This window comes from Okeania sp. SIO3I5 (assembly GCF_010672085.1).
In the GTDB taxonomy this organism is placed as follows: Bacteria; Cyanobacteriota; Cyanobacteriia; order Cyanobacteriales; family Microcoleaceae; genus Trichodesmium.
On sequence record NZ_JAAHHT010000055.1, the window covers coordinates 1 to 45,588 of the forward strand.

28 protein-coding genes, 2 pseudogenes and 1 CRISPR repeat array are annotated in these 45,588 nt (G+C 36.5%); of the genes and pseudogenes, 13 read left to right on the plus strand and 17 right to left on the minus strand.

The window, feature by feature from the left end:
- Window positions 1–618: 618 nt before the first annotated feature.
- Window positions 619–768, plus strand: coding sequence for a hypothetical protein (locus tag F6K40_RS14900; protein WP_293137114.1), 150 nt, complete (start codon window positions 619–621; stop codon window positions 766–768).
- A 58-nt stretch (window positions 769–826) separates the two neighbouring features.
- Here the strand turns inward: F6K40_RS14900 and F6K40_RS14905 are convergent, their stop codons facing one another.
- Window positions 827–1,750, minus strand: a complete 924-nt coding sequence (locus F6K40_RS14905; protein ID WP_293137116.1) for a LysR family transcriptional regulator — start codon at window positions 1,748–1,750, stop codon at window positions 827–829.
- A 553-nt stretch (window positions 1,751–2,303) separates the two neighbouring features.
- Between F6K40_RS14905 and bicA the strand changes: the two genes are divergently transcribed.
- Together bicA and F6K40_RS14915 are read left to right on the plus strand one after the other, a co-directional pair.
- Complete coding sequence (bicA, locus tag F6K40_RS14910) at window positions 2,304–4,025, plus strand: bicarbonate transporter BicA (protein ID WP_293137118.1); 1,722 nt, start codon at window positions 2,304–2,306, stop codon at window positions 4,023–4,025.
- Window positions 4,026–4,449: 424 nt separating this feature from the next.
- On the plus strand, window positions 4,450–4,566 hold the full coding sequence (locus F6K40_RS14915; protein WP_375340571.1) for a zinc ribbon domain-containing protein: 117 nt from the start codon (window positions 4,450–4,452) through the stop codon (window positions 4,564–4,566).
- A gap of 142 nt (window positions 4,567–4,708) precedes the next feature.
- Here F6K40_RS14915 and F6K40_RS14920 read toward each other — a convergent pair whose 3' ends face one another.
- The 4 genes from F6K40_RS14920 to F6K40_RS14935 all read right to left on the minus strand — a co-directional run bounded on the left by F6K40_RS14920 (window position 4,709) and on the right by F6K40_RS14935 (window position 13,880).
- Window positions 4,709–8,737, minus strand: coding sequence for a DUF4347 domain-containing protein (locus tag F6K40_RS14920; RefSeq protein ID WP_293137120.1), 4,029 nt, complete (start codon window positions 8,735–8,737; stop codon window positions 4,709–4,711).
- A gap of 444 nt (window positions 8,738–9,181) precedes the next feature.
- Window positions 9,182–9,325 (minus strand): hypothetical protein, encoded by a 144-nt coding sequence (locus F6K40_RS14925; RefSeq protein WP_293137122.1) that lies wholly within the window; start codon window positions 9,323–9,325, stop codon window positions 9,182–9,184.
- Window positions 9,326–9,741: 416 nt separating this feature from the next.
- The gene (locus F6K40_RS14930; RefSeq protein ID WP_293137124.1) at window positions 9,742–11,397 is read right to left on the minus strand and encodes a SulP family inorganic anion transporter; all 1,656 of its coding nucleotides are present in this window, start codon (window positions 11,395–11,397) and stop codon (window positions 9,742–9,744) included.
- 1,232 nt (window positions 11,398–12,629) lie between these two features.
- Window positions 12,630–13,880, minus strand: coding sequence for a hypothetical protein (locus F6K40_RS14935; RefSeq protein WP_293137126.1), 1,251 nt, complete (start codon window positions 13,878–13,880; stop codon window positions 12,630–12,632).
- A gap of 2,055 nt (window positions 13,881–15,935) precedes the next feature.
- On the opposite strand from F6K40_RS14935, the gene F6K40_RS14940 reads away from it, so the two are divergent.
- On the plus strand, window positions 15,936–16,334 hold the full coding sequence (locus tag F6K40_RS14940; RefSeq protein ID WP_293137128.1) for a response regulator: 399 nt from the start codon (window positions 15,936–15,938) through the stop codon (window positions 16,332–16,334).
- A 280-nt stretch (window positions 16,335–16,614) separates the two neighbouring features.
- Window positions 16,615–16,806, plus strand: a pseudogene (locus F6K40_RS14945) (MAPEG family protein); the annotation flags it as partial.
- A gap of 69 nt (window positions 16,807–16,875) precedes the next feature.
- On the opposite strand, the gene F6K40_RS14950 reads toward F6K40_RS14945, so the two are convergent.
- The 3 genes and pseudogenes from F6K40_RS14950 to tmk all read right to left on the minus strand — a co-directional run bounded on the left by F6K40_RS14950 (window position 16,876) and on the right by tmk (window position 18,178).
- Window positions 16,876–17,028, minus strand: coding sequence for a hypothetical protein (locus F6K40_RS14950; protein ID WP_293137130.1), 153 nt, complete (start codon window positions 17,026–17,028; stop codon window positions 16,876–16,878).
- 283 nt (window positions 17,029–17,311) lie between these two features.
- Window positions 17,312–17,414: pseudogene (locus F6K40_RS14955) on the minus strand (IS1/IS1595 family N-terminal zinc-binding domain-containing protein); the annotation flags it as partial.
- A 92-nt stretch (window positions 17,415–17,506) separates the two neighbouring features.
- Window positions 17,507–18,178: a dTMP kinase gene (gene tmk, locus F6K40_RS14960; RefSeq protein ID WP_293137131.1), complete on the minus strand. Its 672-nt coding sequence runs from the start codon at window positions 18,176–18,178 to the stop codon at window positions 17,507–17,509.
- Between the two features lie 714 nt (window positions 18,179–18,892).
- On the opposite strand from tmk, the gene F6K40_RS14965 reads away from it, so the two are divergent.
- Window positions 18,893–19,132, plus strand: coding sequence for a hypothetical protein (locus tag F6K40_RS14965; protein ID WP_293137132.1), 240 nt, complete (start codon window positions 18,893–18,895; stop codon window positions 19,130–19,132).
- 388 nt (window positions 19,133–19,520) lie between these two features.
- On the opposite strand, the gene F6K40_RS14970 is transcribed toward F6K40_RS14965, so the two are convergent.
- The 3 genes from F6K40_RS14970 to F6K40_RS14980 form a co-directional block, all read right to left on the minus strand.
- Entirely contained in the window at window positions 19,521–21,845 is a 2,325-nt protein-coding gene (locus tag F6K40_RS14970) for a heavy metal translocating P-type ATPase (protein ID WP_293137134.1), read from the minus strand.
- 1,146 nt (window positions 21,846–22,991) lie between these two features.
- Window positions 22,992–24,332, minus strand: a complete 1,341-nt coding sequence (locus F6K40_RS14975) for a hybrid sensor histidine kinase/response regulator (protein WP_293137136.1) — start codon at window positions 24,330–24,332, stop codon at window positions 22,992–22,994.
- 687 nt (window positions 24,333–25,019) lie between these two features.
- Window positions 25,020–25,907, minus strand: a complete 888-nt coding sequence (locus tag F6K40_RS14980) for an alpha/beta fold hydrolase (RefSeq protein ID WP_293137138.1) — start codon at window positions 25,905–25,907, stop codon at window positions 25,020–25,022.
- 2,073 nt (window positions 25,908–27,980) lie between these two features.
- On the opposite strand from F6K40_RS14980, the gene F6K40_RS14985 reads away from it, so the two are divergent.
- Window positions 27,981–29,672: a TonB family protein gene (locus F6K40_RS14985; protein ID WP_293137140.1), complete on the plus strand. Its 1,692-nt coding sequence runs from the start codon at window positions 27,981–27,983 to the stop codon at window positions 29,670–29,672.
- Window positions 29,673–30,418: 746 nt separating this feature from the next.
- Here F6K40_RS14985 and F6K40_RS14990 read toward each other — a convergent pair.
- The 5 genes from F6K40_RS14990 to F6K40_RS15010 all read right to left on the minus strand — a co-directional run bounded on the left by F6K40_RS14990 (window position 30,419) and on the right by F6K40_RS15010 (window position 37,006).
- Window positions 30,419–30,742, minus strand: coding sequence for a helix-turn-helix domain-containing protein (locus tag F6K40_RS14990; RefSeq protein WP_293137142.1), 324 nt, complete (start codon window positions 30,740–30,742; stop codon window positions 30,419–30,421).
- 111 nt (window positions 30,743–30,853) lie between these two features.
- Window positions 30,854–31,075 carry a hypothetical protein gene (locus F6K40_RS14995; protein WP_293137144.1) on the minus strand — a complete coding sequence of 74 codons (222 nt, stop codon included), beginning with the start codon at window positions 31,073–31,075 and terminating at the stop codon, window positions 30,854–30,856.
- Between the two features lie 289 nt (window positions 31,076–31,364).
- Window positions 31,365–31,853: direct repeats of the CRISPR family, unit length 36 nt; unit sequence GTTTCAATCCCTAAATAGGGATTAGGGTTTCCAGAG.
- Window positions 31,854–33,222: 1,369 nt separating this feature from the next.
- Window positions 33,223–35,226: an acetate and sugar kinases/Hsc70/actin family protein gene (locus F6K40_RS15000; protein ID WP_293137146.1), complete on the minus strand. Its 2,004-nt coding sequence runs from the start codon at window positions 35,224–35,226 to the stop codon at window positions 33,223–33,225.
- An 11-nt stretch (window positions 35,227–35,237) separates the two neighbouring features.
- Window positions 35,238–36,089 (minus strand): hypothetical protein, encoded by an 852-nt coding sequence (locus F6K40_RS15005; RefSeq protein WP_293137148.1) that lies wholly within the window; start codon window positions 36,087–36,089, stop codon window positions 35,238–35,240.
- 62 nt (window positions 36,090–36,151) lie between these two features.
- Window positions 36,152–37,006 (minus strand): hypothetical protein, encoded by an 855-nt coding sequence (locus tag F6K40_RS15010; protein ID WP_293137150.1) that lies wholly within the window; start codon window positions 37,004–37,006, stop codon window positions 36,152–36,154.
- Between the two features lie 1,186 nt (window positions 37,007–38,192).
- Here F6K40_RS15010 and F6K40_RS15015 point away from each other — a divergent pair.
- The 4 genes from F6K40_RS15015 to cobT all read left to right on the plus strand — a co-directional run bounded on the left by F6K40_RS15015 (window position 38,193) and on the right by cobT (window position 41,979).
- Window positions 38,193–38,897 carry a Crp/Fnr family transcriptional regulator gene (locus F6K40_RS15015; protein WP_293137162.1) on the plus strand — a complete coding sequence of 235 codons (705 nt, stop codon included), beginning with the start codon at window positions 38,193–38,195 and terminating at the stop codon, window positions 38,895–38,897.
- 695 nt (window positions 38,898–39,592) lie between these two features.
- A complete protein-coding gene (locus F6K40_RS15020) occupies window positions 39,593–40,252 on the plus strand; it encodes a DUF2232 domain-containing protein (protein WP_293137152.1) in 660 nt (219 codons plus the stop codon).
- Window positions 40,253–40,266: 14 nt separating this feature from the next.
- Window positions 40,267–40,389 (plus strand): hypothetical protein, encoded by a 123-nt coding sequence (locus F6K40_RS15025; RefSeq protein WP_293137154.1) that lies wholly within the window; start codon window positions 40,267–40,269, stop codon window positions 40,387–40,389.
- Between the two features lie 483 nt (window positions 40,390–40,872).
- Window positions 40,873–41,979, plus strand: a complete 1,107-nt coding sequence (gene cobT / locus F6K40_RS15030; protein ID WP_293137156.1) for a nicotinate mononucleotide-dependent phosphoribosyltransferase CobT — start codon at window positions 40,873–40,875, stop codon at window positions 41,977–41,979.
- 234 nt (window positions 41,980–42,213) lie between these two features.
- On the opposite strand, the gene F6K40_RS15035 is transcribed toward cobT, so the two are convergent.
- Entirely contained in the window at window positions 42,214–42,642 is a 429-nt protein-coding gene (locus F6K40_RS15035; protein ID WP_293137158.1) for a hypothetical protein, read from the minus strand.
- A 1,132-nt stretch (window positions 42,643–43,774) separates the two neighbouring features.
- Here F6K40_RS15035 and lgt point away from each other — a divergent pair.
- Both lgt and F6K40_RS15045 read left to right on the plus strand, forming a co-directional pair.
- Entirely contained in the window at window positions 43,775–44,641 is an 867-nt protein-coding gene (lgt, locus tag F6K40_RS15040) for a prolipoprotein diacylglyceryl transferase (protein ID WP_293137160.1), read from the plus strand.
- Between the two features lie 832 nt (window positions 44,642–45,473).
- Window positions 45,474–45,588: SAM-dependent methyltransferase (locus F6K40_RS15045; protein ID WP_293137164.1), on the plus strand; the 115-nt coding region annotated here is incomplete at its 3' end.

The window sequence follows — 45,588 nt, forward strand, 5'->3', positions numbered from 1 at the left end:
CCTCCCCATCCTCCCCATCCTCCCCACCCTCCCACAAGGGTTTCAAGAGTTCCTTATAAGGGATAGCTTTTTAAGGGGGGCAGGGGGGATCTAAAACTGTATCTCACCAATTTGAGAAACGCTATAATGGATAGTCATAATATTAAGAGGCTGTTTGTAAACTTTTGTAAGGTCAAGTTATCGCCCTTTAAACTGTAACAATTTGGTTATTTATCCGGTGACTTTGCAGTCTGTAATACCCAATTTGCAAGGGATAAAAATATTTCATAATTCTTTACAAATAACCTGTAATTATAGTAAAGGGATTGAAATATAGCGCTACACGCTAGGGAATAGTAAACTGTCATATAGAATTCGGGTAATTAGTTATCGTATTACTGAGGAGTAAGGATTCGTAGGGGCGAACGGCGGTTTGCCCGTACAGGAGTAAGGAGTAAGAAAGAATTTGAATAGCATAAATTTTTAAATTCGTATTCATGCTTAACATATTTTAGTTGAGGAAGTAATGAATGCGATTACTGTATCACCGGATTTTATATCAAAGGGTTTTAGGATTTAGAAATGTCCTAATCTTTGCTTTGACTACTATACTCTAAAAAACGGTGGTGGTGCTGAGGAATGGTAGAGAGAGTGTGGGAGGTGTGGGAGGTGTGGGAGGTGTGGGAGGTGTGGGAAGTTGGTTCGTGTGGGAAGTGTGGGAAGTTGGTTCGTGTGGGAAGAAATTACAAAACTTATGTATCTTCGCCATTACTATGCAGGACTACCTAAAAAACAAGTAATAATACTCATAAAAATTTCCAGATTTAGGTTATTTTGAGCAATGATATTATTGACTCACAAGATGGGAAGCGATATCCATTTTTTGAGTGTATTCTTGAATATATTCCAAGAATGCTTGAGCTATCACTGATAACTGTTTGCCATCCAAATAGCATACATACCACTGTCGCTGAATGGGAAAACCTTGAACATCTAACGTGGTAAGTTCCAATTCAGAACTTTCTCGATATAGGGTATGTTCTGACAACACAGAAATTCCTAAGCTACCAGCGATCGCTTGTTTTATTGCTTCGTTACTGTTAAGTTCTAAGCGCACTTTTACAGAAATTTTGTGTTTAGCAAATAGTTGTTGCACCGCCTGGCGAGTCCCAGAGCCCTGTTCTCGCAGAATAAAAGCTTCATCTGTAAGACGTTTAATTGGTATATTTTTCTTCTGTGCCAAGGGATGATTTTTGTTAGCTACCAAGACCAAGGGATTATTCATTAGAGCTTCACTACATACAGGAATGTCTTCAGGAGGTTGACTCAATATATATAGATCGTCTTGGTTTTCCAGCATTCGTCTGGTGATGTTTTGATGGTTTGTCACCTCTAAGGCAACATCAACTTTGGGATATTTTTGGCAGAAATAACCTAAGATTCTAGGTACAAAATATTTAGCAGTTGTTACCACAGCTAAACGTAACTTTCCTTGTTTTGTACCTTTGATGTCCGCAACTATCATCTCAAAGCGATCGAGCTGTTCAAAGATTTCTTGACAACTGGCTAATAATTCTCTACCAATGTCAGTTAAATAAAGTTGCTTGCCAATTTGCTCAAATAAAGGCATCCCCACTGTCTGGGTGAGTTGCTTCATTTGATTAGAGACAGTGGGCTGAGTAATGAATAACTCTTCAGCTGCCTTAGTAAAGCTACCGTGACTGGCCACTGTCTGAAACACTCTCAATTGGTGTAAGGTTGCCTGAATCAAGGACTTTTCCTCCAAAATATAATAAAAATAAAGAAAAACTTAAGAATGGTATAAGCAATTAAAAACTATCAAGTATTGCATTCCCAATTAATTTTTATAATAATCTTGACATAGAGAATAGTCAATGATTAAATTAACTTACATTGACTTAATTAAATATAACTTACATAAAAATCTAGTTGTAAGTGCGTTATGTGGAGTTCCCACTGACGTCAAACCTGCTCTTGAGAATAAGGCTACAAATTGCGGTTAGTTATTCTCACAGAAGCGTTGCTGAATTAAGGGATGAATATTAAGTAGGACGGGCATCCTGCCTGTCCAAAAATATCAGGAACGGGCAAGATGCCCATTCCACAAAACTATTAAAATCGGGCAAGATGCCCATTCCACAAAACTATTAAAATCATCCCGCATTTATGCAACGCCCTCACAGAAGTAGAAACTGAGCTGACAAAACCCTGTTGGGTAAGTTTGGGTAAGTTTACTAGAACTGTATTACAGATAAATTGATGTAAGTTATTTTCAATAAAAAAAACAACAATAACATAAAACAATGGCTACGCAAGTTTTTAACAAAATACATTTTAGAAACCTTCAAGGCGATATGTTCGGTGGCTTAACCGCTGCTGTCATCGCCCTTCCAATGGCACTCGCCTTTGGTGTTGCTTCCGGTGCAGGCGCTGCTGCTGGTTTATATGGTGCTGTATTAGTGGGTTTGTTTGCAGCACTGTTTGGTGGTACTCCAACTCTAATTTCCGAACCCACTGGACCAATGACTGTGGTAATGACTGCGGTGATTGCTAACTTAACTGCTAGTAACCCAGAAAACGGTATGGCAATGGCTTTCACAGTAGTAATGCTAGCTGGATTATTCCAAATTGGTTTTGGTTTATTAAAGCTGGGTAAATACATTACCATGATGCCTTACAATGTGATTTCTGGTTTCATGTCGGGTATTGGTCTAATCCTAATTATCCTACAAATAGGTCCGTTTCTCGGACAAGCTAGTCCCAAGGGCGGTGTAATTGGAACTATCCAGAATATTCCTGAACTTTTAACTAATATTAATCCTGTTGAGACAGGGTTAGCAGTTCTTACAGTAGCCATCCTCTTCTTAGTGCCATCTAAAATTAAGAAATTCGTCCCACCACCACTGTTAGCATTGGTAGTAGGAACATTAATTTCTGTTTTCTTGTTCTCAGATGTTGATATTCGTCGCATTGGTGAAATTCCTAGTGGTCTTCCTAGCTTACAGTTGCCTTACTTTACTCCCGATCAGTTACGGTTAATGGTAGTTGATGCCATAGTTTTAGCGATGTTGGGTTGTATTGATGCTCTTCTTACTTCTGTGGTAGCTGACAGTTTGACTCGTACTCAACACGACTCTGATAAAGAATTAATTGGTCAAGGTTTAGGTAACTTAGCTTCTGGTTTGTTTGGTGGTATTGCTGGTGCTGGTGCAACAATGGGTACTGTAGTCAATATCAATACAGGTGCTCGTAGTGCTTTATCTGGTGTCACTCGTGCTGTAATTTTGATGATTGTGGTTTTGGGAGCTGGTAGTTTAACAGCACAAATTCCTATGGCGGTTTTGGCAGGTATTGCTCTCCAAGTTGGGATTAAAATTATTGACTGGGGATTTCTCAAGCGTGCCCATAATATTTCCTGGAAGTCTGCAATCATTATGTATACTGTGATTGGTCTAACTGTATTTGTTGACTTGATTGCTGCTGTAGGTATTGGGGTATTTATTGCTAATGTTATGACTATCGATCGCCTGACTCAGCTAAAATCTGACGATGTTAAAGCTATCACTGATGCTGATGATGCAATTATCCTAGACAATGATGAGAAAGAATTACTGGATCGTGCTGAAGGTCGGATTTTATTGTTCCACTTAAGTGGTCCGATGATATTTGGTGTTTCTAAAGCTATCTCTCGCCAACACACACTTTTGAATAACTATGAAGTTTTGATTGTAGATTTGAGCGAAGTACCTCACATGGGTGTAACTTCTGCTCTAGCAATAGAAAATGCGATTCAGGAAACTGTTGATACAGGTCGTGCAGTATTCCTAGTTGGTGCTTCGGGTAGTGTGAAGCGACGGTTAGAAAAACTGGGAGTTTTAAATATTGTACCTGCGGAAAATCTGTTGATGGATCGCAAGCAAGCATTGGTGAAAGCTGTTGGATTAGTTACTGCTGATGTCAATATTAATGGTGCAAGTCAGAACGGAGCTAATAGTCAACCTCGCATTGATACTCTGATCAAATAAGTAATCGAAAAACTGGCATTGCTAAATGAGTGTAAGATTTTGCTAGATTATAAATAGACTTTTATACAGGACTTACGCAAAATACCGAATTATACACCATTTGTAGGGGCGAATGGCATTCGCCCTCTACTAGATATGGTGGTTCTGCGTAAGTCTTTTATACAGGACTTACGCAAAATACCGAATTATACACCATTTGTAGGGGTTGATGGTCATTAACCCTCTACTAGATATGGTGGTTCTGCGTAGGGGCGAATGGCATTCGCCCTCTACTCTGTTATCAATACAGCAGTTTAAAAGTCTTAGGGGGAAAAAGTTTTCAGCGCTTTTCAGATTGATGACCTAACGTCACAACCAAAACCCAGTAGGGATGTTCCATGGAACGTCCCTACTCTGGTCTACCGAACTGAGTTAATGATCCCTGATAGATTTTCCAAGTTCTCAATTATGTTCTCAGTGTGGGCATCAACAGAAAATCCTATTGAGTGCAAGACGATACGAATGCAGCAACTGTGGTTTTAATGCGGCGTTGCTGAATTAAGGGATGAATACAAGTAGGATGGGCATCTTGCCCGTCCGCAAATCTCAGGAACGGGCAGGATGCCCATTCCACAAAACTATTAAAATCATCCCCCATTTATGCAAGGCCTAATGCTGCTTCATAACATAAATTGTTAACTAGGTCAAATAATGTCTATATTAAACTCTTGTTCCCAGGGCAACAGAGCATCCCCTGATTTCCAACCGGAACCGTCAATAATTACACCATCAGCATCTGTACTCCAGACATAAGCTTGACCACTCCGGCGATTCTGACCTTGGAGTAGGAAGCGATAACCGCCTGAATCATCAGTTTCAACAGCAGCGCCATCCCAGTTACGGTTGGTAATATCGCTATAGGTTTTGCCTTTACTGTTTTGCAGTTGAATTTCCTGGTCTCCATTGATTATCCAATAGCTGTCGTCTACATTTTTGGCAAAGGTTGCTGTACCAAAAGATTCAATAGTGGTGAAAGAGTTACCAATAATTTCATCTCCATTGATGTCTATATTAAACTCCTCTTCCCAGGGCAACAGAGCATCCCCTGATTTCCAACCGGAACCGTCAATAATTACACCATCAGCATCTGTAGTCCAGACATAAGCTTGACCACTCCGGCGATTCTGACCTTGGAGTAGGAAGCGATAACCGCCTGAATCATCAGTTTCAACGGCAGCACCATCCCAGTGACGGTTGGTAATATCGCTATAGGTTTTGCCTTTATTGTTTTGCAGTTGAATTTCCTGGTCTCCATTGATTATCCAATAGCTGCCGTCTGCATTTTTGGCAAAGGTGACTATCCCTTCTGATTCAATAGTGGTGAAAGAGTTACCAATAATTTCATCTCCATTGATGTCTATGTTAAACTCCTCTTCCCAGGGCAACAGAGCGGCTCCAGATTTCCAACCGGAACCGTCAATAATTACACCATCAGCATCTGTACTCCAGACATAAGCTTGACCACTCCGGCGATTCTGACCTTGGAGTAGGAAGCGATAACCGCCTGAATCATCAGTTTCAACGGCAGCACCATCCCAGTGACGGTTGGTAATATCGCTATAGGTTTTGCCTTTACTGTTTTGCAGTTGAATTTCCTCGTCTCCATTGATTATCCAATACCTGCCGTCTGCATTTTTGGCAAAGGTTGCTGTACCAAAAGATTCAATAGTGGTGAAAGAGTTACCAATAATTTCATCTCCATTCAGGTCTATGTTAAATTCCTCTTCCCAGGGCAAGACAGGGGCTCCAGATTTCCAACCGGAACCGCCAATAATTACACCATCAGCATCTGTAGTCCAGACATAAGCTTGACCACTCCTGTTATTCTGACCTTGGAGTAGGACGCGATAACCGCCTGAATCATTAGCTTCAACGGCAACGCCATCCCAGTTACGGTTGGTCCGATCGCTATAGGTTTTGCCTTTACTGTTTTGCAGTTGAATTTCCTGGTCTCCATCAATTATCCAGTAGGTGTCATCTGAATCTTTGGCAAAAGTTGCTGTTCCAAAAGATTCAATGATGGTTAATTCTCCTACATCAGAAAGATTTACTGTAACTGTTGCTTCGTCTGTCAGTTCCCCATCACTGACTTCTATAGTAATGTTGAGAATGGAGTTGGTTTCACGATCTAGGTCGTCGCTGTCGTTAACTAGGAGGCGATCGCCATCTACTACAAAAGCAAAGTTACCATCTGCGTCTGGATCGACATTGTTGGTGATGCTGAATGTCAGTTCGTCATCCTCGGGGTCAGTTGCATTTAGAGTGCCGATGATGGTTTGATTGTCGCTCTTTTCAGCAATGTCAAATGATTGCTCTAGGAATTCTGGAGTTTCGTTGACATCGTTAATATTAATGGTCAACTCTTCTTCAAAAGTCTCTCCTGCTGCATCGGTGGTCTGAACTCGGATATTGTAAGTAGACTGGGTTTCAAAGTCGGGAGAACTATTGATTTTCAGTTGGTCGCCGTCAATGGTGAAAGTTTTGTTATCGGTGTCTCCTTCTCCTGCTACTAATGCGTAAGTAAAGGTATCCCCTGTTTCGGGGTCAACAGTTGACAATGTACCGACTGCTGTGTTAGCTGCTACGTTTTCGTCGATGGTTATCGGATCGAGGGAGATATCTGTGGGAGGTTGATTGACTTGTTCAACTTCAATATCAAAGGTATCTTCTGCTTGTGCTGGAGTTAATTGACTATCTGAGACTGTCACCGTAATAGTATAATTGCCTCCTGCTGTAGGAGTACCACTAATAACGCCAGTGGTTTGGTTGATACTTAAGCCATCAGGCAAACCTTCAGCGCTGTAAGTGCTAATGTCTTGATTGATGTCACTGAAGTTATTGCTAATATCCAGGTTAAAATCTGCATCGGTAGTAGTAGTCTGGTCAGGAATCTCGGTTTCTACATAAGGGGGGTTATCTAAACGTTTGTTTGCATCCAAATCATTTACACTCTGAGGAATCTCACCTGTGAGTTGGTTATTTTGTAGCCAGAGACTCCTTAAATTAGAGAAATTGCCTAATTCTGCTGGAATCTCACCTGTGAGTTGGTTATTTTGTAGCCAGAGACTCCTTAAATTAGAGAGATTGCCTAATTCTGCTGGAATCTCACCTGTGAGTTCGTTATTATTTAGGTAGAGTTGCCGTAAATTAGAGAGGTTGCCTAATTGTTCAGGAATCTCACCTGTGAGTTCGTTATCAAATAGGTAGAGTGTCTGTAAATTAGAGAGATTGCCTAATTCTGCTGGAATCTCACCTGTGAGTTGGTTCTCATATAGGCTCAGAGACTGTAAATTAGAGAGATTGCCTAATTCTGCTGGAATCTCACCTGTGAGTTGGTTCCTATTTAGGGTAAGATACTGTAAATTAGAGAGATTGCCTAATTCTTCAGGAATCTCACCTGTGAGTTGGTTCCTATCTAGGCTGAGAGACCGTAAATTAGAGAGGTTGCCTAATTCTTCAGGAATCTCACCTGTGAGTTGGTTCTCATATAGGCGGAGACCCTGTAAATTAGAGAGGTTGCCTAATTCTTCAGGAATCTCACCTGTGAGTTGGTTCCTATTTAGGCGGAGATTCTGTAAATTAGAGAGGTTGCCTAATTGTTCAGGTATCTCACCTGTGAGTTCGTTAAAACTTAGGAAGAGATTCTGTAAATTAGAGAGGTTGCCTAATTGTTCAGGTATCTCACCTGTGAGTTGGTTATTAAATAGGTCGAGTCTCTGTAAATTAGAGAGATTGCCTAATTGTTCAGGTATCTCACCTGTGAGTTCGTTACTAGATAGGTTGAGATTCTCTAAATTAGAGAGATTGCCTAATTGTTCAGGAATCTCACCTGTGAGTTCGTTATTACGTAGGTTGAGTTGCTCTAAATTAGAGAGATTGCCTAATTGTTCAGGAATCTCGCCTGTGAGTTTGTTACCAGCTAGGCGGAGATCCTGTAAATTAGAGAGATTGCCTAATTGTTCAGGAATCTCACCTGTGAGTCGGTTAACACCTAGCCTGAGTCTCGTTACCCGATCGCCCGATACTGTCACTCCATGCCAATTATTAACAACAGAAGCATCAGGAGGAGTGGAACTACTGAAATCCCATTCACTCCAACCAGTATTATTGATCCAATTGGCCCCATTTGTACCTTCGTAGAGTGCCCTCAAGGCTGCGTAATCATCCGCATTGAGAACTTGCAATACCCCACTATAAGCTACCATCGCTGCTTCTGATAAAGCTAATGAAGTCTCACACTGGGAAGTAGTCAATTCTAACTCCCAGTTACCACCTTTAACCGCCGCCCCTGTCAGAGACTTAGAAGCAGCAATATTAGCTCCTGTCAGACCTTGCAACTTACTCACAAACTCTTCACCCGCATCCCCCGCAGCAACATGACAACCATAAAGCAACAGATTATCAATATCCCACTGTCCGAGTAGAGGAGCGTACTGTTTCAGCGTACCCAAACTCAATTGAGTATTTCCCAGGTACAGACAACCAGGGGCACCGTGGGAGATAATATGAACCGTTTTCTGTCCTGGATATTGTTGTAAAATTTGGTCTATTTGTTGGATACCATCAGTGGTAGTATTGAGAACAAAAGGTTGAGCTTCAGCGACCACACCATCAAACAATTGTTGATAGTTGTCCACTCCGGCATCAATAAAAACTAAAATTGGACTTTTCATATTGGAATTTAAAATTGTTTTAGTCTTCTATAATATAAGGTAATAAAAGTGTTTTAGGTAGGAGATTGTAAATTTTTATTTAATTAGGACTAAAGCCATGCGAACCCAGAAACCCGGTTTCTCGTAGATGTTCATTGTCAAAAACAATGATTTACCGTAGAAACCGGGTTTCTTTGCGTAAGTCCTATTAATATGAAATACAAAAAATTGTGCTACTTATAAATCTCCCAATTTTCCCATTCCATAAGTTTTCCTATCAATCTTTAAGTAGCAAAGATTAAAGTATTTCATATCAGGATGAAGTTCACAAGTCAAAAATAATATGAAATACAAAAAATTGTGCTACTTATGAATCTCCCAATTTTCCCATCCCATAAATTTTCCTATCAATCTTGAGTAGCAAAGATTAAAGTATTTCATATAAGATTTTAGACGTTTCAAACCTTAACCGAGACGTTTCCTACCCCAACCGAGATTTTTCCCAGGCCAAATTAGAGGTTTTCCACCCCAACCGAGATTTTTCCCAGGCCAAATTAGAGGTTTCCAAGGCCAAATGAGATGTTTCCCACCCCAACCGAGAGGTTTCAAAATATAGCGTATTGGTGCGTTACGCTAGCGCTAACACACCCTACTGGACCGTTTCAGCTAAAACTGTGCATTAGATGAAGTTAGGGCAAGACACGGATTTTGCCACGGATACACGGATGGATGGACAGTTTTAGCTGTGCAGAACGCTTTTAACTTGAAAATTCTTACTTTTGAATGCATGACTTTTGAATTCAATCTAATGCACTATTTAAGATGAAACAGTCCAGTAGTGGACTGTTTCATCTTAAATGTTGCAATAGTAGGGACGGGTTCCGCGTTAACTTAACGAGGCTCAAGATGAAATCATCAGGACTAAAGCCATGTGAACCCAGAAACCCGGTTTCTCGTAGACATCTATTGCTCAAAACAAGGATTTATCATAGAAACCGGGTTTCTTTGCGTAAGTCGTATAAGTGTTAAACTTTTTGTCGTTCAGCTAGCAGTATAAGTGCCTGTTGCAGAGCTTCAATGCGTGTTGCTACTTGGTTTTGTCGAGATAATAGCTTCCAAATATTTAATTTTTCTAGTCTAACTTTAACTGCACCCGATGCTCCAACAAAAAAGACTTCACGATGTTTTTGACGTGCTTCTTTAACCATATTTTCAAGAGCTAGAGACATAGTAATCCCAAGATAAGAAACATTGCTGAGATCGAGAATGAGAATATCATACTGTTCTACTATCCCCATCTGTCCAGAAATAGCCTTGGCAGCTCCAAAACTCAAGGGTCCGCCGAGATGTAACAACAGGAGGTGACCTCTAGTTTTCTGAAAGAGTTGTTTTTCTTCATAGCTTAAGGGAGCCTGATCATGGGGTTCAACTATAGCCTTAACTTCTTCAACTTGCAGAGCACTAAGACGTTGGACTGTCAAGAGATTGGCAATGAATACACCAACGGCGACTGCAGTAACTAAATCGACGAAGACAGTCAGCAACAGTACGCTGTACATAATGCCAGCAGCTTTGAGTGATAACTTATGTGCTCGTTTGAGGAATCCCCAGTCAATAATGTCAACTCCGACTTTAAGTAAGATACCTGCGAGGATTGCTTGGGGAATTACTTCGGTCAATTTTCCCGCCCACAAGAGAATAAATAGTAAAATCAAGGAATGGATGATGCCTGATAAGGGTGTTTTTCCACCAGCATGAACGTTAATCACAGTCCGCATGGTTGCTCCCGCTCCTGGTAATCCACCAAATAATCCAGACATGATATTTCCAATCCCCTGACCAATTAATTCGCGATCGGAATTATGATTGGTTCGGGTAATATTGTCAGCAACCAGGGAGGTGAGCAGGGAGTCGATCGATCCTAGAGTTCCGAGTACCACACCATCTACGAGCATATCCTGTAGTTGGTTGAGGGTAAATACTGGCAAGTGTAGTTTTGGCAAACCAGTGGGAATTTCTCCAATCAGTATCAGATTACTGTCTGAGAGGAAGAATACTGAAATTAGAGTTCCAACTAATAATGCTAGCAGTGGAGACGGAATAATCCCAGTTATTTTACGCGGTGTGAATAAAAGAATTACTAATGTGAGGATTCCTAACCCTGTTGCAGCGGGATTAAGATTCATTAAAGATTCTGGGATTTTGTTGACAGATTCAATTACACCAGCAGAAGCAGGATGACCAAGAAACGGACCTATTTCAATAATGATAATGATTACGCCGACTCCAGACATAAATCCTGAGATCACGGCGTAGGGGATCATAACGATATATTTTCCCAGTCGCAGAACCCCAAAAAGTATTTGGAATAGTCCGCCAAGCATGACAACGGTAAATGCCATTTCTAGACCGACATCTGGGTTCTTAGCGATTAAAGTGGTAAAGACGCTTGCCATGATTACAGTCATGGGACCTGTCGGACCAGTAATTTGCGACGGTGTTCCTCCACACAGAGCGGCAAAAAAACCAACGAATATGGCACCGTAAAGACCTGTGATTGCTCCGACACCGGAGGATACCCCGAATGCTAAAGCTAAAGGTAGTGCAACTATTGCAGCAGTCAGACCACCCAATAAATCGCCCCGCAGATTATTGAACTGTAACCTGTTAACAAGTTGCATGAGTATTTTTATCTCTTTTTCTAGTGTCAGGACTTACGCATAACCACCTTATCTAGTAGGGGCGTTTCATGTCGCGCCAGCGTTAACGGAGTTATGCGCAGCTAAACGGCCTTTTGCCCCTACATATAGCGTACAATTTGATATTTTGCGTAAGTCCTGAGTGTCTTAATTTAAATTTTCTCATGGAAGTGACTTATGGAAGTATGGGAGTAGAAGGAAATTTTTTTCCTAATTAACTTTGGCAGCTATAGCATTTCTCATAAAGATGAGGTACAGTTACGATCCCCCTAAATCCCCCTTGAAAAGGGGGACTTTGAAGACTCCCCCCTTTTTAAGGGGGGCAGGGGGGATCTAAAACTGTATCTCACCAATTTGAGAAACGCTATATATTTATTAATTGATAATGGATAATTGATAATTACTTCTCCCTTTTAGGGAAAGGATTGACTAATACAAACTCTATTTTAAGTTTAAATGAATTACAGCGCTTTTCTTTCTTGATGAACCACATCTTCACACATCAAACTTTGTAGGGACGTTCCATGGAACGTCCCTACTGTGGTCTACTAATTATGAAAACCGCTGTAAGTTGACCTATGTTTTGATTTCTTTTAGTCAAAATTATGGTAAAATAATTATGCATTTTTACTTAAAAATTAGTATTAATTTTAGATAGGATTCATAGTATTTCTCAAAAAGAATGCTATATCTGATTGGGTGGTGAAGTGTGGCAGGTGAGGGGAAAGGTTAAAAGTAGGAAAAATCTATACTAACTGAGTAATAATTGTCAAAAACAGACTTTTAATCTTGGTAACTATTCAGGTGTTGAAGTATAGTTTAAATAAGGAGTTTCTTTCCTATCTAATACCAATTCACTTTATACCAATTTGATCTGAGACTGCACAGAATTATGAATTCATTAAATTGCCAGTCTTTATCTACAATCAACTCTGATTAAAATTTTATTCTATGCAACTTCTGATAAATTTGGTATTAAATATTTCACAATATAGTTGGCAACTGATGACATGAAATAATAACCTGAAATTACTGTATAATTAAAGGCTTTAAGTTGAGCAACTCTCACTTCTATTCGTCGCCAATCCGACTGTTTCCCTATCTAACTTTTGACTTCTGAGTGAGGAGTTGAAATCTCTTTTCCTGAGGAAATTATCCGCAAACGAGGGCGTCTCAAAAAAAATTGTGTGCTGAGTGCTGACTGCTTCTTTGTATTAAAAGCAACAACGGTTAATTTCTCCGAAATTAGTGCTGAAAGCAACATTGAGAGTCTCCATCGACTTAACTAACCACCAAACCTGACCAGAGGGTGATCCTTGATAATGGTTAAACAGTATCGAAAATCTTTCTTCTAAATAAGGTTTAGCTTCGCGACAAAAGAGTACAATTTTCAATAAAATACCAATAACTTTTGTTACCCCAAGATTACTAATTAAGTCATAAAAAATAAAATGTTTTGGTTGTTCTAAACTCTCGATAACTAGAAAATTTAATAACTTTTTACAAGTAGTTAAAATTAGAAAATCGTTGGGTTTATTACTATTATTTTGAGAGAAGGTATTTTCCAATTTATGATATAGTCTCTGATTAAATTTACCTTGACTATAAACCTGGTCAATAGAATCGGTTAAATATTCATATAATCTATCTTTAAAACTGCGATATGAATAAGTTAAATTACAATATATACGAAATTTTTCAGCTTCGTCTCGCAATGTTTGATCACCATCAACTTTTTCCGTAAAATACCAGATAACATCGTTTAATTCTTCGTTTTTCATTAGAGTAGGATTTTCGACAGAATTGTTTTTTCTAGACAACCTTTGATAAGTAATATATTTAGATAAATCTATTTCATATTTTTGTTGCTGCTTTTGTCTCATTTTTCTAATTTCTTCCCGCTCTTCATCAGTGCTACCCTCATTAAGAAAACTGTTTTCATATAGATATGGATATCTATTAATTAATTTTCCAAGTGTCTTATCTTCAATTTTTGTATTTTCTTCAACTTCTCTAATAAACATTCTAGCCAAACGTTTTAAGACTAGATATTTTTCAGTTTCAGTAAAACTATTAATGAAAGTGCGTATACGTTTAGAAGTCCAACAAGTAGGTGGGAGATTGGGTTCCACCTCGAAAAGATTTACTAAGTCTGGAATTGATTTTTGCAGTTGTGGATTTTGTAACCAACGATTAATTAATATGTAAGAACTTCTGTTGATAATATTATGAAAATATTCTTCATCAGGATCGGCATCAATAATTGTTTCCATTACCTGCCAAATTTCTGGAATAAAGTATCCAGAAGCATCAATAAATAGAGTCTTAAAATTATCAATTGAAGCTTCAGATTTTTGGTGGCGAGCCAAATATTGTAAATGCTGATAAAGTAGTTGTTCTTCTTTGGTAGATTGCTCTTCTTTGGTAGATTGACGATTATGATTAGTTGATAAATAGTTTGACATCTCTACAATATCCCTTGAAATTAATAGACTTCTTGCAGAAGTCAGGGAATAGGGAATAGGGAATAGGGAATAGGGAATGAAACTGTTGATTTCATATCTTGAATTGATTTCATTTTTTATTTTTGGAGATGTCTAATGACAAAGTAATTTCAAGATCCTTCAATAAACAGAATTTTTGTGAAAATAAATTATTGTGTCTACTGGGATAAATCTGATAATAACTGTAAAGTTATGCTCTGAAAATATTAATAAGAGTAGTTAAATAAAATTTTTGAGATATATCAGTAAATCTAACTACTCTGAAATTTTATTGATATCCGTATTTACAAGCAAATCTCTACTATACATAGATATTTAAGGCAGAATACACGGAAAACTTCGTACAATCTAGATGACACCCTAGCTTTTAAATTCTACTCTGGAATAACTTAATTTTATATGAAGATTTGGTAAAGAACTTGAGAGTTTTGCCAATTTTATTGATTAAAAACATACTGAGATACTCTCAATACAAATGCTTGTAGTTAAGTGTTAATACGGACAATTTGTAATTAAACGATCGCTAATAACCTATGTTTCACTATAAATGGCGGTTCTCATATTAACGAGTACAGTATTTGTGTCTGTTCTCTGTTCCTTAGAATCAAAAACTTCTACACCTGACAAAAGTGAGAAAGGCAATAAGGGATTTGTCGTCAAATTTAGGGAAAATTATAATTTCTGACTAACATTAACTTCAGCAATTAGTTAGTCAAGTAATTTATGGGTATCAATATTAAGGTTTAAAAACTTCATTATTTTTGAGAAAAGTTATTTAGCTTTCCTCTCCTAGTTAATAATTGAAATTAATATCATATATAGTTTTTTTAATAACTTGTAAAAATATAATTCATAAGGAGTCATTTCAGTTATCAGTTATCAGTTATAGCAGTCGAAGCAAAGATTAGGACATAGACTGATGATGAATCTTATACTAGGAAACACTTTTCCAACTGTTCCCTGTTCCCTGTTCCCTGTTCCCTGCTATATCAGTAGAGAGTGAACCTCCGACTGAATTCGGAGACTTGAAATACTGAATTAAATATTCTCTTGGTCGATTGGATATGGCGTTTTGCGCTAGCTAAACGCCATCCCACCCTTCGGGAAACTCCGCTTTTTCCTGACGGAATGCTCCGCAAACATGTCGCGCAGCGTTAACGTAGTTATGCGTAGCAAAACGACCGCTTTTTCATCCCCTATCCAAGGGGAGGCGCATACCCTCATTTTTTGGTAAGGGAGTGAGGGAGTGAGGGAGTGAGGGAGTAGGGAAGTGGGGGAGTGGGGGAGTGGGGGAGTGGGGAAGTGGGGGAGTGAGGGAGTGAGGGAGTGGGGGAGTGGGGGAGAAGTAAAATATTAATAATTAATGCATTTATAGCGTTTCTCAGACTAATGAGGTAGAGTTATATTTATTTATATTTTATTCCCTATTCCTTGTTCCCTGTTCCCAGTTAAGTGTTCCCTAAAACCTAGAATTTTGTACCTCACACTTTTTGGAAATTGCTGTATACTTAATAATTATCAAAAAGGTTCTATGCACCCTTTTTAATTACTTAATATTTGAAGTGGTACCTAAGTTAAGCATTAATGTATGGTAATTGGTATAAGATATCTTCGCTGTTCACAAACGAATCGTTAAAAACATTGCTCTTACTCACTTGTTACTTAATAACTGAAGTCTTGAGGAAAGTCTGGCATTATTTTGGGCAATTGGTATTAGATATTCCCTGTTCCCTACTCCGTCACCCTCTGCAATATTTTATTAAATTAATATTATAGGAGACCTGCACTTTTCTATCTGTTGAAAGATTAACTCAATAGTAGTTTACATTTCATAAAATTATAGGTACTTTCTGATGGGCAAATTCTTGAAATGATACTTTTTGGCTCGATATTTGCTACAAATATCTGATTCAGTATTCCCTACAAACAAAGTTTCGTAACATTATTTAATAAAATTGCTATTATTTTTATTTAGACACTATAATAATTGCAGAAATTAGAACAAGGAAGGATAAGATGACAAATGTTTTGGTAGTTGAAGATAATCCCCTTAATAAGAAATTATTTGAAAGAGTTTTGACAAAACGGGGTGGTTTTGCTGCTCAAGTGACTGAAGATGTAGAAACAATCATAGAAATTGTAAAAGCTAATAAAGCAGACATTATTCTGATGGATATCTGCCTACAAAATAGTTATTATAATGGCAAAAAAATCAATGGAATTGAAATTACTAAATTGCTAAAAGCTAATCCCCATACGGCAAAAGTGCCTATTATGTTAGTTACAGCACTTGGTACTGCAAAGGATAGCGAATATTATATTAAGCTTAGTGGAGCAGATGGTTTTATGGGCAAGCCAATCATAGATCATCAGATGTTTATCTCGCAAATAAAATCACTGATTTTTGCCAACTAATCTAGTAACAACTTTTGTTTGTGACTACTATTAAAATCATAGTTTATAAATACTCAAATATTGAAAAAATATCGACAAAAATATGGTTGCTAAAAGATGAGCAGGGATTCTGATTTTCCCCATCTAGTTTTGAGTATTGACAGCTTGATTTTTATAACAAATAAAAGAAAGTTGCTACTCTAATTTACTTGTCAAAATTAAACATCAGAATTATGATGTCACTAAATTTGCCTAAATAGATTATTTTTTAGAAGCGATCGCTATGATATAAACACCAGAAATTATATGGCCGAGTTTAGTAACAGTTGCAACTTTATTAATGTATTTTGTTGTAACTATTAATGTTGGTAGAGCTAGAGCTAAATACAAAATTATGCCACCTCAAATGACGGGAGACGAAAATTTTGAGCGGGTAGTACGAGTACAACAAAATACTTTGGAACAACTAATTTTATTTTTACCTTCACTCTGGTAGATAAAGGAGATAAAATTCTATTTATCTCCTAATTTTTTTAGGAAAATTGTCGCGATCGCTCTTTAACTACAATTGGCCTTTTTCAAGATAGGCCACAATCTTCATTAAGGCCAAGGAAATAACTTTAAAGGCAATTAAAGTTTTAAATCCTCTGGCCTTTTCAATATTTTCCGTTCCTGGTAAATCTACATTGACTCCAGACTGAGCAGCCAGAATCAAAGCTTCTTTACTTTGAATTGTGGCTAACGTGGGCAGCCTTAATTTGTATGCATTGCTGGACTATTAGGACTTTCAGCCAATGAGTAATGAGTAATGAGTAAGAAGTAATGAGTAAGAAGTAAGGAGTTAGGAGTTAGGAGTTAGGAGTAATGAGTTAGGAGTAAGAAAGGAAATGAAAATGCATAAATTTTTAAATTCGTGCTTCTAGCAAACACATATTTTAGTTGAGGATTTTTGAATGCGATTACTGTATAACCGGATTTTATATAACCTCTATAAGTCAATCAATAAATTGACGACCAGATTCTACACAAATATAGTTTTGCTTTCCTTTCTTTTGGCCATTTTTATTGATGTGAGTTGATTGACCCATTTGGACATTCCATAATTTTTCTGCCTAATTAGCGTTGGCGGAGCCGTCGCTGCAGCTATATCGCTCTTTTCTCAAATCATACCTTAATTCACCAACGCCCCATTTTTAAATATACTTCCATTCTACTAATTTTTCTATGATAATTGCTTGAATTTGTTTTTGTACTTTTTCTTGAGTCAAATTAGCATCTATTCGTACTATTAAAGAATTGTTTTTAGCTAACTCTTGATAACCTTGCTGTACCCGTCGATGAAATTCAATATTTGCTTGTTCCATTCTGTCTATTTTTCCTCGATTTTTAGCTCTAGCTAAACCAATTTCTACATCAATATCTAACCAAAAAGTCAAATCACTTTTTAAACCACCTGTAGCAATATAATTCAGTTGTTGAATTAATTCCAAATCTAAACCACGGCCATATCCTTGATAAGCAATAGTTGAGTCAATAAAGCGATCGCACAAAACTATGGCCTCTTTTTCCAAATAAGGTTTAATTAAAGTTTCTATATGCTGCGCTCTATCTGCTGCATATAATAATAATTCTGCCGTTTCTTGAATTTTTTCTGTCAATACATCTGGATTTAAAAGTAATTCTCGTAAAGCTTTGCCTAGTTTTGTTCCTCCCGGTTCTCGGGTGATAACTACTTCTAAATCTATGGATTTTGACAAAATTTGGCCAGACTGCCCTTTTCCTAATAACCAATCTCGTAACAGTTCAATTTGAGTGGTCTTACCCCCTCCTTCTACACCTTCAAAAACTATGAATTTACCTATCATTATGTAAGTCCTGATTTAAACATTTAGCCGTCAGCTATAAGCTATTAGCTATTATTTTTAATATAGGTTTAAAGCTATAGCAATCCTATTTTATTTATCTATAAAAATCTTACCGCTTTTCGGGAATGGGGAATAGAAAATAGGCAATAGGTAAGAGTTTCAGAATTTATTTCTAGTTTTTAAATTGTTATAACCTATTGAGGATTGCTATATATTAGACCTCTCCAGAAAAGAGGGAACAGCGGATCTGGGAACAGGGAACAGGAAGAGAGAATTGATAATTTATGGACAATAATTGATTTGAATTTTTATTTTTGGAGATGTGTATTAATTAACCTAGAATAAAATTCTAGTACAAAAGTTGTTAAGTAGTCGTGCTTTTAGGAATTTCCTAGTTGAGAGAGAGAAAAGGGAACAAGGAACAGGGAGTCAAGAAAATGTCTAATTAATTTTGCATAGGAACTTAAAATTTATATTAATCTAAAACTACCTGATTCATTAAAAAGCTGAGAGCTGACTGCTAATAGCTGAATGCTTATGTCCTAATTAATTTATATTTAATTTCAGGTGATTTTTTTTTGATTGGAGTTTTTTATGGTTCGCTACATTGCTATATTTATTATTACTGTCAAAATAGAACATTGACAACCAATTTTTACAGAGGTTTTAAGTGATTGTGGTTGTGAAATTCTCTATAATCAAAGAAACTATTTAATGGCTCGTGAATTTCCTGGTAAAGTTTTTTTCTCTCAACTTGTTACTATTGACATAACTTTTGAGAGAGTAACTAATACTTCTGAAAATATCCGACTAAATATAGTTATGAGAAATGAAGAAATTCCTTTAAAATTAGATAATCATTGTAGTCAAATCAAAGATTTGTTAATTCAGTTGATACTAGAAAATTCTCATTGGGAAGTTGTGGAAAGTATTATTTTAAGGAGTAGGGAGTAGGGAGTAGGGATTGGGGAAGTAGGGGAGTAGGGGAGAAATTTAGAGTCATTTATTCTATAAAAAAGCACCCTATGAATGTATATTTTATAGTGAAGAAAAGTGATTACTTGCCTCTTTATTAAAAACATACCCTTGTCAGGAGTAGGGGAGTGGGAGAGGAGTAGAAAGATGAATAATTAACACTCTTCTGTCTAATAATTATCAGAAAGGTTATTTATTAATTATTTACAGCACTTTTTAGGATGGTGAGGTGGGACAGGCAGGATGCCTGTCCGAAAATATCAATAATGGGTATCCTGCCTGTCTGAAAATATCAATAACGGGCAGGATGCCCATTCCACAGTGCATTTTGCAACGCTAAGTTTTGAGTCAAGCTGAATGCTAAATACTATATCCTACTGCGTAATAACAAAGAATTAGTCACAACACTCACAGAACTAAATGCCATCAAAGCACCGGCAACAGAAGGACTAAGAAGAATTCCTAAACTAGGCAACAATACCCCCGCAGCTACAGGAATGCCAAAAATATTATAGGCAAATGCCCAAAATAGATTTTCACGAATTTTGTTGAAAGTAGCGCGACTAAGCTTAATAGACTCCATCACATCCATTAGCTTATCCTGCATCAATACAATATCAGCAGCTTCCACTGCCACATCTGTACCTGCTTGCATTCCAATACCCACATTTGCTTGAGCTAAAGCAGGAGCATCATTAATACCATCTCCTACCATTCCTACTTTCTCACCTTTTGACTGTAAAGCAGCGATCGCTTCTGCTTTTCCCGCAGGTGGTACTTCTGCCAAGATATCATCACCAGTTAAACCTAACTGTTGGCCAATAGTTGCTGCAACAGAAGAGCGATCGCCTGTTAACAACATTACTTTTAAACCCATATTTTGCAAACCTTTGACTGTTGCTAAAGCATCATCCCGCAGCGCATCACTAATTCCTATAATTCCAAGTAACACTCCATCGAAACTAACATAAACTGCTGTTTTGTCTGTGAAAGTGGGAATATTATCTGGCAGGGCAACAACTTCATAGTTTTTCAACCATTCTAAATTTCCTACTAAAGCAAGTTTGCCATCTACAATAGCAGATACTCCTAAACCTGGTTCGGTATAAAAATCTGTTGCCGATAATAACGCTACATTCTCTTGCCGTGCTTTTTGTAAAATTGCCTCTGCTAAAGGATGACTCGCACCACTTTCTACAGTAGCAGCAACCTGTAATAACAATTCTGGGTTATTTCCGAAAATATCTGTGACAGTAGGGTGCCCAGTAGTCAAAGTTCCGGTTTTGTCAAAAACGATAGTATCTAACTCATGCACCTTTTCCAATATATCTCCACCTTTGATCAACAAACCTCTTTGCGCTCCCACACCCGAACCTACTAATATTGCAGTGGGTGTTGCTAGACCTAATGCACAAGGACAAGCAATAACTAAAACAGCGATCGCTAATTTCAAACTCAAAAGTAGGGGGGAAGTAGAATGAGTCATCATCTCCCCGTGACTGGATGTCGTCTGCAAAATGTGAGACCAAATATTAGTGCCGACAAAATACCAAAATATGAATGTTAGGGAAGCAATAGTCATTACGCCATAAGTAAAATATCCTGCCACCGTATCTGCTAAATTTTGAATTGGTGCTTTTCTAGTTTGGGCAGTTTCGACTAATTTGACAATTTGAGCTAGGGTAGTTTCCGAACCCGTGCGAGTTGTCTGCATAACTACAGTGCCAGACTTATTGATAGTTCCCGCTGCCACATTAGCACCAAATTCTTTAACTACAGGTACCGACTCCCCAGTCAACATAGACTCATCCACAGTTGTTTTACCATCACATATTTCCCCATCCACAGGAAATTTTTCCCCAGGCAATACTTGTAAATATTCTCCTACTTTCACTCGTGAGGCAGGAATTTCTACAGACTCAGAAGAATTATTGTTGCCATTGGGTGCGGGAACTAAACGTGCGGTTGCTGGTTGGAGTGCAATTAATGATTGTAGAGTAGATGCTGCTCTATATCTAGCTTTTTGCTCAAGTGTTTTGCCTAAAAGGATGAAACCAAGGATCATTACAGGTTCGTCAAAAAAACATTCCCATCCCAACTGTGGAAATAGCAAGGCAACGATACTTGCAGTATAAGCAGTCACCGCACCTAAACCAACTAAAGTGTTCATGTTGGGCGCGTTGCGTAACAGACTGCGGACACCATCAATAATAATTTCTCGCCCTGGTAGTAATAGAGCTAAAGTAGATAATCCTGCATGAAACCAAATATTTCCTAGGATGGGAATTTCGGTGCCAATGAAGTGCCCTAAATGTCCGATACCTGAGAGAATTAGTAGCAAAGAAGCGATCGCTATGCGCCATATTTGCTGTTGAATTTCTTGGCGATGACGTTCGGTTTGTTTTTTAGCAGCGTCTGTTTCGGAAGTATCGGGACGTGCTTGAGTAGGAAAACCGTTATCTGTGAGTTTTTGAGCAAGAGTGTTTGGATCTATCAGGTTTGTTTCGCATTCAACGGTTGCTACTTCGGTTGCCAGGTTAACCCGAGCAGATATGACACCTGTTTGTTGGGTGAGTTGTCGTTCTACTGCTTTAACACATCCAGCACATTTCATTCCACTAACATCAAGGGTAATGGTTTCTGGTGGTGAATGATTAATTATTGCTGTTTCTGGTTTAGGGGCGACTTGCATCAAATTTTCTCCCAATAATTTATTAAACTTTTTTTATTTTACTAGACAGTGCAAAGTTCCTAGAGTAGCCATTGCTAGCAATGGCTATCAGCGTTCCTAAAGTTAGAAACCTGTATTCACAACTATATATATACTTTTAATTATTCATTGTTGAAAAGAAGAGGATTGACTAATCATGAACATTTTTATTTATTATCCCCTTAAAAGGCGATGCTTTAAACCAAAATTTTTCGGTAAGTATTTACCAGTAATACTCTCAGTTAGACAAGTAAATCGTTTTTTAGAAGAACTTTCTACTCTCCAGTTATTTTAATATAGAAAAAAAATAGCGATCGTTCCACAAGAACAGCTATTTTTTTTAAATTTTGCTTAGTTATCATTTATACTAACTCTCTTTAATTAGACATCTCCACAAAAGAGGGAACAGAGAACAAACTCCTAACCCCTCCTGGGAGGGGATTAATTGATAATTTATGGATAATAATTGATTTTATTTTTAATTTTTGGAAATGCATAAAAGAGGGAACAGGGAATAGGGAACACGGAACAGGGAATTAATAATTTATGGATAAGAATTGATTTTATTTTTAATTTTTGGAGATGTATATTAGCCATAATATGGCAAGGAACAAGGAACACTTAACTGGCAACAATTGGCAAAATATTTCCTAGTCTAATACCAGCTTGATAAATGTATTTGCTACAAATAGCCATTTTTTTTATTAGTCAGGATTCAACACTTAAGAGTCATAATCAATAACTTCGATGTCATTGTTAGTTCATCAATTATCTAATCATTCAAAAAGACGTTTATTGTAAATTATTTTTATTGCCATTCATTATTATTCTTCACAAGTAATAAGTATTAAGTAATAAGTAATACCTCTGCCTGTTTGCTCCACATTCTGTAGGAAAGTCAGAGGATTCAAAAAATGATGAATTTTTTGAATTTTTATTCATTAACGAAGAGGCTTTAAACCAACATCAACGGGCTTGATTTTACTCCTTACTCCTTACTCCTTACTCCTTACTCCTTACTCCTTACTCCTTACTCCTTACTCCTTACTCATTACTCATTACTCATTACTCATTACTCATTACTCCTTACTCCTTACTCATTACTCATTACTCATTACTCATTACTCATTACTCATTACTCCCTACTCCCTCTTCTTTTAAAGGAATTTCAATCATAAATTCAGTATATTCTCCAGATATTGTTTCCATTTGAATAGTGCCATGATGTTGTCCAGCAATAATTTCATAAGCGAGAGATAAACCCAAACCTATTCCTTCTCCTGGTGGTTTAGTAGTTAGAAATGGCTCGAAAATTTTGTCTTTAATTTTTGAGTTTATTCCTGTTCCATTGTCGTGTATCCTAATTTCTACTTTTTCTCCTAAGTTGCAGGTTTTTACAGATAAAGTAGGGATAAAATCTCCATCGCTAGATTCCTGTTGTTCTAACTTAACCTTCAGAGCGTAATAGGAATTATCAAACATATTAATAAAAGCCTGAATTATATCAGAATATGAAACGAAAACTTCACCAACTGACTCATCGTAATTAGTATTAATTTTTATTGGAAAATTCTCTTTTTCCCAGAGACTCTCACCAGCAAATTGCAATGATTCCCTTAAAATCCTATTCAAATTGCTAGATTGTAACTGACTACTATCAAGTCGTGCGTGTTTGACCATAATTTTAATAATCCGTTCAGCTCTTTTACTATGTTGATAAATCCCATCTGCATTATGTTTTAATTCATTGATAATTTCTGTAAAATTTCCAAATTTTTCAGCTTCAATTTTATTTGTTTCTAAAGTTAAATCCTCCATAAATTCATCTAGTAACTCTGAGGAAAGTTGAGCAAAATTTTGAACAAAATTGAGAGGATTACAAAGTTCATGAGCAATACCTGAAGTTAAAGTACCTAAGTAGGCAAGTTTTTCTTTAGCAATAATCTTCTTTTGAGCTACTTTTAACTCTTCTAATGTTTCTTGAAGCTTGGCTTCTGCTGTTATTCTTTGTTTAATTTCTTCTAGGAGTAGTAGATTTTTGTTCTTTAATTTTTTGGTTAATTCTCGGAGTTGTATATGTACTTTTACTCTTGCTAATACCTCATCTATTTTGATTGGTTTAGTAATGTAATCTACTGCTCCCAGTTGAAACCCGGTAACTTTATCCTCTGTACCTGATAAAGCTGTCATAAAAATTACAGGAATATCTCTAGTTTGTGGATTAGCTTTTAAGCGCTTACAGGTTTCAAAACCATCAATTCCAGGCATTAAAATATCGAGCAAAATAATATCAGGATTTTTTTCTATTGCTTGTTTTAAACAACTCTCACCATCAAGAGATACTAAAATATTAAAATTATATTTTTTTAAAACACTAACTGCTAATTGCAGATTAATTTGGTTATCATCCACAATCAAAATAGTGGTGTTTAACTCTTCAGTTTGACTATTATTTTCAACTTGATTCATGTTACTTTATACCTAATTATAATTGTAAGCTTTCAGCTTTCAGCTATTAGCTATAAGATATGATTTATTAAAAAAGCGGTCAGCACTCAGCACTAAGCAAGATTATTTTTATAAAGTGAATTAAGGGGATTTAAACCTCTCCTAAATAATACCATTTCTCATGCCTGAATGCTATATCTGATTGGGTGGTTCAATCATTAATAATGAATAATTCATAATTACCTCTCCTTGAAAAGAAGAGGATTGACTCATGCATAAAATTTTTATTTATTATTCCCTTAAAAGGGGAAGCTTTAAACCAGAATTTTTCGGTAAGTGTGGGGAGAGGTAGGGACGTTGCATAACAAAAATGCGAATGTCCGTACGAAAAATTTATACTAACCGACTAATAATTGTCAAATACAGACTTTTAATCTTAGTAATTATTGACTTTTGAAGTATAGCTGAAGTATAGCATTACTTTTGGTAATTGGTATATTTCTGTGCAATAGTTGTAGAGAATTTTAACAATCCCTCAAAAACCTGTTAACCTAGTTACGATTCAGAAGGTTAGCTGAATGCTAAAAACTGATAGCTAGTTAACTAATAGACATCTCCAAAAATATAAAATAAAATAAATTATTATCCATAAATTATCAATTACTTCTCCCTGTTCCCTGTGCCCTGTTCCCTCTTTTCTGGAGAGGTCTAATTATTCAGTAAAAATTCACTCACAGCTTCAACAAATTCTGCTGTTGATTCATAAGGTAAAACATTCCGTCCTGAAATTTGATTACCTTTTGCTTGAGGCAAATATTTTAAATAGGTGTTAATTCTTTGTTCTGGAGTTTCAATTTTATCTGTTTTACTAATAGTTGATGCTTGACTTCCTAATAATACTAAAATCGGTTGATTAATTTGAGCGATCGCTTGACTAAAATCCTGTCTCCAAAAACCTGCTAAAAAAGAAAAAACGGCATATTGACTTTGCGGATCTTTGGCTCCTTTTTCCAAAGTATCTAACCATTCTTTATCAACTTGATTAGTATTAGCAAATAATTGTTTTTTCGAGAAAGAGTCTAAAAATTTTCTACTACGTGCATAGCGATAAAAAACTTTACCAATTGGTGAATAAAAAAGATTCCATAATAATTTTTGTTGGATAGGGGAAGCAGCTTTTTGTATTAAGTCTAGTTGAGGAGGTGTTGATAAAATTAAACTATGAATTAAATTTGATTTTTGTTGCAGTTTTACTAAAGATATGGCTACAGGAAATAAAGCACCTTGTACAATTAAAACTACTGGTTTTTGTACAATTTTCTCTAAAAAATATTGTAATTGTTCTGCCCAATCTACAGGGTAATATGCCACAGATGGCATATCACTTTCACCACACCCTAATAAATCGGGATTATAAATAGGGTTTGGGAAATTTTTTTCCTGCCATAGAGAACAAAATCTATGCCAGAAAAATTTAGATAAACCAACACCAATTGGATGTATTAGTAATAAAGGTATGTTAGTAGTATCACCCTGTTTTTGCGGATATAATTCATAAGCACAACGATATGCTTTCCAGGTATAAAATTCTGTCATTGGTTCAATATGAAAGATATTTATTATATATAGCAATCCTGTTTCATTTGTAAGATTTTGCTGGTAGGGGCGATTCGCGAATCGCCCGTACAGGAGTCAGGATTCAGGAGTCATAATTTTCAAGGTTTTTAGCTCAAATTAACTATCATAAAAATTCTCACAAATCATTCCTGATTGCTATATATTCATCTCTAAATATATCATATTTTCTCAAAATCATCTATTACTTATTCATACCCTAATAGCTTGACTAATAAACTAGGTCTCAAGCTTCTCCTTTGAAGGGGGATAAAAAAGGAAATTTCAGATTTAAACTTAAAGGTAGTAATAATTGATAACCGAAAATATCTGATTGGAATTGCCAAAATTACTTTTACTAAAAATCTGTAATATCTGGTAAAAAAAAGGTATAAGGCGTTGCTAAATAAAAGTATAATTTTACAGAATTGAGAAGTCAGGAGTTAAGAGTCAGGAGCTATAAAGGAACTTTTTCCGCAACAGGAACTAGGTTCAATAATTAATAATTAATAATTATTAATTAATAATTATTAATTACCTCTTCTGTAATAGAAGGATTGGTTAAAAGGAATTTTTTTCTTTTCTCCTTGAAAGGAGAGGCTCTCAACCTTTATTTTTCGGTAAATAGATCTGAAAATCACATTATAAATTTGGGAATTTCATACCTAAAATCAGCAACGCCAAAAAAAGGTACAACTAACAACCTAAATAATTCATTGATGGAGACTTTATTGTCTCTGCCTCAAATTACACTAATTTTATTGATAATTGAAAGTTCAAAAAATGGTACTAGGAATTGGATATTCTCAATTATTTTTTGCACTATTTGAGAAAGATGGTACTACTCTATTTTTTGTGAAATGTTTGACAAAAAATCCTGAATTTGACTAAATCTCTTTGTTGTTAAATTATCAACTAAAATTTCGTATTGCTAAATCATGAGAGTAGGGGAGTAGGGGAGTAGGGGAGCGGGGGAGTAGGGGAGTAGGGGAGTAGGGGGGTAGGGGAGCGGGGGAGCAGAGGAGTAATTTTTTTGCCCAACAATGCGCCAAAAATGCTAATTTTTTGAGCATCAAGAGCTAAAAACTAGGTACTCTTTAAAATACCTAAAAAGGCTAAAACCTTTATCAATAAATGCTTTGAGATTTAATCAGCAAGCTCTAAATAGAAATAAATAGGGTTTGCTGAAGGGGAGCGGGGGAGCGGGGGAGTAGGGAAGTAGGGGAGCAGGTAGGGACGTTGCATAACAAAAATGCGTTTTCCGTTCCGGAATGCTCCGCAAACATGTCGCGCAGCGTTAACGTTTGCGGAGCATGACCTTAGGAAAGTTGTGCTTTAGCTAAACGTCCGTACGGGATTAGAGGAGCAGAGGAGTAATTTTTTTGCCCAACAATGCGCCAAAAATGCTAATTTTTTGAGCATCAAGAGCTAAAAACTAGGTACTCTTTAAAATACCTAAAAAGGCTAAAACCTTTATCTGTAAATGCTTTGAGATTTAACCAGCAAGCCCTAAATAGAAATAAATAGGGTTTGCTGAAAAAGTCTTTTTTAAGCAGGACTTACGCATAACCACCGTATCTAGTAGGGGCGAACGGCCGTTCGCCCCTACATATAGCGTACAATTTGATATTTTGCGTAAGTCCTGTTAAGGATTAGGGGAGCGGGGGAGTAGGGGAGTAGGGGAGTAGGGGAGTAGGGAAGCACAGGAGTAATTTTTTTGCCCAACAATATTTCAATCCCAATACTTTCCTAGGTCATGCGGAGCAAACAGGTAGAGAGAGGTACTGATAACTGATAACTAATAACTGATAACTGATAACTGATAACTGATAACTGAAATGACTGGGGCAGACATTCTCGCTCTTCTCAATATATAATCAGAGCAAGAATGTAATTTCTGCCTTCTGCCTTATGACTTCTGCCTCCGGATTTCCGCCTTCTGACTTATAATCAAATTATCCCGTATTTGTCCAACCCTAAAATTTTACCGAATAATTATTAATTACTAATTATTAATTGCTGAACTTTATATTTTATATATAGGAATTTCCCAATATGTCTGATTTTTCCTCCCTAGACTTAGATCAATCTTTTGAAAAATCTTCTTTCACAGATTCCATCCGTCAACCAATATGGATAGCACTTTTTAGTTCTGTGATTATTCATGCTATTTTAGGAATTAATTTACCAAAACTTTCTCTTTTTTCTGAGAAAGCTAAATTACCACCAACAGTAGGATTAATAGAATTAACGCCAGAACAACTGGAACTTCTCCCCCAACCAGAAGAACCAGAAATTACTTTCTCTACAGTACCAATACCAGGAAACTTTTCTCCTATTGCACCGCCAACTTCAGCTCAAGTACCGACTTTTTCTCAATCTCCTGCTTCGGAATTGCCCAGCATACCAGTAGATCCTTCAGACTACAATTTACCAAAATTACCACCCCAAGACTCTAACACTTCATCCTCTTTTTCCACTCCTTCCGTTTCCAGGTTGCCTAGAAATTCTGCTCCGACAGAATTTTCCTACAATTATCCATCTATACCAGGGCGATCGCTATTACCAGTGACACCAGTATCTCCAGTTCCATTACCTAGTAGAAACCGTCAACCTATAGATATATTTCAGGTTGAACCACCACCAGATCCAAACCAAAGTCAAATAGATGAATATCAAATTAGGAAAAGTTTGAATTTGACAGATGAAGTCTATGACTCAGGTTTATCTCGTCGTCCTACTCTGGAGATAGATCCTAATGATCAAACTTCTGTCGCTGAAAATTCCAGAAAATCATACACAGCAAATTTAACGTTGCCTCCACAACGTTACCAAGATAAAGTTAATAATCAAAATGCTGTTGCTGTCAAAGAAAATAATACTGGTACTCAACCACAAAAGACTCCCTTACCTCCAGATCCGACGAAAAAAAATCGGTTGTCAGAAGCACCCATAGTCAGACAACTACGGGAAGGAAAGACTATTCAAGATCTAGCGGAGGAAGCAAAACAACAACAAAAGACAGTTTTCACCGCTCCCTCACCAACTCCAACTCAAAAATCTCAACCCGAAACACCTCCTGTTGTTGCTGATCCTAAACCTTCTCCAACTCCTGAAAAACCCAAAGAGTTTAAAGGTTCATTGTTGGCAAAATTGGAGCGATCGCCACAACAAAAGGTTACGGAAGTTGCACCAGTTCCTAAACCATCTCCTAAAACTGAAGAAAAATTAGCTGCTGCTACTTTAGAAGAAACAAAAGCACCTGCACCGGAGGTAAAAGTAACGCCTGCTGTTGCTCCTACTCCTAAACCTTCCCCTTCACTACAACCGCTTAGAGAATTTAAGGGTTCGCTGTTGCAAGAATTACAAGAGAAAAAGCGAACAAATGCTCCGGTTAATCAGGAGTCCGAGTCAAGGGAAATAGCTTTAGGTGCCGTTGGTGCTTATATGCAGTGGGCGATAGAATTAGGGGTAGGTGAAGAAAGTTTGACTCAACCGAAAGTTATTTCTAATGTTTATCCGGAAACTGCTTGCGAGGAAAAGTTGGAAGGTAAAGCTACCGTGGGGGTGTTGGTTAATCCAGATGGTAGTATTAGTAAGGAACCGAAATTGTTGTTAGAAAGTGGTTCTCCAACGTTGGATCGAGCTGCTTTGGATGCGGTAAATAAGGAGTCGTTTGATAGTAATGATGATTCTAAGTTGTATCAGTATGAGTTTGATTTTGATAGTTCTAGTTGTGGGGAGTAGGGAGTGTTTTAGGAGGAGTCAGGAGTCAGGAGTCAGGAGTCAGGAGGAGGAAGTGTTTTAGGAGGAGTCATGTGCCTCATAACTGTGCGAGGGGAAAGCCTTCAAAGTCCCCCTTTCCAAGGGGGATTTAGGGGGATTGTAAATTTGCCTCACAACTTTGGGAATTGCTCTATCATAAGAATCCGGTTGAACACTCGTCATTGCGATTGGATTGTATCCCCCCTGCCCCCCTTTGAAAGGGGGGAGTCTTCAAAGTCCCCCTTGGAAAGGGGGATTTAGGGGGATTATCAATGTGCCTCATAACTTTGGGAATTGCTCTATCATAAGAATCCGATCGAACACTCGTCGTTGCGATTGGATTATATCCCCCCCTGCCCCCCTTTGAAAGGGGGGAGTCTTCAAAGTCCCCCTTGGAAAGGGGGATTTAGGGGGATTGTAAATGTGCTTCATCACTATGGGAATTGCTATATCATAAGAATCCGGTTGAACACTCGTCATTGCGATTGGATTGTATCCCCCCTGCCCCCCTTTGAAAGGGGGGAGTCTTCAAAGTCCCCCTTGGAAAGGGGGATTTAGGGGGATTGTAAATGTGCTTCATCACTATGGGAATTGCTATATCATAAGAATCCGATTGAACACTCGTCATTGCGAGCGGCAGCGACGCAATCTCCGTAAACCTCTGAGATTGCTTCCTTCCACTCCGTTCCAGTCGCAATGACGCAGGCGATAATTATCTGGATTTAATATCAAAGGGTAATTGCTGTCTCAATATCTTGTTTTCCATTACGAGAACGAAACTGTAATGTGATTTCTATGTCAAGTCGTTTGAGAAAATTCAGTAGTTTTCCTTCACTAAACTTTTGAAATTCTCCATTCAACAAATGAGATACTTCTGGTTGGGAAATACCGAGAATTTCACTAATTTCAATCTGTTTAAGATTTCTTTGTTTCAACAAACGTATTACCTGAATAGCTATTTTTCCTCGTGTAAAAAGTTCGTCAGCATTGTCAAAACCTAGATCGGAAAATACATTACCACTACTTTCTTCAAAAATTTGCTCTTGTATCATTTTTCTGGCTCCCTTTTAACTGCATCTTTGTAACGTTGTTTAATGACGAGTTGCTAGATATGGATGATGGATAATGGATAATGGATAATTACCTCAAAACTTTTCAACGTTTCAATCCCTAAAGGCTTTGTTGTAATAGCCATAGAAAATCCGTTCCGCTTTTCGGTTGTCCCCGACATGAAAGGTGAACCTAGTGGCAGCTATATCACCCTCTTTCAGATTATTGATGTTTGATTCATTTATTGGCCAATAGTTAAACCGCTCAAAGCCTTTCCAAGTATAAGTTTCAGCCTTTTTTATATCAAAGAAAGAAAAGATTGATGTTTGATTCATTTATTGGCCAATAGTTAAATGGCTAAAAGCCTTTCCAGGTATAAGTTTCAGCCTTTTTTATATCAAAGAAAGAAAAGATTGATGTTTGATTCATTTATTTGCCAATAGTTAAACATCTAAAACCCTTTCCAGGTATAAGTTTCAGCCTTTTTTATATCAAAGATCGATGTTTGATTTATTTATTAGACTTCTTGCAGAAGTCAGGGAATAGGGAATAGGGAATAGGGAATAGGGATTAGGGTTTCCAGAATCTGGTGATTACTTAGAATCGCTATTTCCTCTCCGTAAAGTTTCAATCCCTAAATAGGGATTAGGGTTTCCAGAGTAGCTTCGCCAACATTTCACGGCGGCGACCCTTATAGCGTTTCAATCCCTAAATAGGGATTAGGGTTTCCAGAGAAAGCAATCGTGGAAGGGCAAGAAGAAATTGCAAAAAGTTTCAATCCCTAAATAGGGATTAGGGTTTCCAGAGTTTTCTTTAGTTTCTCTTCCCGCCATCGGGCAGGAGACTAAAAAGTTTCAATCCCTAAATAGGGATTAGGGTTTCCAGAGAATCGTGAATCAATTATGAAAGTTTTATCTAGTTTAGTTCTTGTTTCAATCCCTAAATAGGGATTAGGGTTTCCAGAGTTTTTTTATAACGCTATGGTGGCTTTTTGCCTACGGAATGTTTCAATCCCTAAATAGGGATTAGGGTTTCCAGAGGTAAGGGAATTTTCTTGATAGAGAATAAGGGAATATTGTTTCAATCCCTAAATAGGGATTAGGGTTTCCAGAGAGTTCCGATCCAGAAGTACGACGTGGCAAGGGTTTCAGATACCCCAAAATACCAACCCCTTTGATTTTCCCATCAACAAGGCTAATTTGGCCAAAATGATGAGCCTCAAACCCGCTCCTAGCAAGGCACATACGCAGTTCAACGAAATAATCAGTGTTTCAGCGATTCTTCGAGGTGCGTATGTGGGGTTCCATGCAAAGATAGAAAACCACCTCTTAGCCATCCTTAACAAATAAGAAATGACTAAAAACACACTACTATTTATTTTTTGAAGTTCTTAACTGAAAATATACTAACTTTTTCATTTCATCCCTGTCAAGTGGACGAAAAAATCAATTTAAAAATTCAAAATTCAAAATTAGAAATTCAAAAAAAATTTGATTTAACAATTCCAGGACTTACGCATTTTTGAGTTCTAAACACTACATATTTATAACGTTATAGTTTTTGAACCCTATATGACGCTATATGTAGTGTCTCTGCCTCAGTCCTGAATTCCAAATTCCAAACATAATTTCAATTCAAAATTTAAAATTATAAATTTAAAAAAAATTTGATTTAACAATTCCAGGACTTACGCATTTTTGAGTTCTAAACACTACATATTTATAACGTTATAGTTTTTGAACCCTATATGACGCTATATGTAGTGTCTCTGCCTCAGTCCTGAATTCCAAATTCCAAACATAATTTCAATTCAAAATTCAAAATTAGAAATTTAAAAAAAAATTTTATTTAACAATTCCATGACTTACGCATTTTTGAGTTCTAAACACTACATATTTATAACGTTATAGTTTTTGAACCCTATATGACGCTATATATAGTGTTTCTGCCTCAGTCCTGAATTGAAAATTTAAAACATAATTTCAATTCAAAATTCAAAATTAGAAATTTAAAAAAAAATTTTATTTAACAATTCCATGACTTACGCATTTTTGAGTTCTAAACACTACATATTTATAACGTTATAGTTTTTGAACTCTATATGACGCTATATATAGTGTCTCTGCCTAAGTCCTGAACTCAAAATTTAAAACATAATTTCAATTCAAAATTCAAAATTAGAAATTCAAAATTCAAAGCATAACCGGATTTTTTATTATTACAAAAAAGAACTTTGATTAATAGCAATTTCATTAATTCTAAATTCTAAATTCTGAATTCTAAATTCTCTAAAGCACTTTCATTGAGTAGCAATTTCGTTAATTCTCAATTCCCAATTTTCAATTCTAAATTCTGAATTCTAAATTCTGATAAATTCTCAATTTTCAGTTCAGAATTCTAAATTCTGAATTCTAAATTCTCTAAAGCAATTTCATTAATTCTCAATTTTCAATTCTGAATTCTAAATTCTGAATTCTAAATTCTAAATTCTCTTCAGCAAAGGTTCTTCTAACTTCTGCCTACTACTAGCAATCAGCTTACTTAAATATTCTCGTACATGCTCTGCTTGTTCATAATTCAATTCATATTTATTACTCTCAATTTCCCGATCAAAAAGAGCCTTTCTTTTCAAATTTTGATAATCATCATTTTGTTGAGAAACCTCACTTAACAACATCAAATCTTCCTGAGAAGGAATTAAACCAAGAGGCAACTTCCCCCCTAAAATATCCCGAATTTTTTCTTGGCAAACACGAGTATTAATCCCTCGTTTTTCCAACAATTGAAAAACCTCCTTCACAGACAAAGGATAATCAGAAAAAACCTGCAAAATCTCCCAAAGCAAAAAATAATCATTGTATTGTTCTCTACCTATATCTACAATTTGTGGATAGAGAGGTAAAATAGCCAAACCATAAGCAACTCTACCAATAGTTAATCTAATATCCTCCATCTCAGACAAACAATTATCCAATCCCTCCTCATTTTTTCCCCCTAAATCTACATTTTCCGACTCAACTTTTCCATCCTGTACAATAATTGCATTCGGTAACTTTTGACGTAACCAACGAGCGATCGCCTCCCAACAACCACTACCCCCAGTACAAATAGCGCGACTAATTCCCACAGGAGATATTCCCACCTTACTCAAAAAATTATTCAACTCTTGATTTAACTGTTTAACAAAAGGTGCCAATACCTTACCTTCCAAATCCTTTTCTTGTAAATACCTGACGCGATCGCCAATACTCAAAGTAAACTCTTTTTCCGACGGCAAAATAACCTTTAAATTACGAGCTGTTACTAATAACTCTTGCCTATAAGACGAACTTTGTAACCACTGCTGTAACTGATACCTAATTGACAAATCTGGACAACCAGCTCGTGGCCATAATTGACCCGATTTATCCCAATCTTCTTGATTTTCAGTCACAACCGCCACATTGTCATCCTCTAGTAAAAGTTGACAAATAATATCTTGATCCAAAGCATGACCTCCATAAGCAAAACTATGACAATGGAAATTAGAAGAAGTCAAACTTTGCCCATTTTCCGGCAAACTCACCAAGGCCAACTCTGTCGTAGTTGCCCCCACATTCACAATTAAAATCGCGTCCTTTCTATACCCTGAAATAGCATAATTTTCTGTAGTTTCCGTTACTGAAACTAACTCTGATAAAGCCGTAGCGATCGCATCCTCAATCACAACTACTTGATTGACATTTTTAACCAAACCTGCATCTAAAACCGCCTCCCGAAGATTAAAGCGATAAGCTTCAGGCCAATTTGCCAGAGAACCCATAATTACAGATTTTAATTGTGCCAAAGCTGAGACAAAAACTTCATGTTCTAATCCCACCGCACCACAAACATAATTATTAGTAATAACCGTTGTTTGAGTATCTTTTTCAATCAGAGAAATAGAATTTTGGAAATTACCTTGAGGGTTAAAAGTCATTAATAAAGTCACCAACCCTTGTTTAACCAAACTGAGAGGAACCTGATGTTTTTCAGACCATTGTAAAACAGGTTGATGAGTAGTTGCAGGAGAAAAATTAGGAGCTATTATCAAAGATTCCTCTGATTTTTCTGCTAATTTTTGCTTTTTAAATTTAAGTGAAATGTAAGGAATAGTAACCTTTAAACTCGGCTTAAAATTTTCTAGTAATAAAGGTTTTTCGGCAATAATTTCCTCCCGTTCTTGATCAGATACTGCCAACTTTTGAGCTAAATAAACAATTGATGGGAGCCTATATATTCTTTCGATAGAATTAAAATCAGTTTTAACAGTTTTTGTAGAGAGAGTAAATTCTTGATTAATGCCAGGAATATCTAATTCTGGTCTAGCTCCCACCAATTCCCAATAAATAGGATAAATTTCCCCACTGTTCCGATTAAATAATGCAGCAGAAATACCAGTAGTACCAAAGTCAATTCCTAAATACCATAGTGAACTTATTTGAGGTGTTGTTATATTAGCTTCCATTAGTAATAAACTCAAATTTTTTTTTCAGAATTTGATTCGTCTTGAAGTAGACTTTCTAGAGCTAAAAATTCCCGATTTTCTGTTTCTCTTAATTCTTCTTCATCTTCTGTTGCCGGAGTCAAGTCATCCAAAATATCTTCTAAAGTTAGCTCATTATCTGTACTTTTAACTGAACTAGAAATATTTTCCTGATTACTTGCAATTGTTCTTTCTGAAACATCATCAACATTCACAAATAAATTCTCTAAATTAGTAACTTCCTCTTCAGAAGTAATAGCAAAACCACTCTCCAACAAATCAGGAGTATTTTCTGTTGAATCTATATCCTGATATTCTTCTCCTAATTGTAATTGAGTTTGTCCCGGATCATCTATTAACTCATCCACATCAATTTCCTCCAAACTTTCTAAATCAGAACGCAAATGTTGTAGAGTTTGACTATCCAATAATAATTCATCTGGTTTTTCATCAAATTCTTCTACAGGCAATAAACTTTGTGTTATAGGTGCCTGAATATATGTCTTTTCTTCTGATTCTTCTGTTAAATCTGACTCGACTTTAACCGTTAAATTTGTGGAATTTTGTTGATTTTCATTAGTAGTTATTAATTGTTCAGTTCCCCCTTTATCCACCTCTAACTTTCCGAATAAATTGCTCAGAGATTCCAGACTTTCAGTATTGTCTAAATTTTCTCTATTTTCTGATGCATCTAATTTTAATTCTGGAGTTATCAGTGCCTCATCTTCTCTCGAAAAAACTTGATTCTCATAGTTTTGGCTCTCTCTATAACTCTCTTCAAAACTAGGAGGTTCTAACTGAGGAGAACTTTCATTTTCCTGGCGAGCGCCTTCAACTATTTCCAAATCTTGCTTTTCATTAATACTAGATGGATATTCGATAGAAGATTCTTGATTATTTGACCTATCTAGTTCGATATTTTTTTTTTTGTTTCTGTTGTATTCGCTCCTGAATCTAGTCTTGTCATAAACTCATAACCAGGGTAAGGCAATGCTACTCGATCTATCGGATCATCTGATTCATTTATTTCAGGAGATAGCTTTTTCATATCAATATTTTTAGTAGCAATATTGTCTTCTAAATAATTTTCTTCAGTCAGCCTTTTTTCCTCACTATCATCACCCTTGAAATCATTAACATAAGAGTTTTCCACATTAGAAACTTCCTCTAATTTATCCTCTGAAATCTTCATAACCTCAGAACTTTCAAAATCATCCATAATCTGTGGCAAAAAATTTTTGTTAGAAGATAAACCACCCCAAGCAGGAGATGAATATTGAGATGCTAATTGAGACAAATGTTCCACCAAAGTTTCTTGTACCGAACCAAGTAAAGCTTGAGAAAATTCTGAAATAATTTGCTCCTGTTTAGCATATTGTCGAGCCAAAGAATAATTTTCTTGTCTTTGCTTTTCCAGTTGCCTAATTTCTTCTTGCAGAGCTTGTCGTTGTTGTTCAAGTATTGTGAAATCTTCTTGTATATACTGGTTAATAGGAGCCAGAAACTCTTCTATCTGTTGTGAATGTTCAATCTGAAGGTCAATAGTATCTTCCGAAGCTAAATATGGATCGACAGAAAGTAGCTGTAGATTGGCTTTTTTATCTAGATCCTGAGTCAAATACTCTAAAGTTTCCTGTAGTATCTTTTGTGATTTTCTCAGTGTTTCTTCAATAATTTTAGGATAACTTTGGGTACTACCTTGATTTAGCACCTCATCTATCTCACGGATTATTGCTTGGATTCGGTTATTCGGCTTCTTCAAAAGTACCACCTCTTTAATCACCTTAAGTAAGAATTATAGAACTTATAAGGGTATAATCCTGTCAAATCTTTCCTTTCTTTTTCCTGATATAGCTACAAGTCTAAGATAAATTTGACTACAAAAATTAATTCTTTGATTCTATCCATAGCAGGGAACACTTAACTGGGAACAGTTGGAAAAACATTTCCTAGTCTAAGATTTCTCATTAGTCTATGTCCTAACCAATTCTTTCTTAGCTATATAAGTTATAATAGTCATCTTATAGTAACAATAACACGATATTATTACAGTTGTAGCTGAAATTATATTGCTGATTAAGTCAAATAAGTAGATAGACCTTAAAATTTATTAGAGGAAGGCAAAAGGCAGAAGGCAGAAGGGAAGAGACTTCAGACCCACTTGACTTTTTGACTTTGTTCCTACATACCTACTTACTTATTATTTAACATCAGTAGGTTTGCTCTACCATCTAAATCACTTATATTCAAAGTTATTGACAAACTTATAATTTATGATATACTCGACCACTATATTTAGCTCAAAAATGGCCTTATTAAGGAAGTCAAAAGTTAGATAGGAGAGCCGTCAGGTTGGCCACGTATAGAAGTTGTCTTTGTAACGGGGATTTAAGCCTCCCTCCAAAAACATATAGCCAATTAAGGCGGAATTTTCAACCCAATCTTTAATTGATAATTGGTTTGAGTGATAGATTTGCCCAGTATTGCTAGTCATATACAGCCATTGCTAAAGCAAAAATCTACAATCATCGATATGTTACCCTATGGCCTTCAAATTCCTTAACTTAGCCAATTTTCTACAAAAATCTATTGATTTTCATTATTAATTTATAATTTACCTCTAGTAGACTGACACACCTTAAATGCTGCAACAGATGTAGGTTGGGTTGAGGCGCTCACAGAGATTATGGCATGGATGCACAGATTAAGTAAGTGGTTACTGGGTTTCGTTCCTTAACCCAACAACAATCTTCCCCTCCTGCTCCCCTCCTCGGAGGGGTTGGGGGTGCGTTGGGCGCGCGGGTGGGTTCCCTACTCCCCTACTCACCTACTCACCTAATCCCCTACTCCCTTACTCCCTTACTCCCCTACTCCCTAAATGCACAGTTTTAGTAGTGTCAGTCCACTAGGCTAAATCTCCCGCCCCAATGAATAGAACAGATAACCTCATGGAAGATAGGCACAATCGCGATCCCCAGTCAAATGTTAAACAATTAATGCTGTCCACCCAATTTTTTGAGGGTTTACCAGAAGAGGCATTAGAAAAAGCAGTTATTCATGTGGTCAGCCGTCAACATCCACCCAATCAGGTAATTTTACTAGAAAATGATTGGGGAACATCAGTATATTTCATTTTAGATGGGTGGGTAAAGATTCGCACCTATAACTTAGATGGTAAAGAAGTAACACTGAACATTTTGGGCAAAGGAGAATTATTTGGTGAAATGGCAGCTTTAGATGAAGTCCCTCGCTCTACTGATGTAATTACTTTAGCTCCTACATTAATTGGTAATATGCCAGCTCAGGATTTTGCCCACCTCATTCATACCGAACCCGTTGCAGGAATCCGATTAGCTCAATTAATGGCCAGACGTTTACGACAAGTGAATCGACGACTTAGATTACGAGAAGCAGATGCTCAGGCAAGAGTCGCAGATATCTTGCTATTTCTAGCAGAAGGCCAAGGTACACATTCCCAAGAAGGAATAGAAATTCCTAATTTGCCTCACAGAGAGCTAAGTAGTTTGAGTGGTTTGGCCAGAGAAACAGTGACTAGAGTCTTGGCAAAGTTAGAGAAAAAATTATTAATTAAGCGCGATCGCGATACCTTATGTATACCTGACGTCCACGCTTTAGAACGTACACTTGTTTAAAATAGGAGACAGGAGACAGGAGACAGGAGACAGGAGACAGGAGACAGGAGTAAATAGACAGGAGACAGGAGTAAGGAGTCAAGATTCATAAGTCAGGAGTCATAATGAATTACTTACAGCACTTTTTAGGATGGTGAGGTACACTTCAAAACTAATCTCTAAATCTCTTTTCCCCATGTACTAACATGATAAAACTTTGTACTTTACTAACTCTAAAACTGCTGTAAATACTATTTTTTAGAAGTCAGAAGTCAGGAGTCAGGAGTCAGGAGTTAGAAGTTAGAAGTGAGAAGTCAGAATGAATGACTTACAGCACTTTTTAGGATGGTGAGGTACACTTCAAAACTAATCTCTAAATCTCTTTTCCCCATGTACTAAGATAATAAAACTTTGTACTTTACTAACTCTAAAACTGCTGTAAATACTATTTTTTAGGAATTAAATTTCCTGGTTATAACAACAATAATCAAGGTAATAAACCCGGTTTCTTTTTTTGGTGCTTCAGCAATTAACAATTAACAATTAATAATTACCTCTCCCTTTTAGGGAAAGGATTGAAGATCAAAGAAAAAAATAAATTTTTTTCCCCTTTATTGACGAAACTTTACAGTTTAATTATTTAATTATTAATTATTAATTATTAATTATTTCGTAGGTCCTGTAAAACTTAAAAGCCAAAAATCAAAACCAATTCTGTGAAAACAACTTCAGATCAAAAACAACCATCAACCCACAGAGAAGATAAACCTTTAGTTCTAGTAGAAACAGCTTTTCTGGCTAGTACCGCCAGCTTGATTTGGTTCATCAACTATTATTTTCCTATGGGACCTTTATTAAAGGTTTTTTTCCCCATACCAACCGCCTTACTTTACTTGCGGTGGGGAAACCGTGCATCTTGGATGGGCGCAACAGTATCAGGATTACTTTTATCTGTGCTTATGGGGCCAACTCGCAGCATTTTATTTGTGATTCCTTTTGCTTTGATGGGAGTAATGTTAGGAGCAGTGTGGAAGCGAGGCGGAAATTGGTTTATTTCTATTGGTTTAGGTTCTCTACTTGGTTCTATAGGTTTCTTTTTTCGATTTTGGTTACTTTCAATTTTGTTAGGACAAGACCTCTGGATCTACTTAACCACACAAGTTACGGAATTAGTAGAATGGGGATTTGTCAAATTAGGATTATTAGCTCAACCAAGTTTGTTATTAATTCAACTGATGGCTTTAATTATGGTTTTTATAAATAATATTATCTATTTATTTGTTGTACATTTAGTGGCTTTATTGTTACTAGATCGAATCGGAAATTCTATTCCTAGACCTCCTAAATGGGTACAAATTTTGCTGGATTATGATTAATTAGGGAGTAGGGAGTGTGGCAGTTGTGGGAGGCGTGGTCTGTGTGGGAGGTTTTGATAGTGTGGGAGGTGTGGGAAGATAGGATTCTGAAAAAGAACATACTATTGATAACCGAATTTGATATAATTTATAACTAAAAGCTCATAACTAAAAGCTCATAACTAAAAGCTGATAACTGATAACGGCTTTGTTGTATGAAAACATATAGCTACCGCACAATAGACAAGCATATGTACTTCATACTTTTACAACTATTGTCCAATAAATAAATCAAAGTTTTCTTTCTTTTCTTTCTTAAAAAAAGGCTGAAACTATTACCTGTAAAGGCTTTTATCAATTTAACTATTGGCCAATAAATAAAGCATCAATAATTGACAGGACTTACGCAAGGGCACTAATTATAGTGGGAATATTGGGAATATTGACCAAACAATACGCCATATATAGCAATGCTGCGTAAGTCCTGATCGAAAGAGGGTGATATAGCAGCCACTAGGTTCACCTTTCATGTCGGCCCTGACAACCGAAAAGCGGAACGGATTTTCTATGGCTATTACAACAAAGCCACTGATAACTGAAAAAGCTGATAACTGATAACTGAAAAAGCTGATAACTGAATAATGATTCATGTTTATACCCAGGTACAACAGGGAAAAAATTGGCTCCAAAAGTATCGAGACCACAAACCAATATTTGCCTGTACTTTAGGATTTACAGATACAGGTCTAATTCCCGGAATTTCGGCAGCAGGAGCAACACCAAAAGACCGCCAATATACTTGTTTAGCAGATGTCGAATTTCTATATAATGGTCTACAACCAAAACCCCAATATCCATTACCACCCCTCAACGCTGGTGCTTCCCCAGTTTTAATCACAAAAGCAATTATTGATGCTCTGAATATTCCTCTTTATTTATTTAATGCTGGTTTAACCCATCAACCAACTGTACCAACAATTGATTTGGGAGGCGCTCCTGCTCGTTGTTTAACTTCTGGTCATGCTTTAGACATGGCAATAGTTCAACATTTATTAGAAATAGGTGGTTATTGGGGTCAGAAGTTAGCTAATGAAGCAAAAGATAGCTATGTAATTTTGGGAGAATGTGTAGTTGGAGGAACAACTACCGCTTTAGCAGTTTTATTAGGTTTGGGTATCGCTGCTCTCGGTAAGGTAAATAGCAGTCATCCTCAATGTAATCACGATCAAAAGTTGGCTGTGGTGCGTCAGGGTTTGCACGTTGCTCGTTTTAATTCGGCGCTTCCGGTGTCAGAACCTCTAAAATTAATTGCTGGAGTGGGAGATCCGATGCAAATAGTAGTAGCAGGAATGGGAATGGCAGCAAGTCTTAAGCTTGGGGTAATGTTAGCTGGTGGAACGCAAATGTTGGCTGTTTATGCTTTGATGCAAGCATTAGCAGAAAATTTGTCTTTAGCTTGGCAACCTGAGAATATTGTAGTCGGAACAACTCGCTGGGTTGCTGAAGATCCAACTGGAGATACTGTTGGGTTAGCACGAGAAATTGGTTGTGTACCTTTGATGGCGACACAACTTAGTTTTTCTGAGTCTTCTTATCCTCAACTACAAGCTTATGAAAGGGGATATGTTAAGGAAGGAGTTGGTTGTGGAGGGTGTGCGATCGCTGCTCATTTATATAGAAATTGGAATCAAACTCAATTGCTGAAAGCTGTGGAAGATTTGTTTGCACCTTTTATATTTCTTGAATAAAAAATTAGCAATATCAATATAATATTAATCCAATAGACTTCTCCAAAAATTAAAAACCAAATCAATTGTTATCCATAGATTATCAATTAATCTTCCCTATTACTGAAAAATCAAGGTATAAAGCCTTCTATTTCAAGAGAAAAAAAGTCCTAGGATATTTCCTTATATTCAATTCCGTTACGGTTTTAACTAGAGGTAATAATTAATTAATAATTAATGAATTACTCTCTATTTTTAAGATTTAATTCTTTTTGAAAGTAATTGTTCTTCTAAAGCAGCAATTCGATTATAAGCTGCTGTTAACTGAGCTGTTAACCGTTGAATTTGAATTTCTGATGTTAATTCACGATCAATATTTTGACTACTCTTATTCAAATAATTATCATCTACTAACACATCCTTATGTTCTAACTCTGGATCGAAAAAATTATATTTTTCTTTAAGTTCATTTGTTTGTTGCAGATTATAATCAATTTCTGTACCTTGATATTTATTTGCTTTCTCAACAATTATGTAATTTGATAGCTTGTCATTGAGTTGCTCAATAATGACGTATATTGCTTCAACTTTTGTACTTAAAGCAATAATTTGTTCTTGCAATACTTCCATATATTTCTTCATTACCCGAAAATTAAATTTATATTCTTCAATCTTAATCAACATATAGACATATTGGTTATTATTTCTAATTTCTTAATTTTATAATAAGAATTGATTTATAAAACAAAGATTAAATCTAGATATTTGTTGATATATCAAACTCAAAAGGTATTCTTGAAAGTTGTACTAAGTATTAATACTGTAGAATTTATTTGAAATTAAGTTGATTAAAACTGAAAATACTCTAAATAGTCTGAGATAAGTTTTGGTATATATAAAGTTTGCTCGACACACCAAAAACTTTTGTGGTATACTCAATTAATCAGAACTTACGCAAAAAAACCGGGTTTTTATGATAAATTGTTGTTTTTATTATAGACATCTACGAAAAAACCCGATTTCCGAGTTTTTCTGCCTAAGTCCTATTAGTTTTATTTTTAACCATATTTTTAGTTTAGAGTAATGTTCTTCTAAATTTTTTTTGTTCATAGTTAGATCAGCCAAAATACATAATAAAATATAAAAGTTAAACAAATACGGATAGTAGTGTTAGTTAGAGAACCATTACTTTTAAGTAGTAAAAAATCAAGTATCAATACTTTACATAAAGCTATCTGTACCGGGAAGAGGAGAGACCGAAATTGGAATAAATACTGAAGAAAAAAAGGTCATTCTAATTATCAATCAGCAGTGACACAACGCGCAAAGTGTCACTACATCAGTTATCAGTACCAACCCACTAAGTCGAAGCCTTGAAATACTGAATTGAATATTTTCTTGGTCGATTGGATCTGGTTAGGTAACCCATTCATCCCATCCTAGGTCAAACTCCGCTTTTTCATCCCCTGAAAAGGGGAGACTTTGAACCTGATTTTTTGGTAAAAATGATAGAAATAGCGGTCATAAATTAATTGGAGAAGATCTTTTTAAGCATTTGCGCTCCAGATGCATCTTTTTGTAGGGTTTTTGATTTTTTTCTGTTCTCTAAAACTTAAACTTTGCCCTCATATCAAATCCAGTAGCATCAGTGTTATTCAGTATAAAAAATAATAGTTTATATTGTAGGGAGAATGGCCATTTGTCCCTACCCATCGTATCACGATCAACGAAATTATATTACTTTGAAGCCAACGGATTTGATATCACTCTCGATCAGAACTACTATAAATGTAACTAAATTTTTATATGTAAATCCATGACAGTAGAGATTCCTTTATTGCCTTTAGCCTTTCAATTTAGTTCTCCAGGCCCAATTATTTTCCAATTAGGGCCTTTGGCAATCCGTTGGTATGGACTTTTAATTGCAAGTGCAGTGTTAATCGGTGTCACCCTTTCTCAATACTTAGCTAAACTTCGTAATGTTAACCCTGATTTGTTGGGCGATCTAGTCGTTTGGTTAGTATTAGCTGCAATTCCAGGAGCACGTTTGTACTATGTTCTCTTTGAGTGGGAACAATATCAACAAAATCCTATAGATGCGATCGCCATTTGGAAAGGAGGAATTGCAATTCATGGAGCAATTATTGGTGGAGCGATCGCTGCTTTAATTTTTGCCAGACTCAATAAAATCTCCTTCTGGCAGTTAGCAGACTTAGTAGCTCCCTCTTTAATTTTAGGACAAGCCATCGGGCGGTGGGGTAATTTTTTCAATTCAGAAGCTTTTGGCAGTCCCACTGATTTACCTTGGAAGTTATATATTCCGCCAGAAAATCGTCCGCCGGAATTAGTAAATTTTGATTATTTTCATCCCACTTTTCTATATGAGTCTTTATGGAATTTGATGGTATTTGGATTATTAATATTTCTGTTTTTTAGAGATTTGCGGGGTAAACCTCGACTTAGATTAGGGACTTTGTTTCTGATTTATATGGCTGCTTATAGTAGTGGACGGATTTGGATTGAAGGATTACGGACTGATAGTTTAATGTTAGGGCCATTACGCATTGCCCAGTTCGTCAGTTTAGCTGGTATTTTGTTGGGATTAGCAGGTTTAGCGTGGCTATATTTGCTGAAACGACCTTTGCCAGATGTGTTGCCCTCAGAAGTTGAAGAAACAAACTAAGCGATCGACTCTTAAAAATGAAAAAAGCTCTAGTGTCGTGTCAAAAAAAGAAAATGTGAGTTAAAGAACCTAACCCCCCAACCCCACAACTATCCCCCCTTGCCCCCCGATGATGCGCTATCCCTTACCCATAACTCCTGAAAGCCTTGTGGGGAGGGTGGGGAGGATGGGGAGGATGGGGAGGATGGTCCGTAAGAATCTTGTCTGCATTTCTCGAAAAAATGTATGTTTCAATAAACTGTTTCTCAGGAAAAAGCCGCTCCCAGACCTATACATAACTTGTCTATGCGTGTCAATATTTATGTTAAGAAAGATGTGGGTAATGGATAGCTTTGAAAGGGGGGATGAGGGCAGGGGGGGGATAAATTCCCTCTGCTCGCAGAAGAGGGGGAGGGGCAGGGGGGAGAGGTCTTCGCTCGTTGCTCGCTCAAATACCCACAATTTTAGTCTAGACACGGCACTAGGCATAAAATCTCGGGTTGACTAACGGCTACATCAGCTTATATCTACCTTTCTATTTATCTGAACTATAGATACTTATACCCGGAAAATTAATAGACTTCTTCCAGAAGTCAGGGAATAGGAAATAGGGAATAGAGGGATGAAATTATTGATTTCATATCTTTCACTGGAGAGTACAAAGTTATTCTAAAAAACGATTTACTTGTCTAACTGTAAGTATTACTGGTAAATACTTACAGTATATATAGTAGTGAATAAAGGTTTCTAACTTTGGGAACGCTAATAGCCATTGCTAGCAATGGCTATTCTAGGAACTTTGCACTGTCTATATCTTTAAATTGATTTAATTAAAATTTTTACAAGAGGTTTAATGAACAAAATTGAAAGTCTCAGAGCAGCAGTCTACATTGTAGGAGCAGGTCCTGGAGACCCAGACTTATTAACGGTGAAAGCTGACAAAATCTTAGCTACAGCAGATGTAATTT

Coding starts and splice junctions, on each gene's coding strand:
- F6K40_RS14935 (WP_293137126.1), bottom strand. CDS start 13,880: ATGTCAAACTATTTATCAACTAATCATAATCGTCAATCTACCAAAGAA.
- cobT (WP_293137156.1), top strand. CDS start 40,873: ATGATTCATGTTTATACCCAGGTACAACAGGGAAAAAATTGGCTCCAA.
- F6K40_RS14930 (WP_293137124.1), bottom strand. CDS start 11,397: ATGCAACTTGTTAACAGGTTACAGTTCAATAATCTGCGGGGCGATTTA.
- F6K40_RS14980 (WP_293137138.1), bottom strand. CDS start 25,907: ATGACAGAATTTTATACCTGGAAAGCATATCGTTGTGCTTATGAATTA.
- F6K40_RS14920 (WP_293137120.1), bottom strand. CDS start 8,737: ATGAAAAGTCCAATTTTAGTTTTTATTGATGCCGGAGTGGACAACTAT.
- F6K40_RS15000 (WP_293137146.1), bottom strand. CDS start 35,226: ATGGAAGCTAATATAACAACACCTCAAATAAGTTCACTATGGTATTTA.
- F6K40_RS14985 (WP_293137140.1), top strand. CDS start 27,981: ATGTCTGATTTTTCCTCCCTAGACTTAGATCAATCTTTTGAAAAATCT.
- F6K40_RS15015 (WP_293137162.1), top strand. CDS start 38,193: ATGGAAGATAGGCACAATCGCGATCCCCAGTCAAATGTTAAACAATTA.
- F6K40_RS14990 (WP_293137142.1), bottom strand. CDS start 30,742: ATGATACAAGAGCAAATTTTTGAAGAAAGTAGTGGTAATGTATTTTCC.
- F6K40_RS14940 (WP_293137128.1), top strand. CDS start 15,936: ATGACAAATGTTTTGGTAGTTGAAGATAATCCCCTTAATAAGAAATTA.
- F6K40_RS14995 (WP_293137144.1), bottom strand. CDS start 31,075: ATGAATCAAACATCAATCTTTTCTTTCTTTGATATAAAAAAGGCTGAA.
- F6K40_RS14975 (WP_293137136.1), bottom strand. CDS start 24,332: ATGAATCAAGTTGAAAATAATAGTCAAACTGAAGAGTTAAACACCACT.
- F6K40_RS14900 (WP_293137114.1), top strand. CDS start 619: ATGGTAGAGAGAGTGTGGGAGGTGTGGGAGGTGTGGGAGGTGTGGGAG.
- tmk (WP_293137131.1), bottom strand. CDS start 18,178: ATGATAGGTAAATTCATAGTTTTTGAAGGTGTAGAAGGAGGGGGTAAG.
- F6K40_RS15035 (WP_293137158.1), bottom strand. CDS start 42,642: ATGTTGATTAAGATTGAAGAATATAAATTTAATTTTCGGGTAATGAAG.
- F6K40_RS14965 (WP_293137132.1), top strand. CDS start 18,893: ATGGCTCGTGAATTTCCTGGTAAAGTTTTTTTCTCTCAACTTGTTACT.
- F6K40_RS14970 (WP_293137134.1), bottom strand. CDS start 21,845: ATGCAAGTCGCCCCTAAACCAGAAACAGCAATAATTAATCATTCACCA.
- lgt (WP_293137160.1), top strand. CDS start 43,775: ATGACAGTAGAGATTCCTTTATTGCCTTTAGCCTTTCAATTTAGTTCT.
- bicA (WP_293137118.1), top strand. CDS start 2,304: ATGGCTACGCAAGTTTTTAACAAAATACATTTTAGAAACCTTCAAGGC.